This is a genomic window from Vibrio sp. R15-SG3-ISO1B (genome assembly GCF_059833835.1).
Map to the genome: position 1 here is coordinate 1 of NZ_JCBDGG010000043.1, position 56678 is coordinate 56678.

60 protein-coding genes and 1 pseudogene (1 of these 61 running past the window's edge) are annotated in these 56678 nt (G+C 44.9%); 16 read left to right on the forward strand and 45 right to left on the reverse strand.

The window, feature by feature from the left end; all coding sequences use genetic code 11:
* The 3 genes from AC6R0S_RS12520 to murB form a co-directional block, all read right to left on the reverse strand.
* Positions 1 to 347: helix-turn-helix transcriptional regulator (locus AC6R0S_RS12520; protein WP_500638031.1), on the reverse strand; the 347-nt coding region annotated here is incomplete at its 3' end.
* Positions 344 to 1312, reverse strand: a complete 969-nt coding sequence (birA, locus tag AC6R0S_RS12525; protein ID WP_500638032.1) for a bifunctional biotin--[acetyl-CoA-carboxylase] ligase/biotin operon repressor BirA — start codon at positions 1310 to 1312, stop codon at positions 344 to 346. The genes AC6R0S_RS12520 and birA, both read right to left, overlap by 4 nt.
* Positions 1309 to 2424, reverse strand: coding sequence for a UDP-N-acetylmuramate dehydrogenase (gene murB, locus AC6R0S_RS12530; protein WP_500638033.1), 1116 nt, complete (start codon positions 2422 to 2424; stop codon positions 1309 to 1311). The genes birA and murB overlap by 4 nt, the downstream gene beginning before the upstream one ends.
* Positions 2425 to 2641: 217 nt before the next feature.
* On the opposite strand from murB, the gene AC6R0S_RS12535 reads away from it, so the two are divergent.
* Together AC6R0S_RS12535 and pssA are read left to right on the forward strand one after the other, a co-directional pair.
* Positions 2642 to 3061 carry a GNAT family N-acetyltransferase gene (locus AC6R0S_RS12535; protein WP_500638034.1) on the forward strand — a complete coding sequence of 140 codons (420 nt, stop codon included), beginning with the start codon at positions 2642 to 2644 and terminating at the stop codon, positions 3059 to 3061.
* A 348-nt stretch (positions 3062 to 3409) separates the two neighbouring features.
* Positions 3410 to 4750, forward strand: a complete 1341-nt coding sequence (pssA, locus tag AC6R0S_RS12540) for a CDP-diacylglycerol--serine O-phosphatidyltransferase (RefSeq protein WP_500638035.1) — start codon at positions 3410 to 3412, stop codon at positions 4748 to 4750.
* 57 nt (positions 4751 to 4807) lie between these two features.
* On the opposite strand, the gene AC6R0S_RS12545 is transcribed toward pssA, so the two are convergent.
* From AC6R0S_RS12545 to AC6R0S_RS12645, 21 genes are all read right to left on the reverse strand, one after another.
* Positions 4808 to 6742 (reverse strand): polysaccharide biosynthesis protein, encoded by a 1935-nt coding sequence (locus tag AC6R0S_RS12545; protein WP_500638036.1) that lies wholly within the window; start codon positions 6740 to 6742, stop codon positions 4808 to 4810.
* Positions 6743 to 6780: 38 nt separating this feature from the next.
* The gene (locus AC6R0S_RS12550) at positions 6781 to 7329 is read right to left on the reverse strand and encodes a sugar transferase (RefSeq protein WP_500638037.1); all 549 of its coding nucleotides are present in this window, start codon (positions 7327 to 7329) and stop codon (positions 6781 to 6783) included.
* Positions 7330 to 7331: 2 nt separating this feature from the next.
* Positions 7332 to 8243 carry an NAD-dependent epimerase/dehydratase family protein gene (locus AC6R0S_RS12555; protein WP_500638038.1) on the reverse strand — a complete coding sequence of 304 codons (912 nt, stop codon included), beginning with the start codon at positions 8241 to 8243 and terminating at the stop codon, positions 7332 to 7334.
* Entirely contained in the window at positions 8240 to 9457 is a 1218-nt protein-coding gene (locus tag AC6R0S_RS12560) for a glycosyltransferase family 4 protein (protein ID WP_500638039.1), read from the reverse strand. Before AC6R0S_RS12560 ends, AC6R0S_RS12555 begins: the two co-directional genes overlap by 4 nt.
* Complete coding sequence (gene wecB, locus AC6R0S_RS12565; RefSeq protein WP_500638040.1) at positions 9458 to 10588, reverse strand: non-hydrolyzing UDP-N-acetylglucosamine 2-epimerase; 1131 nt, start codon at positions 10586 to 10588, stop codon at positions 9458 to 9460.
* A gap of 18 nt (positions 10589 to 10606) precedes the next feature.
* On the reverse strand, positions 10607 to 11710 hold the full coding sequence (gene wbjC / locus AC6R0S_RS12570) for a UDP-2-acetamido-2,6-beta-L-arabino-hexul-4-ose reductase (RefSeq protein ID WP_500638041.1): 1104 nt from the start codon (positions 11708 to 11710) through the stop codon (positions 10607 to 10609).
* Positions 11711 to 12748, reverse strand: a complete 1038-nt coding sequence (locus tag AC6R0S_RS12575) for a polysaccharide biosynthesis protein (protein ID WP_500638042.1) — start codon at positions 12746 to 12748, stop codon at positions 11711 to 11713. It lies immediately after the preceding gene.
* A gap of 8 nt (positions 12749 to 12756) precedes the next feature.
* Complete coding sequence (locus AC6R0S_RS12580) at positions 12757 to 13779, reverse strand: hypothetical protein (RefSeq protein WP_500638043.1); 1023 nt, start codon at positions 13777 to 13779, stop codon at positions 12757 to 12759.
* A complete protein-coding gene (locus AC6R0S_RS12585) occupies positions 13766 to 14953 on the reverse strand; it encodes a glycosyltransferase family 4 protein (protein WP_500638044.1) in 1188 nt (395 codons plus the stop codon). The genes AC6R0S_RS12580 and AC6R0S_RS12585 overlap by 14 nt, the downstream gene beginning before the upstream one ends.
* Positions 14914 to 16353 (reverse strand): oligosaccharide flippase family protein, encoded by a 1440-nt coding sequence (locus AC6R0S_RS12590; protein WP_500638045.1) that lies wholly within the window; start codon positions 16351 to 16353, stop codon positions 14914 to 14916. The genes AC6R0S_RS12585 and AC6R0S_RS12590 overlap by 40 nt, the downstream gene beginning before the upstream one ends.
* On the reverse strand, positions 16325 to 17731 hold the full coding sequence (gene wzy, locus AC6R0S_RS12595; RefSeq protein WP_500638046.1) for an O-antigen polysaccharide polymerase Wzy: 1407 nt from the start codon (positions 17729 to 17731) through the stop codon (positions 16325 to 16327). Before wzy ends, AC6R0S_RS12590 begins: the two co-directional genes overlap by 29 nt.
* A complete protein-coding gene (locus tag AC6R0S_RS12600) occupies positions 17728 to 18432 on the reverse strand; it encodes an acylneuraminate cytidylyltransferase family protein (RefSeq protein ID WP_500638047.1) in 705 nt (234 codons plus the stop codon). Before AC6R0S_RS12600 ends, wzy begins: the two co-directional genes overlap by 4 nt.
* Positions 18429 to 19493 (reverse strand): nucleotidyltransferase family protein, encoded by a 1065-nt coding sequence (locus AC6R0S_RS12605; protein ID WP_500638048.1) that lies wholly within the window; start codon positions 19491 to 19493, stop codon positions 18429 to 18431. Before AC6R0S_RS12605 ends, AC6R0S_RS12600 begins: the two co-directional genes overlap by 4 nt.
* Before the next feature lie 89 nt (positions 19494 to 19582).
* Entirely contained in the window at positions 19583 to 20278 is a 696-nt protein-coding gene (locus tag AC6R0S_RS12610) for an HAD family hydrolase (protein WP_500638049.1), read from the reverse strand.
* Position 20279: 1 nt separating this feature from the next.
* Positions 20280 to 21227, reverse strand: a complete 948-nt coding sequence (locus tag AC6R0S_RS12615; protein ID WP_500638050.1) for an ATP-grasp domain-containing protein — start codon at positions 21225 to 21227, stop codon at positions 20280 to 20282.
* A gap of 1 nt (position 21228) precedes the next feature.
* Positions 21229 to 22248 (reverse strand): N-acetylneuraminate synthase, encoded by a 1020-nt coding sequence (gene neuB / locus AC6R0S_RS12620; RefSeq protein WP_500638051.1) that lies wholly within the window; start codon positions 22246 to 22248, stop codon positions 21229 to 21231.
* Positions 22235 to 23392, reverse strand: coding sequence for a UDP-N-acetylglucosamine 2-epimerase (gene neuC / locus AC6R0S_RS12625; RefSeq protein ID WP_500638052.1), 1158 nt, complete (start codon positions 23390 to 23392; stop codon positions 22235 to 22237). Before neuC ends, neuB begins: the two co-directional genes overlap by 14 nt.
* On the reverse strand, positions 23389 to 24537 hold the full coding sequence (locus AC6R0S_RS12630) for a LegC family aminotransferase (protein ID WP_500638053.1): 1149 nt from the start codon (positions 24535 to 24537) through the stop codon (positions 23389 to 23391). Before AC6R0S_RS12630 ends, neuC begins: the two co-directional genes overlap by 4 nt.
* 12 nt (positions 24538 to 24549) lie before the next feature.
* Positions 24550 to 25740: a UDP-N-acetylglucosamine 4,6-dehydratase gene (locus AC6R0S_RS12635; protein ID WP_500638054.1), complete on the reverse strand. Its 1191-nt coding sequence runs from the start codon at positions 25738 to 25740 to the stop codon at positions 24550 to 24552.
* Between the two features lie 316 nt (positions 25741 to 26056).
* Positions 26057 to 26383 carry a hypothetical protein gene (locus tag AC6R0S_RS12640; RefSeq protein WP_500638055.1) on the reverse strand — a complete coding sequence of 109 codons (327 nt, stop codon included), beginning with the start codon at positions 26381 to 26383 and terminating at the stop codon, positions 26057 to 26059.
* Positions 26380 to 26925: a helix-turn-helix domain-containing protein gene (locus AC6R0S_RS12645; protein ID WP_500638056.1), complete on the reverse strand. Its 546-nt coding sequence runs from the start codon at positions 26923 to 26925 to the stop codon at positions 26380 to 26382. Before AC6R0S_RS12645 ends, AC6R0S_RS12640 begins: the two co-directional genes overlap by 4 nt.
* A 278-nt stretch (positions 26926 to 27203) precedes the next feature.
* Here AC6R0S_RS12645 and AC6R0S_RS12650 point away from each other — a divergent pair, with 278 nt between their 5' ends.
* The 5 genes from AC6R0S_RS12650 to lpxM all read left to right on the forward strand — a co-directional run bounded on the left by AC6R0S_RS12650 (position 27204) and on the right by lpxM (position 30661).
* Positions 27204 to 27521 carry a hypothetical protein gene (locus AC6R0S_RS12650; protein ID WP_500638057.1) on the forward strand — a complete coding sequence of 106 codons (318 nt, stop codon included), beginning with the start codon at positions 27204 to 27206 and terminating at the stop codon, positions 27519 to 27521.
* 33 nt (positions 27522 to 27554) lie between these two features.
* Complete coding sequence (locus AC6R0S_RS12655) at positions 27555 to 28055, forward strand: N-acetylmuramoyl-L-alanine amidase (protein ID WP_500638058.1); 501 nt, start codon at positions 27555 to 27557, stop codon at positions 28053 to 28055.
* Positions 28052 to 28393, forward strand: a complete 342-nt coding sequence (locus tag AC6R0S_RS12660) for a hypothetical protein (protein WP_500638059.1) — start codon at positions 28052 to 28054, stop codon at positions 28391 to 28393. The genes AC6R0S_RS12655 and AC6R0S_RS12660 overlap by 4 nt, the downstream gene beginning before the upstream one ends.
* Before the next feature lie 281 nt (positions 28394 to 28674).
* Entirely contained in the window at positions 28675 to 29616 is a 942-nt protein-coding gene (rfaD, locus tag AC6R0S_RS12665; RefSeq protein WP_500638060.1) for an ADP-glyceromanno-heptose 6-epimerase, read from the forward strand.
* 88 nt (positions 29617 to 29704) lie between these two features.
* Positions 29705 to 30661 (forward strand): lauroyl-Kdo(2)-lipid IV(A) myristoyltransferase, encoded by a 957-nt coding sequence (lpxM, locus tag AC6R0S_RS12670; protein WP_500638061.1) that lies wholly within the window; start codon positions 29705 to 29707, stop codon positions 30659 to 30661.
* Between the two features lie 82 nt (positions 30662 to 30743).
* Here lpxM and AC6R0S_RS12675 read toward each other — a convergent pair whose 3' ends face one another.
* From AC6R0S_RS12675 to AC6R0S_RS12690, 4 genes are read right to left on the reverse strand one after another with little or no spacing between them, the layout of a single operon-like run.
* A complete protein-coding gene (locus AC6R0S_RS12675) occupies positions 30744 to 31715 on the reverse strand; it encodes a glycosyltransferase (protein ID WP_500638062.1) in 972 nt (323 codons plus the stop codon).
* On the reverse strand, positions 31715 to 32203 hold the full coding sequence (gene coaD / locus AC6R0S_RS12680) for a pantetheine-phosphate adenylyltransferase (RefSeq protein ID WP_500638100.1): 489 nt from the start codon (positions 32201 to 32203) through the stop codon (positions 31715 to 31717). The genes AC6R0S_RS12675 and coaD overlap by 1 nt, the downstream gene beginning before the upstream one ends.
* A gap of 8 nt (positions 32204 to 32211) precedes the next feature.
* Positions 32212 to 33288, reverse strand: coding sequence for a glycosyltransferase family 9 protein (locus AC6R0S_RS12685; RefSeq protein ID WP_500638063.1), 1077 nt, complete (start codon positions 33286 to 33288; stop codon positions 32212 to 32214).
* Between the two features lies 1 nt (position 33289).
* Positions 33290 to 34384 (reverse strand): glycosyltransferase family 9 protein, encoded by a 1095-nt coding sequence (locus AC6R0S_RS12690; protein WP_500638064.1) that lies wholly within the window; start codon positions 34382 to 34384, stop codon positions 33290 to 33292.
* A 70-nt stretch (positions 34385 to 34454) separates the two neighbouring features.
* Between AC6R0S_RS12690 and AC6R0S_RS12695 the strand changes: the two genes are divergently transcribed.
* Complete coding sequence (locus AC6R0S_RS12695; protein ID WP_500638065.1) at positions 34455 to 35177, forward strand: 3-deoxy-D-manno-octulosonic acid kinase; 723 nt, start codon at positions 34455 to 34457, stop codon at positions 35175 to 35177.
* A gap of 4 nt (positions 35178 to 35181) precedes the next feature.
* Here the strand turns inward: AC6R0S_RS12695 and AC6R0S_RS12700 are convergent, their stop codons facing one another.
* From AC6R0S_RS12700 to AC6R0S_RS12725, 6 genes are read right to left on the reverse strand one after another with little or no spacing between them, the layout of a single operon-like run.
* On the reverse strand, positions 35182 to 36063 hold the full coding sequence (locus AC6R0S_RS12700) for a hypothetical protein (protein WP_500638066.1): 882 nt from the start codon (positions 36061 to 36063) through the stop codon (positions 35182 to 35184).
* Position 36064: 1 nt separating this feature from the next.
* On the reverse strand, positions 36065 to 36793 hold the full coding sequence (locus tag AC6R0S_RS12705; protein WP_500638067.1) for a glycosyltransferase family 25 protein: 729 nt from the start codon (positions 36791 to 36793) through the stop codon (positions 36065 to 36067).
* On the reverse strand, positions 36790 to 38064 hold the full coding sequence (gene waaA, locus AC6R0S_RS12710; protein WP_500638068.1) for a lipid IV(A) 3-deoxy-D-manno-octulosonic acid transferase: 1275 nt from the start codon (positions 38062 to 38064) through the stop codon (positions 36790 to 36792). Before waaA ends, AC6R0S_RS12705 begins: the two co-directional genes overlap by 4 nt.
* Positions 38064 to 39128 carry a lipopolysaccharide heptosyltransferase II gene (waaF, locus tag AC6R0S_RS12715; protein ID WP_500638069.1) on the reverse strand — a complete coding sequence of 355 codons (1065 nt, stop codon included), beginning with the start codon at positions 39126 to 39128 and terminating at the stop codon, positions 38064 to 38066. The genes waaA and waaF overlap by 1 nt, the downstream gene beginning before the upstream one ends.
* A gap of 17 nt (positions 39129 to 39145) precedes the next feature.
* On the reverse strand, positions 39146 to 40072 hold the full coding sequence (locus AC6R0S_RS12720) for a glycosyl transferase family 90 (protein WP_500638070.1): 927 nt from the start codon (positions 40070 to 40072) through the stop codon (positions 39146 to 39148).
* Positions 40035 to 41249, reverse strand: coding sequence for an O-antigen ligase family protein (locus tag AC6R0S_RS12725; protein ID WP_500638071.1), 1215 nt, complete (start codon positions 41247 to 41249; stop codon positions 40035 to 40037). Before AC6R0S_RS12725 ends, AC6R0S_RS12720 begins: the two co-directional genes overlap by 38 nt.
* A 251-nt stretch (positions 41250 to 41500) precedes the next feature.
* Here AC6R0S_RS12725 and AC6R0S_RS12730 point away from each other — a divergent pair, with 251 nt between their 5' ends.
* Positions 41501 to 42268 carry a glycosyltransferase family 25 protein gene (locus AC6R0S_RS12730; RefSeq protein ID WP_500638072.1) on the forward strand — a complete coding sequence of 256 codons (768 nt, stop codon included), beginning with the start codon at positions 41501 to 41503 and terminating at the stop codon, positions 42266 to 42268.
* 8 nt (positions 42269 to 42276) lie between these two features.
* Here AC6R0S_RS12730 and mutM read toward each other — a convergent pair whose 3' ends face one another.
* Both mutM and AC6R0S_RS12740 read right to left on the reverse strand, forming a co-directional pair.
* Complete coding sequence (gene mutM / locus AC6R0S_RS12735; protein WP_500638073.1) at positions 42277 to 43083, reverse strand: bifunctional DNA-formamidopyrimidine glycosylase/DNA-(apurinic or apyrimidinic site) lyase; 807 nt, start codon at positions 43081 to 43083, stop codon at positions 42277 to 42279.
* Positions 43084 to 43141: 58 nt separating this feature from the next.
* Positions 43142 to 44304 (reverse strand): IS3 family transposase gene (locus AC6R0S_RS12740; RefSeq protein WP_500638074.1). Its coding sequence is split into 2 segments (ribosomal slippage): positions 43142 to 44049 and positions 44049 to 44304, totalling 1164 coding nucleotides; the frame shifts between segments, so codons are not numbered across the junction.
* Positions 44305 to 44544: 240 nt separating this feature from the next.
* Here AC6R0S_RS12740 and AC6R0S_RS12745 point away from each other — a divergent pair.
* Together AC6R0S_RS12745 and AC6R0S_RS12750 are read left to right on the forward strand one after the other, a co-directional pair.
* A complete protein-coding gene (locus tag AC6R0S_RS12745; protein ID WP_500638075.1) occupies positions 44545 to 45147 on the forward strand; it encodes a hypothetical protein in 603 nt (200 codons plus the stop codon).
* A gap of 82 nt (positions 45148 to 45229) precedes the next feature.
* Positions 45230 to 45655 carry a histidine kinase gene (locus tag AC6R0S_RS12750; RefSeq protein WP_500638076.1) on the forward strand — a complete coding sequence of 142 codons (426 nt, stop codon included), beginning with the start codon at positions 45230 to 45232 and terminating at the stop codon, positions 45653 to 45655.
* Between the two features lie 729 nt (positions 45656 to 46384).
* On the opposite strand, the gene AC6R0S_RS12755 is transcribed toward AC6R0S_RS12750, so the two are convergent.
* The 3 genes from AC6R0S_RS12755 to AC6R0S_RS12765 form a co-directional block, all read right to left on the reverse strand.
* The gene (locus tag AC6R0S_RS12755) at positions 46385 to 46681 is read right to left on the reverse strand and encodes a type II toxin-antitoxin system RelE/ParE family toxin (RefSeq protein WP_500633626.1); all 297 of its coding nucleotides are present in this window, start codon (positions 46679 to 46681) and stop codon (positions 46385 to 46387) included.
* Between the two features lie 6 nt (positions 46682 to 46687).
* Complete coding sequence (locus AC6R0S_RS12760) at positions 46688 to 46930, reverse strand: type II toxin-antitoxin system Phd/YefM family antitoxin (RefSeq protein ID WP_000557295.1); 243 nt, start codon at positions 46928 to 46930, stop codon at positions 46688 to 46690.
* 371 nt (positions 46931 to 47301) lie between these two features.
* Positions 47302 to 48377 (reverse strand): IS3 family transposase gene (locus tag AC6R0S_RS12765; protein ID WP_500633422.1). Its coding sequence is split into 2 segments (ribosomal slippage): positions 47302 to 48128 and positions 48128 to 48377, totalling 1077 coding nucleotides; the frame shifts between segments, so codons are not numbered across the junction.
* 72 nt (positions 48378 to 48449) lie between these two features.
* Here AC6R0S_RS12765 and AC6R0S_RS12770 point away from each other — a divergent pair.
* Both AC6R0S_RS12770 and AC6R0S_RS12775 read left to right on the forward strand, forming a co-directional pair.
* Positions 48450 to 48746 (forward strand): annotated as a pseudogene (locus tag AC6R0S_RS12770) (type II toxin-antitoxin system RelE/ParE family toxin); the annotation flags it as partial.
* A complete protein-coding gene (locus AC6R0S_RS12775) occupies positions 48733 to 49047 on the forward strand; it encodes a helix-turn-helix domain-containing protein (RefSeq protein ID WP_017049537.1) in 315 nt (104 codons plus the stop codon). The pseudogene AC6R0S_RS12770 and the gene AC6R0S_RS12775, both read left to right, overlap by 14 nt.
* Positions 49048 to 49093: 46 nt before the next feature.
* On the opposite strand, the gene AC6R0S_RS12780 is transcribed toward AC6R0S_RS12775, so the two are convergent.
* Positions 49094 to 49591, reverse strand: coding sequence for a GNAT family N-acetyltransferase (locus tag AC6R0S_RS12780; protein ID WP_500632334.1), 498 nt, complete (start codon positions 49589 to 49591; stop codon positions 49094 to 49096).
* Positions 49588 to 49860 carry a type II toxin-antitoxin system TacA family antitoxin gene (locus tag AC6R0S_RS12785; RefSeq protein ID WP_017191059.1) on the reverse strand — a complete coding sequence of 91 codons (273 nt, stop codon included), beginning with the start codon at positions 49858 to 49860 and terminating at the stop codon, positions 49588 to 49590. The genes AC6R0S_RS12780 and AC6R0S_RS12785 overlap by 4 nt, the downstream gene beginning before the upstream one ends.
* 216 nt (positions 49861 to 50076) lie before the next feature.
* Between AC6R0S_RS12785 and AC6R0S_RS12790 the strand changes: the two genes are divergently transcribed.
* Both AC6R0S_RS12790 and AC6R0S_RS12795 read left to right on the forward strand, forming a co-directional pair.
* A complete protein-coding gene (locus AC6R0S_RS12790; RefSeq protein ID WP_500632335.1) occupies positions 50077 to 50643 on the forward strand; it encodes an HNH endonuclease in 567 nt (188 codons plus the stop codon).
* 408 nt (positions 50644 to 51051) lie between these two features.
* Complete coding sequence (locus AC6R0S_RS12795) at positions 51052 to 51384, forward strand: zinc ribbon domain-containing protein YjdM (RefSeq protein WP_500632336.1); 333 nt, start codon at positions 51052 to 51054, stop codon at positions 51382 to 51384.
* Between the two features lie 68 nt (positions 51385 to 51452).
* On the opposite strand, the gene AC6R0S_RS12800 is transcribed toward AC6R0S_RS12795, so the two are convergent.
* From AC6R0S_RS12800 to AC6R0S_RS12810, 3 genes are read right to left on the reverse strand one after another with little or no spacing between them, the layout of a single operon-like run.
* Entirely contained in the window at positions 51453 to 52370 is a 918-nt protein-coding gene (locus AC6R0S_RS12800) for a siderophore ABC transporter substrate-binding protein (protein WP_500638077.1), read from the reverse strand.
* Positions 52371 to 52375: 5 nt separating this feature from the next.
* Positions 52376 to 52702, reverse strand: coding sequence for a DUF2218 domain-containing protein (locus tag AC6R0S_RS12805; protein WP_500638078.1), 327 nt, complete (start codon positions 52700 to 52702; stop codon positions 52376 to 52378).
* Between the two features lie 47 nt (positions 52703 to 52749).
* Positions 52750 to 54759 carry a TonB-dependent siderophore receptor gene (locus tag AC6R0S_RS12810; RefSeq protein WP_500638079.1) on the reverse strand — a complete coding sequence of 670 codons (2010 nt, stop codon included), beginning with the start codon at positions 54757 to 54759 and terminating at the stop codon, positions 52750 to 52752.
* Positions 54760 to 54876: 117 nt separating this feature from the next.
* Here AC6R0S_RS12810 and AC6R0S_RS12815 point away from each other — a divergent pair, with 117 nt between their 5' ends.
* On the forward strand, positions 54877 to 55803 hold the full coding sequence (locus AC6R0S_RS12815; protein ID WP_500638080.1) for a helix-turn-helix transcriptional regulator: 927 nt from the start codon (positions 54877 to 54879) through the stop codon (positions 55801 to 55803).
* Between the two features lie 33 nt (positions 55804 to 55836).
* On the opposite strand, the gene AC6R0S_RS12820 is transcribed toward AC6R0S_RS12815, so the two are convergent.
* Positions 55837 to 56678, reverse strand: partial view of a tripartite tricarboxylate transporter permease gene (locus tag AC6R0S_RS12820; RefSeq protein WP_500630636.1) — the 3' portion only. It continues 1114 nt past the right edge of the window; only the last 842 of its 1956 coding nucleotides appear in the window; its start codon lies beyond the right edge, outside the window; the stop codon is at positions 55837 to 55839.

Genomic DNA, 56678 nt, shown 5'->3' on the forward strand with positions numbered 1-56678 from the left:
TGCATACGCGCTTGATAGTGCGCCAAGGTTTGGCTTTCGCGATCGAGGGTCACTTTTTCTACCCCTTCGAGGCCATACAGACGCCCTACCGCGTCGATGACTTGAATCGTCAGCTCTCCATGACGATCAGCAAAATGGCGATGACCTTTCGCCGTTAAAGACCAGTGGCGTGTCGGCCGACCCACTTTGACGCGAATATCTTCAATCGCCAGCAAGCTGTCGTCTTCCAACGCTTGCAAATGCTGGCGCGCGCCCATGGTCGTCATATCTAGCAGATCGGCAATCTGCTTGGCGGTCACGCTGCCTTCGCGTTTGATGATGTGGAGTATTCGCTCGCCCGTTTTCATGCGCCCCTCAGACTCACTTCCCCGCCCACATACTCTTCTACCCCTTGCTCTGTCTCAATCAATACCGCGCCTTGCGCGTTGATGCCCCTTGCAATACCGTACACCTCTCTTGGCCCCATAATGAGTTTTATAGGACGGCCGAGAAAGTTATCCAACCGGTTCCAACGCTCGACAAAACCGTGCATCCCTTGCAGTTCATAATCAGACAACGCGCGGTGCAGGGTTTTAATTAAGGTGATAGCCAATTGATTGCGATCGACGCTTTCCCCGGTCACCTCAAAGAGGGAGGTCCAAGGCTGGGTAATAGCCGAGGTGGAGCGCTCGCTGCCCGCGGCCATTTGCAGGTTCATGCCCATACCAATCACAAGGCTGGCGGCGGCGCCCGCTTGGCCGGACATTTCGACCAAGATCCCAGCGAGTTTTTTGTCTTGGTAATAGAGATCGTTGGGCCATTTGAGTTTCACACCGTCAATCCCGAGGGCTTCGAGCGCTTCGACAATTGCCACGCCGACCACTAAGCTCAGCCCCATCGCCGCGGCCATGCCAGCATCGAGACGCCAAAACATCGAAAGATAAAGGTTAGAGCCAAACGGTGAGATCCATTCTCGGCCGCGTCGGCCACGCCCTTTGGCTTGGTATTCCGCCAAACAGACCGCGCCTGAAGTCAGGCTGTCTGCTTGATTGAGAAGATGTTGATTGGTCGAGTCAATAATCGGGATCAGCTCAAGTGGCGTCGCCAGGCTGGCTTTAAGCACGGCTTCATCGAGCAACTGCATCGGTTTGGCTAATTGATAACCTTTGCCCTGGACACGAAAGATGTCGACGCCCCACTCTTGAATGCCTTTAATGTGTTTACTGACTGCCGCACGTGAGATGCCCAGCTGCTCACCGAGCGCCTCACCCGAGTGAAATTGACCATCACTGAGCTGGCTTAAGAGCGTGAGTTTGGTGTGGTGCTCTTTCATCGCATCTCTCCTTGCACTGCGCGATCGATGGACAACTTCGCCGCGCTGACTCGCCCCTCTTCCAGTAGCGTTTCAAGGCGCGTCTCGCCTTGTGGCCCCATAAAGCGCACTTCGTGCTCGAGCGTGACACCAAAGGTGGCTTGCACTTTAGCGCGCACTGTCGCGGCAAGTTCCAGCACATCTTCAGCACTCGCGTCACCGGTATTGACTATCACTAATGCTTGATTTGGATGCACTTGCGCGCCGCCAATGCGATGCCCTTTTAGCCCACATTGGTCAATCAACCAGCCAGCCGCGAGTTTCATCGCGCCTTCATCTGAATCCCCTGAGGGATAGGCCACCAGCGTTGGAAACGCATCGCTTAACCTTTCATAGTCTGATTTGCTCACGACGGGGTTTTTGAAAAAACTGCCGGCGTTGCCTTGCACGCTCGGGTCAGGCAGTTTTTCTTGTCTAACGCGGCACACAGTATCAAAAATCTCTTGGGCGGTGACGTTTTCACGCGCAAAGCCTTGCAGCGGGCCATAAGCAATATTGGACTGCCACGCTTTCGCAAGCTTTAACCCAAGCGCCACAATCACCACTTTTTGGTATAAATCGCGTTTAAAAATCGAATCACGATAACCGAACTGGCACTCTTGCGCGCGCATTCGGCGCACTTCAAAGCTATCAAGACAGAGCACATCCACGTATTCGCACACATCTTGTAGCTCCACGCCGTAAGCGCCAATGTTTTGAATCGGCGCACTGCCCGCACAGCCTGGAATCAAGGCCAGGTTTTCCAGCCCATAGTAGCCAGACTCTACGCACCACTTCACCAGTGCTGGCCAGTCTTCCCCCGCCTCAATATGCAAATGCCAATGGGTATCGCTCTCTTGCACGGTTTTGCCGAGCAAATGATTGACGATCACCACACCTTGATACGGCGCGGTAAACAGCATATTGCTGCCCTTGCCCAGCATCAGCTTCGGCAGTTCTGCATACGCACGGTTTTGATAGATATCGATAATATCCTGCTGCGTGTGGGCTTCAATCAGCACCTCACAGGTTTGCGCGATGGCAAAGGTATGGTGGCAAGCGAGGTCGGCGTGAGTTTGAATGGTTTCAGGCATGGGTGTCAGCATGGATAAGGTTGGGTGGTTGACAGGTGTTGATATTCTACTCGATGGGGGGGGGAGTTCCTAGTGGCGAGTGCCTAGTTCCTAGAGGGGGAGTGCCTAGTTCCTAGTCTCTAGTTCCTAGAGGTGGTGGGTGGTGGGTGGTGGGTGGTGGGTGGTGGGTGGTGGGTGGTATTATGGGATGAGGTAGAGCGATGGCAAGGAGTTTGGGGTGTTTTCAAAGATTGTTGAGGTTGAGGCGATGAAGCTGCCGCTGGTGAACCGCTTGTATAAAGCGCACTATCCGGCGGGTAAGGCGAGGAGTGATGAGTTGGTGATTTCGGGCTATATCGGCACCGAAATCGCGGCGGTGGTACGCTTTCGAAGCCTTGCTGAATATCGCTTATTAACCGGCATGCTTGTGGTGCCGAGCCAGCGAGGCCAAGGGCTGGGTCACGCGCTGCTTGAGTATTGCCAAAAGCACATTCTCGGCCCACACGACTACTGCTTTGCCTACCCTCACCTCGAAGCCTTTTACGCCCAACATGGCTTTACCACGCTCGACAAAAGCGCGCTGCCAAATGATGTGAAGAATCTGTTTGAGCGTTATGCTCGGGGTAAACCACAGTTAGTGGCGATGGGGGTTATTTAGAGGCGAGTTCCTAGAAATGGGGATAGAAAATAAGGTCCTAGTTCCTAGTGCCTAGAGGGGAATGGAGAGACACAAATAAGATCCTAGGTCCTAGTGCCTAGAAGGGAGTGGAGAGACACGAACCAAGATCTTAGTACCTATTGCCCAGCAGCAAACATTTGAGCATAAAACACCCCCCGAAACCACTCGCCCCCCTCTAGGAACTAGGATCTAGGAACTAGGCACTAGCCACTAGGAACTCCTCCCCCACACACAAAAATACACTTTCGTCTTGACGCAAACCTATCAACCATCACCGATTTCTTGCTAAACTCCCTGTCCACTTTAAATAAAGGTAACGCCGTCACCATGATGACCAATCGTAATTTGTTTGAGCAACTGCCTGCTCTGGCTCAGGATCCAGCTCAGTTTGAAACGCTGTTTTCTGCGGCCGATTTTCGAACTCGCTTAATTGAAGCGATTCGTCAGGCAAGCAAGCGAATCTATCTGGTTGCGCTCTACTTGGAAGACGATGAGGCCGGCCGAGCGATCCTCACCGAGCTCTATGAAGCCAAGCAGCGTAACCCAGGTCTTGATGTCAAAGTGTGCGTCGACTGGCACCGCGCGCAGCGTGGGCTGATTGGCGCAGAGCCCGGCGAAACCAACGCCGCGATGTACAAGCGCTTTGCTGAGCAGTATACCCATCGCGTACCTGTGTACGGCATTCCGGTTCGTGGTCGTGAAGTGTTTGGTGTGCTGCACCTCAAAGGTTTTGTGATTGATGACGAAGTCATCTACAGCGGCGCCAGCTTAAACAACATCTACCTGCATTATAAAGAACGCTACCGCTTTGACCGCTACCATGTATTGGCAAACCCAGCGCTCGCCGATAGCATGGCCGAGTTTATTGATGAAGCCATGGTCGCGCACCCGGCCGTGAACGATCTCGCGTGCCCAAGCAAGCCGGAAACCGCGCAGATCAAAGCGCAAATTCGCCAACTGCGCGCGCAACTCGCCAAAGCCAGTTACCCGTTTGAGCCGCAAAGCATTGGCGCGCATCAAGTCGCGGTGACGCCGATTGTCGGCGTGGGGAAAAAGCGCAACAAGCTCAACCAAAGCATCAACCATTTACTGGCGATGGCCAAAGATGAGATTTTCATTTGCACGCCCTACTTCAACTTCCCGCGCAGCGTCGCGAAAGAGGTGAAAAAAGCCATCCGTCGCGGCGTAAAAGTCACCATTGTGGTGGGTGATAAGACCGCCAACGACTTTTACATCTCCCCGGAGCAAGAGTTCAAAACCATTGGCGGCCTGCCGTATCTTTACGAGCGCAACTTGCGCGCGTTTGCCAAAGCCAATGAAGCCAATATTGCCGCCAGAAAGCTCTCTTTGAGACTGTGGAAGCACGATGAAAACAGCTTCCACCTCAAAGGTATTTGGGTCGATAAGCGTTACATGATGATCACGGGCAACAACCTCAACCCACGTGCATGGAGCCTAGATCTCGAAAACGCGCTGCTCATCAGAGATGACTACCATCACCTGACCCCGCAGTTCGAGCAGGAGGTAGAGAACATCCTCAAGCACACGCAGTTAATCTGCACTTATAAGCAAGTGGAGAAGTTTGACGATTACCCGCTGCCGGTGAAGAAGCTGATGCGCAAGATCACGCGTGTGAGAGCGGATCGGGTGTTGAAACGGATTTTGTAAGATCCTTATAAAAATAGCGCCAGATAGGCGCTATTTTTATCTTAAATCGATCTATTACTAATGAATGGTATCGCACTCTTCACTCTCTTCATGCAGCTTTTGCCACACTAGGTCGCCAATACCATCAGTCGGGTTGAACCCTGTAGGCGCATCAAGCAATAACTGCCTAATCTTGTCATGCTCAAAGTTGTGGCAAGCGCTATCGAGATTATCAAGCAGTGCGTCATACTCGGCTAGCGATAAAAACTGCTCATTGGCCGTCATGATCCTTGGGTGCGCGGTTTCCCCAACATTTTCACCGATCAGCAGCTCCTCAAACAATTTCTCTCCCGGCCTTAGACCTGAGAACTCAATCGCAATATCCCCGTATGGGTTTTGTTCATTTTTGACTTCCAGCCCGGATAGATGAATTAGGTTTTCCGCCAGATCGGTGATTTTAACCGGCTCGCCCATATCCAGTACAAACACATCCCCCCCCTTACCCATAGCGCCTGCTTGAATCACGAGCTGCGCCGCTTCTGGGATGGTCATAAAGTATCGGATGATCTCTGGATGGGTAACAGTAATCGGGCCGCCTGCGGCGATTTGGCGCTTGAAGAGCGGGATCACTGAACCTGATGAACCTAATACGTTGCCAAATCGCACCATGCAAAAGCGTGTGCCTTTTTTTCGCGCGTTTTCTTGCTCAGCAAGCGCTTGCAGGCCTAGCTCTGCCATACGCTTAGTGGTACCCATTACGTTGGTAGGGCGCACAGCCTTGTCCGTAGAAATGAGAACAAAGGATTCCACTTTTGCCTCAATGGCCGCCTTCGCCGCGTAGTAAGTACCAAACACATTGTTTCGCACCCCTTCGACTACGTTGTACTCAACCAGAGGCACGTGTTTATACGCAGCGGCGTGGTAGACGGTTTGCACACCAAAGCTACGCATAGTGGTAGACAGGCGGTTAATACGCTGAACCGAACCTAGCAGAGGAATGATCTCCACAGTCAGCCCTTTACTTACCACTAACTGGGATAACTCTCTATCGATTTGGTACAAACCAAATTCAGAGAGTTCAAACAGCACCAAGGCTTTCGGCTTCTGACGAACAATTTGACGACACAACTCAGAACCAATCGAGCCACCCGCACCGGTGACCATCACCACTTTGCCTTTGATGTTAGCTTCCATCAGCGCTTGCTGCGGAGCAACCGGATCTCGGCCAAGCAAATCCTCAATCGCGACATCTTTAAGCTCATCAATCTTGGCTTTGCCATCCACAATATCTTGCATATCGGGTACGGTAAGCACCTCTGCCGATAAATGGACCAACGAGTCGAGTATCTCTTTTCTACGAGCGCGAGAGGCACTGGGTACGGCCATCAATATTTGAGTCACACCGCACTTTTCAATCCAACGCTGAGCACGCGAGACGGATTTGACCTTTAAGCCCATGATGATGGTATTTTCTAAAGTGGCATCATTGTCTAGAAAGCCAACCACTTTATGGGTTTCAGATGATCGTAGAGCCAGAGCGAGCTGGCGACCTGCGGCCCCAGCCCCATAAATCAAGACACTCTTTTTGCCCTTATCGTTCGATTGATTGACCAATACACGTACCACGAGCCTAGAGCCACCACTCAGTAAACAAAGGAACGCACCATAAATAATGGGCACAGAACGCGGCACTGCAGCATCGAAGTAAAAAGCAAGCACCGCAACAGTGGAGGCAGAAACTAATGTACCGATACTCACCACAGCAAGGGCATGGAACGTCAAGTAACGCAGTACGGCTCGGTATAACCCCAGCTTGCTAAAAGCAAAGACAGTGATAACCCAAGTGCCTATTAGGACATATTGAGTGGAAACATCATCCAGAGGCTTGATGTTGCCGATACGCGTCCAGTACGCAGCGTAAAAAGCGATCAATAGAAACAGCGTATCAATAAAGATACTGATCAATCGCTTATTGAAGCGAGAAAGGTTCCAGATGTAGTTGAGCCTAGCCATGGTTATTTACCCGAATTATTGTATTGTTATTTAGGCGTTTATTTGACAGCGTCGCCCGCACCACTACCAGTGGCCGTCATGATGATGTATCGAAAGTAGTCTTTTAGCGTCAAGGTATCAATCATGGTTTTGTCGGTTTCAGCTAACAATGCGGGGGTCGACATATCGATATTTTGCACCTGGGCAAGACCTGTGATACCAGGCAGTACATCATACACCCCTTTCGCCTCACGCTCTTTAATCAACTCTTCTTGATTAAAGAGGTTCGGTCTTGGACCTACTAGGCTCATCTCGCCTTTTAATACATTGATCAACTGAGGCAATTCATCAATTTTAGTTTTGCGCAAAAAGCCACCGAGCTTGGTGATCGACGCATTACTGGCGAGGTGACTGGCTACAGATTTTGTCTCGACCGTCATGGTACGAAACTTAATCAACTTAAAAGGCTTTTTATTGCGCCCTACCCGCTCTTGAACAAAGATCGGCGAGCCAGTGTCGAACAAACCAATGACAGTGACAATAAGCAAGATAGGCCATAGGAAAAGCAGCCCAAAGAAAGCGGCGAGAAAATCTAAGAGTCGAATCATGTTTATTTACTCGAATTGTGTAATAAAGACATTGCTTGCTTCATTGTTAAAGGAGGGGTCCATCCAAGAACCTCCTTTATGTTTGAAGAGTCTACATGTAAGTCACCATATAGCTGTTCTATCATCGCGGATTTCCCAGTAACTTTGCCAATAAATCTCATCAAACTAACAGGGATTGGTAACTGAACAATTTTCACTCCAAGCCCCTCACCAATTGCATTGGTAAACTCTTTAATAGACACTGTTTCCATATCACTGGCCAAAAATGTATGGCCAGATGCATTGGGATGAGATGCACATGTAACAAGTAAATCGGCCAAATTCTGCAATGCTATGAAGTCACGACGATTATCTGCTAAGCCAAAGGGCAAAACTGGAAGCTTACTCACTAATCTAGTCAGTGCCCCAAAGTTACCGGGCGCACCAGGGCCATAAACCAATGCCGGACGGACAATTACTACCTCTAATCCTGTCTCGATTGCAATTTTTTTTAAACCTATCTCTGCGTCAAGTTTTGATTGAGAGTAAGGGTTATGTGGGCAGGGCTCATCCACATGCTCAAATGGCTTAGATATGGTAGCCATACCATTTACACCTATAGAGCTAACAAATACTAAACGTTTTACACCAGCTTCATGGGCTTTACATGCCAAACGCAGCGTTCCTTTGACATTAACTTCTTGGTAATCTTCTGTTGAAAAGTTCGTAGAGTGCGCGAGGCCAGCTAAATGCACGACCACATCGACACCTTCAAATGCAAACTCCCACTTCTCCGTCGAGTTTATACTATCCACCATATAAACAGAGCTAAAGTCATGAGCTTCACCCCTTCTAACCACATGTTTATAGACACCATATTCAGAGGCGAGATAACTACCGACAAAACCAGTGCTTCCTGTTAGTAGTATGTTCATTTTTCAAGCAACTCCTTAACCTGCAGGGTTATAGCACCCAGAGCGATTTGTTCAGAGAATTCTTTTTCAAGAACTGCCCTTGGGTGCAACTGATGATCAACACTTGAACCATAACTTTCGGCAATATTATCGATTAACCTTGCCAGCTCTGAAGGTTTCTCGGGGGCACAATGCCAACCTACACGGTGGTCACCAAGCAATAACTCTAACTCTGTGCCTACTTCTCCAACATAAATTATCGGTTTATCGGCTGCCATCGAAAAGTAAGCCTTACTAGGCACACCCAAACCATACATACCATTTGACAGGGTTACGAATGCCACATCACAGGCATTAAGGCCATGGTTATTTTTTTCTAGATCTAAGCGACCATAATAATGAACTCGCTCATATCCACTTATGTCATTAATTTTTTTAAATTCCCTTTCGACATGAGTAGATTCAGACCCACAGCCTATAAACAAAAAACGTGCTTTGTCATTTTTCGTTAATTTAATCGACTCTAATAGGTTTGAAATACCTTGCAGGCGCCCCATATTCCCAAAAAACTGAAATACCACGCTATCTTTATCCCAGCCAAGCTGAATCAAAATTGTATTTTGCTCTTTAGGTTCATTTTTTGTTGACTCTGTCGATGCCCAGTTTGGCACGTAGGTGGTTTTTGTAGAGTCATCAATTTTACTACCCAACAAAATCTCCATATCTCGACCAATACAAATCAAACGTTCAGGCGCTGAATAAACCTTTTTTGATAAGTAAGTCAGAAAACGATAGAGTACACTGCTCTTAGTCGTCACACCTGCTGGAACTAAGTTATTAGGAAAGACATCATGAACCAACACCAACCACTTAAAAGGATTAACTCGTTTTATCAAAGCCATCATAAACATTGTTATGATAGGGTTGGTCCCTGTAAATACTAAATCGGTGTCATCTATCTCTCTATGCAAAGTCCGACTAAAAAAAATCGATTGCTTAACCTGACCGATTAGCCTCGATATCAAGCTATTTTTATTATGCTTTGCGAGTTCAACAAACCTTGTTTCAACTTTGTACTTATCAGCAAAACTTCGAGAATGTGATGAGTCAGGCGTGACAAGAACCACATCAAAATCATTACTAAGTTGCTTAACAATTTTTGACCAATAGTAAGCGGTTGAATTATGGTTCTCGCCGATATATTCAGCGAGAACAAGTACTTTCTTATTGTTCACTTAGTACTCTTTCCATACCACTCGTTTCACATAATCAGTATACGAATGGATAATGCGTACAACTTTATCCGATACATTAGGCATCGAGTAATCGTAGACTTGACGTAATAGACGCTCCTCACCAGCAGGCTGGGTTTCCAAAACCTGCAATGCTTGCATAACACGCTCAACACCCAAACCAACCATCATCACTGATGCTTCTTCCATACCTTCTGGGCGCTCATGCGCTTCACGCAAGTTAACCGCTGGGAAGTTCATGATCGATGACTCTTCATTGATCGTTCCACTGTCTGATAACACTGCTTTGGAGTTTTTTTGAAGATGATTGTAGTCGTGGAAACCCAATGGCTTAAGCAGTTGAATGTTTGGTTGGAACTCTAAGCCCTGTGCTTCAATACGATTACGTGTGCGTGGGTGTGTTGAAACAATCACAGGCATATCATAATGTGCCGCAACGGCATTGAGTGTTTCCGCTAACTTTGCTAATTGCTTTGGCGAGTCAACATTCTCTTCACGGTGTGCGCTGACTACAAAAAACTCGCCTTTGCTAAGCCCAAGCCTTGCAAGCACATCAGAGCTATCAATCTGTGGCATGTAGTGGTTCAGCACTTCAAACATCGGGCTACCCGTTTTGATCACACGATCTGCTGGTAACCCCTCTGCAAGTAGGTAGTCGCGTGCGATGGTGCTGTATGTCAAATTGATATCCGCTGTATGATCAACAATTCGGCGGTTTGTCTCTTCTGGTACTCGCTGGTCAAAACAGCGATTTCCGGCTTCCATGTGGAAAATTGGTACTTTACGGCGCTTCGCTGGCAGTGCAGAAATACAAGAGTTGGTGTCTCCTAGTACCAGCATTGCTTCAGGCTCAATTTTTTCTAGTACTTGATCGACTTTAATGATTACTTGACCAATTGTCTCAGCAGCATTCTTGCCTGCTGCATTCAAGAAGTAGTCGGGCTTACGCACACCTAAATCATTAAAGAAAACTTCGTTAAGCTCAAAGTCGTAGTTTTGGCCAGTATGAACCAGAATATGCTCACAGTGTTCATCGAGTTTTGCGAGTACTCGTGAAAGGCGAATAATCTCTGGGCGTGTACCCACAACTGACATTACTTTTAGTTTTTTCATAATCAATTACTTAAATAATTATAGAGGTCTAGCAAACGTATCTGGTGCTTCTCGGTCAAATATCTCATTCGCCCAAAGCATAACGATCAACTCATCATCGCCAACATTAGTAACATCGTGAGACCAACCCGGCACAGTTTCCACTACACGAGGCGAATCACCATCGGTAGTTAATTCATAACGTTCGCCTGTTGAGATGTTTTCAAACTTAAACAGGGCCTGACCTTTGATGACCAAAAACTTTTCATTCTTTGAGTGGTGATAGTGACCGCCTCTTGTTATACCAGGGTGGGCGGTAAAGAATGAAAACTGTCCGCTTTCTTTAGTTTTAAGCATTTCACAAAATACACCACGCTCGTCACCATAACTCGGCAGATCATAATGAAACTGCTCTGGCTTAAAGTAACTTATATAGGTGGAGTAAAGCGCTCGTGTTAAACCTGTTCCAACATTCTCGGTGACTAGATTGTCTCTACTCGCTTTAAACGCAAACAGCTTGTCAGCAACCTCACCTACAGTAGTGTGGTATTGTGTGGCAACGGTCTTTAACCCAGGTTCGGCTTGGTTATCCAATAAGCCGATCAGTTCATTACAAACATCATCGATATAAACCAATGTGACTTTAGCCAACGGGTCGTGGATCTGTATATCTAGGTTGTTGGCGATGTTATAGCAAAAAGTTGCAATAAACGAGTTGTAGTTAGGTCGACACCATTTACCAAACACATTGGGAAAGCGATAAATATAGTGGGGGGCACCTGTCGAGTGAGTATAATTCTCAACTGTTTTTTCTGCGCTCGCTTTACTAACACCATATGCGTTATCTAACGCTGCTTGACTGGACGAACTTAATACGATCGGCGCTTGTTTACCTGATGCTGTTAATTGCTCAACTATGAACTCCGTTAAGTCTGCATTACCTTGCTTAAATTCTGTTTCATCTTTCGGGCGATTCACCCCAGCTAAGTGATAGACAAAATCAGCACTGCATAATGCGTCAACAACAACTTCATTCGGTGTATCAATATCAATTTGAGAAACGTCTGTATAACCACGCTCGGCCAACATAACGACTAAATTTCGCCCTATAAACCCTTTAGCACCCGTAACAACAATTTTCATTTATACACCCTCTGGCACGACAAGACTACCTGCCTCAATATCGACGATAAAATCGAGCTTATGCAAAAGCTTAATCATACCTTCAACGTCTAATCGTGTTGTGTTGTGAGAATTATAATCTTCAACAATTGATAGATCTTTCTCGCCCTCTTCGTTGAACTTTGCATAATTCAAGTCACGATTGTCAGAAGGGATGCGATAGTAATCACCCTGATCTTGTGCAACAAACATCTCTTCACGACTACATAGTGCTTCATAGAGCTTCTCACCATGTCGCGTGCCAATAATATTAACTTGATGCTCGGGCTTGCTCGTGATCTCTTTCAGCGCTTTAACTAGCACGTCAATGGTGGCTGCGGGTGCTTTTTGAACGAAAATATCGCCATTTTCACCATGTTCAAAAGCGTGCAGTACTAAGTCGACTGCATCATTTAGCGTCATCATAAAGCGTGTCATATTAGGGTCGGTAATAGTGATAGGGTCACCACTAATGATTTGGCGCAAGAAGAGAGGAATCACTGAGCCACGTGATGCCATTACATTACCGTAACGTGTTGCAGAGATAACCGTTTTATCTGGGTCTACATTGCGCGATTTAGCAACGATGACTTTTTCCATCATAGCTTTAGATATACCCATCGCATTGATAGGATAAACAGCTTTGTCAGTGCTTAAGCAAACAATACGTTTAACTTCATTTTGAATTGCTGCTTCCAACACATTTTCTGTACCTAGAACATTCGTTTTAACAGCTTCCATCGGATGAAACTCACAAGAAGGCACCTGCTTCAACGCTGCTGCATGATAAATATAATCAACGCCCCGAGTTGCATTTAAAATACTTTGATAATCACGCACATCGCCAATATAGAATTTAAGCTTATCGCTATTGTACTTCTTTCGCATGTCATCTTGTTTTTTTTCATCTCGAGAAAATATGCGAATTTCCTTAATATCGGTCTCTAAAAAACGATCCAAAACAGCATTGCCGAAAGAGCCTGTTCCGCCTGTAATCAACAACGTAGCATTATTAAACATAATTAATCCTAAATCTTTAAATATTCACGCAGACCCTGGGGCGTTTCCAAACACGTCACGGTGCCATCGTCTAAAAAATCTAATTGTGTATCACCAGGGAAAAAAACCGTCCGATACCCTAACAAATGATAACTATAAGCTAATGAAGAAAATAGAGATATAACCAAAAAAGGCCCCAAAATAGGCTCCGTTATTACTTTAGAGTATTTCTCATACCCAGAACCTTTATCAGAAGGGTGCGGTAAAAAGAGAATGTCGACATCATTAAAATTAGAACAATATTTCAAAATATCTAAAGTTTTTTCAACATGCCCAAACTGTCCAATAAAAAGAACAGTTCTCTTATTCTTCGCGCGTGCAGAATTTATTATTCGACTTCTGTCAAAGTCCAACTCAGGCGTTAGAAAAAACTTACCAACCACATAGAACTTTTCGAAAGTTACTTCTGAAACCCCATATTTTAGATATACTTCGTCAACAAAAATTTTTTTTGGCAACTCAATAACAGAAACAACACCATGCTGGCAAACAGCAAAATCTACTTTCCGATTCTTACACGCAAGTGAAATGTTGAATACTAAACGATCATAATGTCCTGCAACAAAAACTTTTCGAACACCACTATTCGATAACCATCGCTCCAATATAAGCAACTCTGCAAATGAAACAAAACCTTTACTACATAAAATATTTCGAAGTCCAACCTCTCGAATGCAAAAATACAACTCTGATATACTTAAAGATGTATTGAAATAAGAATAACCTATCTTTTTATTTAAGAATGTTATATCTTTACCTTTTGCTAAAACCTTTAGGTTTTTTCTATGCGTGTCACTCCATGATAAAAACGCTTCATTTAATTCTTTTGTTGTAAACTTCAACCTAAATGATGTCTTTAAAACCACAAAAAAAATAAAAACAAAATAATAAAGGGCTAATACTGCAAAAAAAACAACATTCAATCTAGTCAGATTGTTATTATTTAAAAAATCAAGATGTTTTTTTGCGTTGTCAATATCAACGCTCTGCATTTACAGCCTCCAACACTTTAGAATATTGCTTCCACATTGCTTCAATTGATAAGTAATTACTAAATTTCTTATAAGCTTTATCTGAATAACCGCTCAAATCCACATCATTATTGACTACTGACTCTAATACTTTTTGTATTGATTGTGAATTAGTTTCGATATAGATAACTTCCTGTTCTGTGAATACCTCAGGTATAGCACCAACTCGAGTCGTAATTATAGGCAAACATGCAGAGCAAGCTTCCAATATAGCTATAGGCAGCCCTTCATCACGACTAGGCAATACAAACATATCATAACCACCTAGAACCTCACTAACATTAGACACATTTCCCTTAAAGTTAATAATACCTTCCAAACCATTATCAATGACTCGTTTTGTTAAAAATGCTCTTTCTGGGCCATCACCTAATATGTCTATGGTGAGCTGCTCTCTAATTAATTCCGAGTCTATAAATGCATCTACTATTAAATCAAAACCTTTTCTAACTGTTAGGGAACCTACACCTACAAGCCTTATACTTTGAACATTCGATTCATACGAACTCTCATATTTAACATGCGGCACACCATTATATATTGTATAAACGAGTTTCGTTGGATACTCTTTAGAAATGGTATTTCTTAAAGACTTATTCAGAGTTACTACAGCATCCGAGTTAACAATCGCACGGGACAATACTTTTCTTAACAAACGTTCAAAAAAACCTCCTTTAATACTTGGAAAGTATAATAAAAGCTGATTAACAGGGTTGTCTGATGAATGTAAGATTGTAATCAACTTTCTATTAGTGTTTGAAATAAAAAAAGAAAGAAACATATCATTAGATATGATTGTATTTGAAAAAGAACTCTGCATTACCTTCTTAGCAACCATTTTAGCTGGGTATATATATACATAACACAACCAAAAAAAAGCAAATAACGGCACTCGAATCAGCATATTTTTAATTGCCAATAGTAATTTATTTCTCCTGTAGATAACGGTTCCTTTGCGCTCATCATGAGATGTAACTTGACTATTGTAATGCTCCCCTCCCCGATTTCCAAAATGAAAAACTCCTTGATATGACTCGTCACGAATCAAATAGTCATTCAAGTTTTTTATAAAGCTAACAACTCCATTTATACTTTTTAACGACCCCGAAGTCGCCAAAATAAAACCATTATCCATTTTTTGTCAACAACCTTTAATATAAATAGTAAAACAATAAAAACAGCCACTAAAAAGCCAACCTGTGCAATAATTAGTAAATAAAAATTAGATCCTTTTAAACAATGTAAGAACACACTGTATAGAAAACAAACCACAACAGTTGTCAATGATAACTGTACAGTAATTATAGAAAACGTATCAATTTTAGTGTAATAAACCACACTAAGTAAGATCAAAAAATTGAAAAGTATAGTGAGATAAACAAACACAATTGGGTTGGTTGAATGTCGAAAAATAAAAATAAATAAAATATTAAACCCAACAAACAGCAGAAACCAAAAGACGCTTTTTTTGAGTAAAAACTTGCTATCATTTTGGTATAACATGTAGTTATATACACTTACAATTGGTATAAGTAAAGACATGTATTTCATAAACTCTACAGAAGGTATAAAATCATCACCATATAGATGGCTTATTATTATTTCAGCATTATGAAATATAAAAAGACCAACTAAAAGCGATGTGACATACGTGAACTTAAGATATTTAGCAAAAGAGTTATTGCCCTGAGTTACATAAGGTAACAAAACAACAGCCCACGAAGTTATGATAACTAATGCGACTTGTATTAGTTTATAAGCGGCGGAATATATCCCGTAGTCAAAATTGCTAAGTATATATCCTAAAATAACCGAATCAAATTTTCCATAGAATGAGCTTGCCAAAGTCAAACCTAATATTGGCAAAGCTTTATAAATAACTGAGAAATCAGGAATACTGAGCCAGTTTACAGTAAGTAAATCTACTGATTTATAGAGAAAAACAAAACAGAGAATAAAGTTAACTGATGAATACAACATTAAAAATGTAAAGTAATCCTCACCATCATCAATTAAAAAATACATAACCAACAGAAGTAAAATCTTTAAAATAGCACCTCTAAGAAAAAGTATCTTTTGTTGCTTAAAATAAACAAACAACCAATCATTAGAAATTATTTCACCAAATACGGAAAATGCTAACAATAAAACAGATAACATTAACGTATCATCAAACTCCCCAAATAAATACCCAGCACCACCTAAAACCATTAAGAAAAAAAAAGTAAAAAAAAGTCTAATCTTTATAACATCAATAGCTTTCTCAGCTAGTTTTCTATTCGAATACTTATTTGTTCCACTCTCTTTTATAGAGTAAATAGTTAAACCAAATGTGCCTAAAACTAATGCCGAGTTAACAACACTCAAGGATAGATTAAAGATACCAAGAAGCTCTACACCAAATGCCTTCGCATACATTGGTATCATTAAAAACGGTATGATTACTGAAAAGAATATTCTTAATGTAGAAAATAATATTCCACTTGCAACTTTTTCACTTTCAACATCAGTGAGACTTGAGTTTAACTTTACCATTTACAAAACAAAACCTTGACAAGTAATACAAAAATATAAAAAACAAACAATACTTACCTAAGACCCAAAAGTTTGGGATTAAACTAGCTCTGGGCAAAAATAATATGTGAGAAATCATAAAGTAAGATAAAAATAAGATCATCCTATACTTGAGCCCTTGAATCAACAAGATAATCGCTATAGGAATTAATAGAGAACCCACAATAACATAAATTAGATTCATTACAGCTAGTTCTGCTACATATGAACTACCCAGCCCTCCACCGTTGATATAATACTGAGGATTTAACATATATGTTAGTCTATGATTAAGATTAGGTCTTATTGCAACAGCTTCATCAGTTTGGCCATGACTTAACTCATCCTTATGAAATATATATAAATATGGAAAAACGACTGGCTCTAAAAAAAATGGTACTGAATTATTATTCGAATTAAGTTCATCTCTATACAACTCTGCGAAATAAACAACATTTAAAGAGTTACCTTGTTGATAGAAGAATGTTGCTATTGAATCAAAAACATCCACCTTATAGTCCGAGTTTTTCATCCTTAAATCTACAGCCAATTGAGATGAAAGCACGAGTATAAATCCCACAATTATTAACTTTAACTTTTTCCCCCTTGATATACCAGTAGCTTTTTTTGCATTAACATACCAAAAACAATACAACAAAGGTAATACGAATAATCCACGAGCACCCTTTAGCGCATCTAAAAGACTTACGATTAAGAAAATATACAAATACCATTTTGATGATTCAAGTTTAGGATTTGATGCAATCAAAAGGAAAAAACCAGCTAAAAACAAACTATGGGAATTAGCAATTATAGCATTCCCATAGTCCACATTTCTTAACCCTCCAGTGAATAATGATAAGTAACCATTATTCATTAAGTATATTGTTTCAAGGTAATACTTATATATGATCAAAGGGGTAGCAACCAATATCACTCGCTTTGATATATTGAAGATTCTCTCATCATAATTTGGAAATGTGACTCTATCAGATAGAAAAACAAGCCCCATGTTTATAATTGAATATGAAACTGCTATATAGGTTAATATTAAATTATACTTGTTCTCTGAAAATCTCTCTATTATCAAGGAATTGATAATCAGAGCATCTTGATAACCCAAAAGATCTACAAACGGCTTTGATAATAAAAATACGATAAAAGTCAAATTAAAAAGATAGGCTAAACTTGACCAATCTTTTCTATAGGTTGACATTAAGAGCAAATTCAAAGCAACTAGAATAAATATCAACAACTCTAATTCTTTATAATCAAGCTTTAATCCTGATATTTGAAGTAAAGTTAAAGAAACTAGTAATATGCTCGAAACCAAACTTACAATTAAGTGTGCATTTCTCATATTGAATTTAGGTCATATTTGTTCAAAAAAAACTCAGCCAGTTCAAAGTCAAGCTTGTTATCTATATCAATTGATACACTATTTTCCATTAGAAAAGCATATGATTGGGAATTATAGAAAATCTTTTGTTGCTCATTTAAAGTTTTAGTATCAAAAATATAAATAGCCCCATTAAATCGATAGAATTCCTCGAGATCTTGAGAGCGCTTTAATGCTTCAGGTCGTATAAAATTATGAACAGAGCCATTTTTAGGTAAAGTATTACTCCATAATGGTGAGTGTTCACAGGGGGTAACAGATACAATTGACTGAGCTTGTTTTTCAATAAACAGCTCTAAAGCACTATCAATATGTTTGGCTGTACGTAGAGGTGACGTAGGCTGAAGTACAATGACAATGTCCACATCTTTAGCAAACTTTTCAAGAGTATAAATAAGTACACTTTCTGTTGTTGCTGTATCTGAAGCCAACCTTTTAGGCCGTAATTCTGGTATATTAATTCCACATTCACTTGCTACCTCAGCGATTTCTGAATCATCTGTACTAACAAAAATACTGTCTATGTACTTACTGTATTTTGCCGCATCAATTGACCAACATATAAGAGGTTTACCGGCAAGAGGCAACACATTTTTTCTTGGTAATCGTTTACTTCCACCTCTAGCAGGAATAAACGCTAAAACCTTTTTACCGTTTATCATTGGTCCATCCTTAAAGTTAAAATGTCGACTTGAGCTCTTTTAAAATCATCCATACGACCAATATCTAGCCAATATTCATGAATAGGGAACATAAGTACTTTTTGGCGCTCTTTCATATGCTGTTCGAGTAATGTAGGCATATCAATAATCTGGTTTTTTTCCACAGACCGAATAACTCTTGAAGAAACAACATAGATACCAGCATTTACAAAAAAGCGCTGCACTGGTTTTTCGACCATGCTTGTTATCTGGTTACCTTCACCATTAATAACACCGTATGGTATTTGATAATCATATTCACGAACACACATAGTAGCGTCCGCATCATTTTCTATATGGAAGTTTAATAACCGTTGGAAATCCACCTTGGTCAATACATCTCCGTTTATCATAATTAAAGGTAGATTACTTGGTATATCTTCAGGTAGCAAGCCTAGAGCGCCACCGGTACCTAAAGGAGTCTCTTCGTGTACATAAGAGATGCTAATCCCTAAGTCACTACCATCACCAAAATGTTGGTGAATTTGTTCTGGCATGTAGTGCGTGGAAATGTAGAAATTGTTGAAACCCGCTCTAATAAAACTCTTTATTACGGTTTCTAGAATAGGTTTACCACCAACTTTTAACATTGGTTTAGGACAGTTGTCCGTCAGCGGTCGTAAGCGAGTACCAAAGCCACCAGCCATAATAAATACTGGATTCGGGTGATTGTCTTTAATCAATGCACTATGAAGTGTTTCAAGCCCTACAACTTTACCCTTATGGTCGAGCAGAGGTATAGACAATATCTGCCTCTGTTCCATTAACTCAAGAAGATGCTCCTTAGACGCACCTTCCTGCGCAGTAATAGGGTTTAAATTCATTACTTTGGCTACAGTGTCAGTTAACATCAAACTTTCCAACAAACCTCTACGAATATCACCATCTGTGACCACACCTAGCAACCGATTGTCTTTATCTACAACTACGGCCATACGTAGAGCTTCACGATTTATGATTTCTAATGCTTGCTTAATAGTATTTGACTCTGAAATTAGCGTATTTTGCCAACAATGACTCATATTATCTCTCTGTCATCACATTCTAGCGGGGCAACCCACCAAAAATTTAATTATCTGGATTAGATGCTAACATGCAATCTAATTCACTCTTATAAGTTTCTCGGCTCGAATAGAATCATTAGTAATTTATACAATTCATCATAAGACGTACAATAATGGTGCGCTGCTTCACCGACTTGCAAATCATAAATTAAATTGTCATTCTCTGATTTGTTAGATAAATGAATTGAATGCATCCCGGAATGATTTGGGTATACGAAGTCCTTCTTGATGTTATCACCAATATAAACGCTATCTTGATGATGAACCTTCAACTTACTCAATACGTATTCAAAGGGCTCTGAACTAGGTTTTTTGACATTATCCCCCAACTCAGAGGAACATAGTATTAAATCAAAGTCTGCGGCAATACCTAAAGCATTGATCTTAGATTTTTGTATATCAAGAGGCCCATCCGTGATGATAGCAAGCTGAAACTTTTTTTTTAGCTTTTCAATATACTCGTTAAAGCCTTTATAAGGTGTTAAATCGGGCTTAAAGCTTCGGTAAGTCTTAACTAATACGTTAAAAATATAGTCTTCAGAACAAGTTATTCCGGCATTGTCGAGCGCTAAACAAAAAAGGTTTTGGTAGTTTTTTTTCTTAAACTGCTCTTCGATATATGGGTAGATATCTACAGAGTAATCTTCAAGAAATCTGTCAGCAGCAGCTCTATAACATGCTAAATTGTATTGCTGCTCTGGATAAATAGTATCATCCAAGTCAAAAATTACGAGTTTTTTCATCTCAACCTTCAGAGAATACTGACATATCATATCTCATCATAGTCAGATTTCTTTTCAAACCAGAAAACCAATCATGATCCTGACTTAAAATGTGATAAGGGCTATTCAATCCAGCCTCAATGGACAGAATTGCCCCCCCCCCAAATCTAGCATTGATCTCAATAAAGTATGGACGAGAAGTAGTCTCATCCACAATCGCTTGTAAAGTCACAGGCCCAAAGAAACCACCTGAAGATAATACCTTTTTAGCTTGCTTCTCTAATTCTGGTAGCTCAACTGTTTTACTTACGGTTACTTCCCCTCCTCGGACCCTTAGTCTTTCTCTTGGGGAAACTACCGTTTCGCCATTAATATCAACAAAGCAATCTAGAGTGTACTCTTTCCCCGAAACGTACTCTTGAAAAATAGGATCATGCTCTCCAAATTCAATTAAATAGCTTTCTAATTCGGAGGCATCAACCAGTAGTTTAGCGCCAAAGGAGCCACTTCCTTTTACTGGTTTCGCAAAGGTGGGGAAGTTTATAGATGCTTGGTCATATAACTGCGGTGTGGATACTCCAATTTGATTGAAAAAATGTGCAGTTTTTCGCTTATCTGATGATGCATCAATGATATTTACATCTGAAAGCAGGAGTTCCACATTCTTGCTGTTTACAGTCGACAAAGCGTCCCTGTGCTGCGAAAAAAACTCTAAATCAGGGTCAATCGTGCAAACCACAATGTCCACACTATTTGTTTCTATAATTTCAAGAAAACGCTCAAGTGTGTTTAAATTTCGCTCTTTCGGAAGGAGATAAATCTTATCACAAAATGACAGTGCAGGTGCGTTTGGTGTGATATCGGTACCAATAATAGTAAGGTCAATATCATTTTCTTTAGCTGCCATTTGAAAACGTTGAATCAACTCAACTCGACGTCCTGCATTTGGAAAAAGTACTGTCTTTTTCATATTATTTCTCAATCAAGTCGTCTTCGATATAGTCTCGTTCAGCGACAGTCCCAATTACCTCATCCCACAACATTGGACTTAGCCCCGTAGCTGGTCGCTTGGTGGTAATATTATCAACTGTAAGCAACTCACCTTTTTTTATTTCACAGCTAGCTACAATTGAGCGACGCGCTATCTCAATGTTTTTCTTCTCACTTTCAGAAGGGATCTTTTCACCAGAGCCACCAATAGCCGCTTGAATATTTCTAATTGATTGAACCATCAGCGCTAACTCGTCTGGCTCAATGCTCGCAATATGATCTGGTCCTGGTAAAGTACGATCTAAAGTAAAGTGTTTCTCAATACATGTAGCACCTAATGCAACAGCAGCAATTGGAACCTCAATTCCTTTTGTATGATCTGAATACCCAACAGCAATATCCAACTCATCTTTGATTTGAGTCATAGCCTTAAGGTTCACATCCCTCATAGGTGTTGGGTATTCAGTATTACAGTGGAGAACTGTGATGTTTGCTTTATCTACACCACCTTTCACCAACACATTTACGGCTTCTGTAACCTCTGCCATATCTGCCATACCAGTAGATAAGATAATCTTAATACCTTCTTCACAGTGCATACGTAGATACGGCAAATTATTTACTTCGCCTGATGGGATTTTATAGGTATCTACACCTAAAGTTTTCAACACCTCAAAAGATGGTTGATCAAAAGCAGTCGCAAGAAACGTAATCCCAAGATCATCACAATAAGCTTTTAAGCCAGCGTAATCTGATAGATCTAGATGCAGCTTTTTACACATTTCTAGTTGGCTTTCATCACTACCGGTATTTACTTCTTGGTAGTTTGCTTTACCCGCCCATTTTGTCATCACTAATTCGGGAATAGCGATTTGAAATTTAACTGCATCAACACCTGAATCCTTAGCAACTTCAATCATTTTTTTTGCCATTTGGTAGTCTGCATTATGGTTAACGCCTGCCTCTGCAATAATGTAAACGTGACTATTATTTTGCATCATAGAATTCCTTCTTGATAAGACCTTTAAGTTTGATACTTTTTAGGATATTTACGATTTTCTCTGCACTATCACCCTCACCATAAGGGTTTTTAATTTCTTGGCATTTATGTTTAAAGTCATCACTAAGAGCTAGCTTAAGTGCACGTTGTATATCATCAGACTGATATCCGACATTTATCACAGAATCAGCACGTATGCGCCCCTGTTGTCGACTACCAATGTCAATGGTCGGTATTCCATAAGAAGGGACTTCTGTTATTCCACTCGAAGAGTTTCCTACAACAGCATCAACATACCTTAATAATGAGTGATAACGACGCATACCCAATGATTCGCGAACACAAATTGAATGTGGGCTTTCTGACTTAACTTTTAAAATACTTTCGATTATCGTATCGCCCCCCGCATCATGATTTGGGTACGTGATTATGATTCCCACATCCTTTAGGTTTGATAAAGCATCGAAGAAAATATTGTTTAAAACTCGTTGCTCACCATATGTTGTTTCTGGGTGAAGAGTGACTAGAATGTTTCTCTCAAATTTATCCAAATCAAAATCTAAGAAAGATTCTAACTCGACTTTAGATACTGGTAATACTTTTTTAACGTTGTCGATACATAAATTTCCGACGTTAAATACCTTATCAGGCTGTTCACCAAGTTGTATTACTCGCTCTCTATACTCTTCCGTTGTTGGAAAATGAATATGAGATAGTTTTGTAATGCTATGTCGAATAGAGTCGTCCAACGCACCTGAAGTAACGTCTCCTCCTGAAATATGAACTACTGGGATTTTCAGTAAAAATGCAGCCATGGCTACCGATAAAATCTCATAACGATCACCTAGCAGGATGACAAGATCCGGGGGCAATTTATCAAGCTCAAAAGCAAACTTTTCTAGAGTTTCAGCCGCAGATTTTGCAACTCCAATTTCAGTCGTATCTGAAGTATCAATATCAATAACAACAAGGTCTTTGACTCCTTCAGATTTAATTTCTTGCAGTGTGCTTCCTCGTACAATGTCTGTATGACTGCCCGTAGCTAAAATAGTAACGCTAAAAAAAGGGTCTGCTTCTAACTTATCAATAAGTGGTAATAGAATCCCGAAATCCGCTCGTGTGCTAGTTACTATTGCAACTCTCATGACATCTCCGTAGGAGTACTAGGTAAATTCACTAGGCGTGCTTCGATAAACTCTGAATAAGTTAGGTCACCACGTATTGCATTCTCAAACATTGGTAATCTGTGCATGAGCTGCCAAATAGGTCGAGTCATCACGCCTGAACCATTTGTACCTTTAAGTACCTCTTTGCGACTTTCTTTATCCGGACAAATGATTGCGTTCAGCCAATAGTTTGACTTCGCATACTCTGGCTCAGTGACAAAGTCAAAATCTGTACCTTTGAAGAAGTTTTTATAGCCTTCTGCAAGCAATCTCTTTTGCTTCAAATACTGCTCGATAACTTCCAACTGTGCACATCCCAGAGCAGCATTCAGGTTAGGCATGCGGTAGTTAAAGCCAGGTTCATCATGGAAAAACTCATAAGGATGCTGCACTTTTGCTGTCGTCGTGACATGCTTAGCACGCGCACCTAGCTCTTGAGTCTTACATAACACCATGCCACCACCGCCAGTGGTGATGATCTTATTGCCGTTGAAGCTGACAGCACCATAATCACCCATAGTACCGGTGTGTTTGCCCTTATAGAACGAGCCTAGGCTTTCTGCGGCGTCTTCAACCAACGTGATGTTCCATTTCAAGCAAACAGCAACCAGTTCATCAAGCTCTACAGGGTGACCAAACGTGTGCATCGGTACAACGGCTTTGATTCTTCTACCTGTTTTTTTATGGATACACCCCGCGTCTGTGACTTCCGCATTCTCTTCTAAAAATGCATCCACAGCCTTAGGGCACAACCCTAAACTCACTGGAGATACATCCAGAAAAACAGGCTCAGCCCCCATATGATAAAGAGCATTGCAGGTTGCAACAAAAGTCAAAGCCTGCGTAATAACCAGGTCACCTCTTTGAACATCAGCCATGTACAATGCAGCATGCAATGCTGCCGTGCCATTCACTGTCGCTACTGCTTTGGCGGTACCAGTGTAAGCTTCTATTTTGTTCTCGAAATCATCAACAAACTTACCTACGCTAGAAACAAATGTACTTTCAATCGTTTCCATTACGTACGCTTTTTCGTTGCCATCAAACGTTGGTGCATGTAAGGGAATAAATTCGTCTGTTTTGTAAGTATCTCTCACAAATTCAACAATAGATTTCGCTTTCATTGAATGCTCCACTTACATCTTGCTATCGAGGTATTTGCCCGTTTCTTTGTGCCCAAAATCGGGGATCATAGTAAAGAACAGTTTCACAATCTGCTCTTTAGTCCAAACTTGCTCACCTTTCATCTCAGAGATACTGTCTTCAAACAAAGTAAGAAGTTCTTGCTCATAAAGAGGATCATTTTTGATGATGCCCAGATTTTCGAATCGAGACATATCCAGCTCTTCGTTATCTGTGAAAAACTCTTCGAAGTCTTTTTCACCCGTAGTATCACTTTCGGTAAACAAACATGGCCACTTGCCCTGCTCTGGAAGCGTATGTGCAAGTTGGCGTGCTTCTTCTTCTGTTTCACATAGGTGGGGCTCAAAGCCAAGTTGCTCTAAGTATTTCACCGCAATATCTGCAAACGAAATAAGGTGCAGAGCTTCACTCAGTTTCGGGAAGAAAATGTCACGATTTTCACCAAAGATACAAGACATTAAACATAGTTCCCCTGACTCTTGAGGAGTAACAAAGTAACGCTTGATGTCGTTTGGGGCCACAATAGGTTGGCGCTTTTGGATACGTTGGTTAAATCCGTGTAGCAACGAGCCATCAGAGAAAGCCACATTGGCAAAACGAGCCGTTGAGATTGCCATTTGTTCACTTTTACGCATCAGGAACATTTCCATAATACGCTTTGACGCACCCATCATATTGACCGGGTTTGCCGCTTTATCAGTTGAAACACAGAAGTACTTTTTCGCACCCGCATTAATAGACTGTTGGATCGTTTTATCGGTATTAAAAACGTTTACATCAATCATACGCATCAATGTATAAGGATCTTTTTCACTTCTAACATGCTTAAGCGCAGATAAATTCAGTACATAGTCGAACTGACCATCGGCCTTAATGAAAGCGTCGTACTCTAGAGAGCCAATGTCCAAAGCAAATGTTTGGAAGTCACCATCGATGTAGCCGAACGAACTACGGATATCGCGAACAAGCTCTACCATGTTGTTTTCACTAATATCGACAACATGTAGCTTCTTAGGGTTACGTTTAAAGATCTCCTTCGTTACAGCCTGGCCGATTGAGCCCGCTCCGCCAAGAACCAAAAATCGTGATTCAGAAACTATGCGTTTTAGCTCTTCATCATGCGCACTAATGTCTGTAATAAAAAGCTCTTTTTCACGACCAATTAACGGCAATATATTACCCATTGACTTTATTCCTAGCTGTAAAATTCATTTTTCTATCTCAGGTGCTTGCTAAAACGCTGAGAGACTTTATTTGATTTTGATACAGGACTACATTCGACTGCCATTTGCGAACTATTTTCGCTTAGTTCACTGGAGTAGCCCCAATAACCACCCTAATATCAAGCTCGCTCAAAAACGCTACCGCCCTTAGGTCACACCCCCACAAGCGATCTCGCTCACAGCGCAGCGTAAAACGACGGCTGCACTGTGCCTAATTTTGCGCGAAATAATACACTATTTGCCTAACTGGATAAACTCAACCAACGCAATCCATCCACTAATCAAACCCGCTGCACATCACACGGTTCAACAATTGATTGAGGGCAACACGCTCAACGCACGCGTCATCGAGTTGGTAATAGGTCTTCTTTGTCACACTATCATAACGCTTAATCACATCAATAAAGATCTCCGCATTGCGCACCGCAGAGGGAAGTGCATGGCCGCCGGTCATGTGAAGCGCGAGCTTGAGCTCGCGGCAACTCATTGGCTTCGGGTACGCACCTAATAGCACTTCAAGTAGCTCTCGCGGTCGGCCGCTGGCGCGGATGATGTACAGGCTTAAAATGTGTTTTTGCTCAGTGAGTGATAACAAGTGTTTCATGATGCCTCCTCCCCTTTATTTTTCTCATCCGCACGGCTGCGTTTTCGTGCTTTGATCAAGCCTTGAATGCGCTCTTCAAACGGGTGGGTTTGCCCTTTGGCGTGATACTCGTGGACTAACTTATCCACAGGGCGCTGGGGTGGCGCTGCCTGCCTATAACCCTCTTTATTACTTTCTAATTGGGAGATTCTCGGTGCAGCTGCTGCACGGGGTGAGGGTGAAGACTTTGCTTCCTCTCCGGTGCACGTGCCGTCTAGTTCAACGTGCAAATGGGCAGGGGTGTAGAGCTGGTACAGGTTGCTACGCTGGCGGCCGCGTTTATCAAAGCGATGTACCAGTTCGAGAAAGCCTTGCTCCTCTAGCCGTTTGATGTGCTCTTTCACCGTGCGCAGCGAGACTTCGCAATAGAGCGCTAAATACTGGTAAGAGGGAAAGCAGCGGCCGTGCACATCGGCGTTATCGGCCAGCTTGAGTAAAATAAGCTTGCTGATAGGCGATCCGGTTTTGGCTTTCATTAGGGTGGCGACTAGGGTGTGACTCATGAGCACTCCTCGGCTTTGTTATTGGAATGTAAACAACAAACAAAACAGCCTCTTACTGATTAGGGTTCGCCATACGGCAGAAATGCCCTAGTAATTGGTGAGGTTGCAAGCCGCCTCACGCCTAGTCATTCTTTGGCTCATTGGATATGCACCTAATTTTGTACACGCTCGCATTTTTTCCCTTACTCTCTCGGGCTGTATAAATCACCAGCATTTCACCAACCCTAATGGCGAAATGTCGCGTAGAGTGTCGCCTCCTGATTGAGAAGGGAGTTGCTATGCCTGTGTGTCACCAATGCAGTGAATGGGCGATTCGTCGCCTCTGCTACGTGTATTCCCCCTTTGACCCAACCCTAGAGGAGATCTATTTCCCCACCTACCCACACTGCCCCATCAGCCGTGAGGGGTTTATCGCCCTAATTGCCCAGGCCCAACGCGCAGAGCCACTGGGTTATGAGCTCACCTACGCCGTGTGGGTAAAAGGCTGTGATTTAGCAAACCTTGCCAAGCAATCCGGTGAAGCGTTGCCAACGCTCGAACGCGCCATGAACGCCTTTATCAACACGCTCACCACCCTCTACACCGAACACCCATAACCCATTACCCCCCAACCATCATGAGGAAAACCAATGCCCCCAACTTCAAAAAAACCCACCTCACTACCCGTCACCTCTGCACATAAGTCACACTGCCCCCTAACCACGATCACCGTGCATTGCAGCGCAACCCGTGCCGAGCAGGATATTGGCGTGAGCACCATACGCGCCTGGCACCGGGCAAAAGGATGGCGAGATATTGGCTATCACTTTGTGATCACGCGCGCCGGAAAAGTCGAGACAGGCCGCCCGCTGTCGCACATCGGCGCCCATGTCCGTGGCCACAACCGCGGCAATATTGGCATTTGTGTGGTGGGCGGGTGTGATGAGCAAGGCGCCGCGCAAGACAACTTCACCCTCGCCCAGCGCAAAGCACTGTTTGCGTTAATCGAGCGGCTGCAGCAAGAGCACGGCATTACCGATGAGCAGGTCAAACCGCACCATGCCTTTGCCAACAAAGCCTGCCCGGTAATGGTGCTTCACCCTGTCCAATCCGTTTCTGTGGTTAAGCAAACTAACAAGGAGACCCTATGAGCCTTTGGAGCCGTATTTTTGGTAGCCCGTCGTTTATCGATAAAAGCCTAGAAGCCCTCACCGACACAGGAGATGCGATGTTTTTTACCAACGAAGAGAAAGCCAAGCACAAACTCGCCCTGCTCAAAGCGTTTGAACCGTTTAAATTGGTTCAACGTTATATTGTGCTGCTGTTCACCATCCCTTATGTGTTGCTCCATTCGATGGTGGTGGTCGGCTGTATGCACGGTTTCGAGTGGCAACCCATCAGCGAGATGATTAATGAGGCGTTCGGGTATCCCGTCCTTGCGGCGATTGGGTTGTATTTGACGGGAGGGGTGGTTAAGAAGAGTTCTTAAAAGTTCCTAGTGGAAAAGAAGTTCCTAGTTCCTAGAGGGGAGTTTCTAGAGGTGAGTTCCTAGTGGAAGACAAGTGCCTAGTTCCTAGAATTGGATGCGTAAAAGTGGATTTGTATATCGTTCAAGCAGCGCTCTGGGGCTTTACCCTGTTTGACGCAATCCCCCCTGCCCCTCTAGGAACTAGGATCTAGGCACTAGGAACTAGGTTCTAGGAACTTATCCCCAGTACCTGATATACTTCGCCCATAACGAACAATTTCTAGGCTGAGGTAAACAAACGTATGATCATCGTAACGGGTGGCGCGGGCATGATTGGCAGTAATATTGTCAAGGCGCTGAATGAGCAAGGTATTAACGATATTTTGGTGGTCGATAACCTGAAGAACGGCAAAAAGTTTCAGAATTTGGTGGATCTGGATATTGCTGATTACATGGATAGAGACGACTTCCTTGTTCAGATCATGGCGGGTGAGAACTTTGGCCCAATTGAAGCCATCTTCCATGAGGGCGCGTGCTCTGCGACCACCGAGTGGGATGGCAAGTACATGATGCTCAACAACTACGAGTATTCCAAAGAGCTGCTGCACTACTGCCTAGATAGAGAGATCCCTTTCCTTTACGCCTCCTCAGCCGCTACCTACGGTGAGACCGACTTCTTTATTGAAGAGAAAAAGTACGAAGGCGCACTTAATGTGTACGGCTACTCCAAACAGCAGTTTGATAACTACGTAAGACGCGTGTGGGAAGATGCCAAAGCCCACGGCGAGACGCTCTCTCAAGTGACCGGATTCCGCTATTTTAACGTCTACGGCCCGCGTGAGCAGCACAAAGGTTCTATGGCCTCGGTCGCGTTCCACCTCAACAACCAAATGAACGCAGGCGAAAACCCGAAACTGTTCGCCGGTAGCGAGCACTTTAAGCGTGATTTCGTCTACGTGGGTGATGTGGCGGCAGTGAACTTGTGGTTCTTTGAGCATGGCGTCTCGGGCATTTTTAACCTGGGTACGGGTAATGCGGAATCTTTCCAAGAAGTAGCAAAAGCCGTGATCAAGTACCACGGCAAGGGCGAGATTGAGACGATTCCGTTCCCAGAACATTTAAAAGGCGCGTACCAAGAGTACACTCAAGCGGATCTAACAAAACTGCGCGCAGCGGGCTGTGAGCATGAATTTAAGACGGTGGCGGAAGGTGTCGCGGAGTATATGGGGTTGGTGAATAAGTAACGGGTGATGGGTTGTGGGTAATGGGTGAGAGCCTAGTTCCTAGTTCCTAGTTCCTAGTTCCTAGTTCCTGGAAGAGTATCGGGTATTTATGAGTTCAATTCGAAACGATTTTGATCCAAAGGCGTATAATCCGACGTTTCGCCGAGCGTTTCTAGCGCCTAAATATTGGGGGCTTTGGCTTGGGTTATTGGTCGGGTTGCCGATAGCGCTGCTGCCCAATAGGGCGAGAGTGGCGATTGCGCGAGTTATTGCCGATAAAATGGTGAAGAAGCGCAAAGGGTCGGTCCAAAAAGCGCGAATTAATTTGGCGTTGTGTTTTCCTGAGCGCTCGGAGGCAGAGCGAGAAGCCATACTGCATGAGTGCTTACTTACTGCAGGGACGTTTCTACTTGGGTTTGCGGCTATCTCACTGCGCAGTAAACAGTGGTTAGAAAAGCACTCAGTCATTAAAGGATTAGAGCACTTAGAGCAGCTTCAGCAAGACGGGCAAAGCGCCATCTTATTGGTGCCTCACTCTTGGGCTATCGATATTCCGGCCATTTTATTGGCCTCGCGCGGTTTTCCTGTCTCGGCGATGGCCAATAGCCAGAAAAATCCGGTGACAGACTGGCTGATGCACAAGCAACGGGTTCAATACGGTGGCCGAGTGTATGACAGAAGCGGCGGTATTAAACCCTTTATCAAATCCGTAAAAGACGGTTACCTCGGTTACTACTTGCCTGATCAAGACCATGGGCCGGAACAGAGTGTGTTTGTGGACTTTTTTGCTACAGAGAAAGCCACGCTGCCTGGCCTTGGCAAGCTTGCTAAAGTTAGCCGCGCGAAAATTGTCCCAACGTTTGCCAGTTACAATACCCAAACGGGCCAATACGAAATTGAGATCTTGCCGCCGATGGCCGAGTTTTCCGGTGATGATGTTCAAGATGCACGTGCAATGAATGAAGTCGTCGAAACCTTCGTCACGCCAAAACCAGAGCAATATATGTGGATCTTAAAGCTGTTGAAAACGCAGCGAGATGGTAATGATCCGTACGTAGGCTACTAATCGCTCGTCTGCTAATCGACATAAGCAAATCAAGCGGTAAACCTCTATCTATTCAAACAAGGGAGCACGATGGCTCCCTTGTTTATTTTGTGTAGGGCAAGCGTTTAAAGTCTTTAATAATCTCGCCAAGATTTGGGTTCAACACCGCACCGTTGACCACTTTTTCGTACTGCGCCACGTACGCTTTCGCCATCACATCGGCGTTAAAGCAATCTCGCGCGTATTCGTGGCAAGTGTGAGGTTGATAGCGCTGAGCCTCTTTCACCGCCGCTACCAGCGCGGCCTCATCAGAGGATAAAACGCCTACCTGCTCATTAACGAGCTCCGGCAAAGATCCATAAGGCGTAGCAAAGACTGGGCAGCCAAAATACAAACTTTCGGTGATCGCCAAACCAAACGGTTCATGCCAGGTGACGGGGAAAATCAGCCCTTTTGAGCGTGTCATAATCTGAGATTTTGTCGTGTCATCCACCATGCCTAAAAAGCGCACGTGTCTATCGAGCGTGCAGCGAAAACCCATTTTGAAGTTCAAACGGTGCCCACCTAATACATCGAGAGACTCATTCGCCTTCTTAGTGATATCAATCGCACCTTGGACATTCTTCACTCGCCACGCGGCCTTACCCAAGAAATGAAAACGCTCTCGTTTCGCATTCAAGTCAGGCTTGAGGTAGTTATCCCAATTTAAGCCGTTGTAAACAAAGGCCTGTGCACCATGGTTTTGTGCGTGTTGCGAGGAAACAAAAATGGTATTGCGGTCAATTGGGCCTGACGAGTTGCCATGTTGGGTGATCACATAGGGGCAGGGCACGGGCTCCGGCTGGCTATGAAAATGCACCACATCGATGTTTTGCGGAAGTTGCTCTGCGACCGGGCGATCCGGTTGGTACTCAATCACCGTTGCCCATTCACACTGCGTGCCTTTCCCGGCCAATAAGGTCACCTTGTGGCCGAGCAAGTGCAGAGCGTACAAAAGATCCCAGATCACGCGTTCGGTGCCGCCATAGTTTTTTACCGGCAAAGTCGCTTGGGTATAAATTAAGATATTCATCATCAATGGGAGGTCTGGTTGGTTTTAGACAGAATGGCTTGATGCACGCAAGCAGGCACAAACTCTTGTACCTCTCCGCCATGAATCGCGACTTCTCTTACCAGTGTCGAGGAGAGAAACGCAAACTCTTCAGAAGGGGTGAGAAACAAACTTTCTAGCCCGGGTTTTAAACGGCGGTACATAGTGGTGAGGCCAAACTCATATTCAAAGTCCATCGTCGTACGTAACCCGCGTACTAAAATAGTAGCGTTTTGCTCAGTGGCGAAATCCACTAATAGGCCGCTAAACCCTTTTACGGAAACATTGTTCACTCCTTGGCAGGTATCTTTGAGCAACGCGACTCGCTCATCAAGGCTAAACAGGGTATTTTTGCTCGGGCTTTCGGCAACGCCCACCACCAAGTGGTCAAACATCTTGGCGGCGCGTTGAATTAAATCAAAATGTCCATTCGTAACCGGATCAAATGTACCTGGGTAAACAGCAATACGCATCATCGTCCTTATTTATCTGTCTTCGGTGAAGTGGGTATGTGTGAGAACTGAACTGGATAATGTGAGAGCAAATCATCCAAAGTGCGTTTCACTTCCTCCACGGAGATTTGCGCCATCAAGGCCTTACCTTTGACTCGGCTACCCCAAGGCAGCGCCTCAACCGGTTTGCCATATTGCTGCTGCGCAATCTGCTCATACACAGACACCACAAAACGCTGGCTGTAGTATGGCCCCGTTCTCTTGGGATTGCTGTGCGCGTATAGCCCGATAACGGGCGTCGATTGTGTCGTGGCAATATGGGCTGGGCCAGAGTCAGGGGCGAGCACACAATGCGCCCGACCCAACACAGCCGTAAGCGCCTTTAGGTTGGTTTGGCCGACGAGGTTAGTCACGGGTACAGACATCTTGTCAGTGATGCTCTGCGCCAGCGCTTTTTCTCGCTCGGTTGGCGCGCCACACAATACAATATGCAACCCTTGCGCATGGGCGTAGTCGGCCACCTCCGCGTAACGCTCGGCGAGCCAGTTTCTGTCGTCTTTACTTGCCGCAGGGCTTATCACCAAGTATGGGTGCTCAAGCGTCTTCACGATGGATTTATCTTGTTCACTAACAGGGATTGACCACTTAGGCGGCGCTTCTGGGCAGCCAAGAAAGCGCGCAAACTCAGCAAAGTTATCCAAAACATGCTCGGCGTGAGTCGCGGACAATTTTTTATTGGTAAATAACCACTGCCCTTCTTTCGCTCTTGCCCAACTAAACCCGACTTTGGTGCGCGCGCGAATGCCCGCCGAGAGTAAGCTAGCCCTTAGTGCCACTTGCATGTGGAGTAAATAATCAAAACGCTCCCCTTTAAGGGCGTGCCAGACGGCTCTCATCCCCTGCCAGCCCTGCTTTTTGTCAAAGACCACCACCTTCACACCGGGGAGATCGCCAAACAGCTGCGCTTCTATTTTTCCCATTACCCAAGTGATTTGGCAATCGGGGTAGGTGCGTTGAATCTGCTGAACAATTGCCAGCGCGTGGCAGGTATCGCCAATGGCGGAGAGGCGCAGAATGCAGATGGATTGGGGTGAAGACACTGCCATCCTAGTTCACCACTTTGATCGGGATAGCGTCAAACACCGCTTCAAGCACTTGTTCAGGCTGAATATCCGTTAGACATGGTGAGTAGAGATCATCACTAATTTGGCATTTGTTTTTATAACACGGCACACATGAGCGCTGCGACTGAAGCAGCGTTACATTTCCTTGTGTCTGTTTTGCCGTGCCATTTTTATAAAGGTGGCGATCTCGTTCCACGGGCATGTGATATGGCCAGGGTGACCACATGCTGGCTGGAGCCACGCTGATGATAGACACAATCGGTATCGGATAGCCAGATGCCATATGCCCTGGGCCACTGTCTGGGCCCACAAACCCTTGGCTACGTTTTAACAATGTAGACGTTTGCGCCAGTGAAAGTTGCCCTACCACATTAATCAATCTAGCAGACGCTGGTAACTGCTCGACTATCTGCGCAACGATCTGTTCGTCCCGCTCACCTGCTCCGGTCAACACCACATGATAATCATGCGACAGAAGCTGCTCTACCGTCTTAATCCAATAGTGCACAGGCCACTGTTTTATCTCGTTGGAAGAAGGTGCATGAACAACCACATACTGCTCAGGCAAACAGGAGGAAACCGACTCTGGTAATGGCGCTTCAGGAGAAACTAACTGAGGCTCAATATCCACATCAATCAAGTCGAGAATTCTCGCCATGCGACTCATTTTATGCTCAAAGTTGTGAGTTTCACGAATATAGTGAGTGAACACCCATTTCTTTAACCATGCGCCAGGCAACGTCTCATCCACCGCTCCAATTCTCTGCTTGCCAAAAAACCAACTGTATATGGCGGTTCTGTCGTTGAGCATTTCGTTGACCACCAAGTCGTATCGACCGTGCTGCTTGCGAAGAGCAAAGAAATCTCGCAAGCTTGGTCTCGGCGGAATCTCGACCAGATTATCGACATCGGGATTGGTGCCAAACACCATCTCGCCGCGGGCATTAACTAACACGTCAATTTGCGCGTTTGGGTATGCCTTGCGTAAACTTCGCGTAAACGTGGTGATCAGCAGACTATCGCCGATACAGTGTGTAGCGATAACTAATATTTTTTGATAGCGTTGCGAGCGGCTCATTAACTCTGGGTCGTTTGTGATACTCTGTGGCTAAGTATGCCACAGACTACCCTAACCTCGACAGTGATTCATGTTTAGTACAAAACAAATCGGCGGAGCTAAGACCGCTTGCACCCACTATTGGTACGATCCTGAACGCCTTGCGGAACCCGTTGAACAGGCCTTTTCCGTCTCGTTTTGGCAAGAACAAGGGCGTATTCTTGGCTCAGCGAAAGGTAGGGGCACCACTTGGTTTGTTCAAGGTGATAACGGCGCCTATGCGCTTCGCCATTACTATCGTGGTGGATTATGGGGAAAAGTGGTCAAAGATAAGTATCACTTCACCGGCTGGGAGAACACTCGCGCGTATCAAGAACTTATACTACTCAATCAGCTGCGCGAACACCAAGTCAACGTACCACAACCCATTGCAGCGAAAGTCACCCGCTCCGGATGGACTTACCGTGCCGATATTCTGATCAGTCAAATACCCAACGCGAAAGATTTGGTTGGGCTGCTATCTAAACACGAAATATCACCCGAGCTTTACCAGCAAATAGGTCAGCAAATACGCAAAATGCACGATGCCAATATCAATCATACGGATCTCAACATCCACAACATTTTGATTGATGCGCACAACAAGGTGTGGATTATTGACTTTGACAAGTGTTATCAGCAAGCTGGCGAAGATTGGAAAGGGGATAATTTAGCGCGATTGAAACGCTCTTTTGAGAAAGAGCGTTTCCGTGTTTCTATTCAACTACAAGACAAATATTTTGAATACTTGATGAGGGGGTACAACGGCGAGTAATTCGTTACTCTTCTTTCAAGCCAAGCAGCTTGCGGAGTTTCTTCTTTTTTTTGTACACATGCCCACGCATGACTTCCGATAAAGGGCGGGTAAAGTTTACCGATTGGGCGAGCTTAACTTGTTCTTCGAAAGGCTTTTCGCCGTGCTCTTGGAAGAATGCTTTAAGTACTTTTCTTGCCCAGTTTTTCTGGCCGCTTGTGGAATAATCGCACACAAACTCGCGAGCAGGAGAAAGCTGCGAGTCCCTCGATAGTGCTTCTGACAACGCAAACTGCTCTATCGTATGAGCCTGACAGTTGGCTGACATCAAAAATAGGATAATCTCATCGGCATAATCAACACTATCCGCCCTATGTCGGCTGACACCAATCGCACCAGAATTCCACATAACTGAATTCTCTGTTAGTTTGTACTCTTCTCCACTCGATAGGGTAAAAGTTCTCCCGCGCAATTGCTCATAATCGGCCCCTACATGATCACTATACAGGTTCTTCTCGGGATAAAATAAAACAGAATTGTCCTCATCTACTCGCTCAAACAGTCGCAGTGCTGAAGTTTTAAAGTGCGTATCAGCGTCAAAGAATAAAAATTTCTCTATACTCTCTTCTACGTTATCGAGAATAAACTTCAAGCCGCGATTTTTTATTCTGAAGTGGTACTGGCCATTTTTTGTCCACTCACTCTTTTGCTCATCATCAATTGTGAAAACAGTCGCTGGCATATTCTCAAATTCAGCTGGCTTCTCAGTAAGAATAAAAATACTTGGCCATTTCTCTTGTTCAATATGTGACAAAAAGGACAAAAGACTGAATTTTGCGCCTTCGTAATAGGCAATATCATCTCCGTAAATGATATAAACTAACGCTAAGTTTTGATTGAATGCCATCTTATCTCTCAAATAATTTCGATTGCTTCGAGCTTAGATTACTGCGAATACACCGTCTATAGAAGTCTTTAACCTCACTCCGAATCGTATAGTAGATACCGGATTTGGCTCCATTCAATTCGCTCGAAAACATACCAGTTTTACTCCCCTGAGAAACTAGGGGGGGATGACACCAATATATATCGTAACCTAATCTCTCTCGTTCATTACCAATGAATCCATCGATAGGAGCTTCAATGATACTGCTTTCGATTAACTGAACCATCTTCAGTGCGAAAGCATAATCATAAACTAAACCACCTGTGAGCTTATTCGTTTTACACCAATACGTTATCTTTCCTGACTCGCGAAACTTAAACGGGACAGCACTTGCTGCATCCTCTATATTTAGAACGAAACAGTCCTTGGCTTGTAGTTCAAGTAGAGCTTTCTCGAGATAGAAAACAAATTGCTTGTGTAGCAACGCATCGTCTTCAAGCACCAGCACCTTAGGTATTTTCTTTTCGACGACTTCTTTCATCACCAGATAGTGTTTATAAAAACAGGACTTTTCTGCGAGTCGCAGTTTTTGACCAAAAAATTCGTTTCGTACCTCATCACTCAAATCATCAATATCACCACGCAGCATATAATCGTATTCACTGATCCCCCTCTTCGGCAGGTGAGTATCAATGTGTTTACGCCGATCTTCATAGCCCTTACTGACATGAATAATGAAGGTTTTGATCATGGTGAATTCTCTATTAAACGTTGAATGAGGTTTAGGGTGTTATCTAAGGCACCCTGATTTCTTCGCACTATATCATAACCCGCACCACCATCGAGGATTGGGGCTGAAGCATACATCATCATCTGCTCGGCAATCTCTTGCTCATCACTGACTACAGCCAGAGCCTTCGCTTGGATAAGCTGCTCGGCAAGATCTGCAAAGTTGTAATAGCTGGGGCCAGTCAAACACGGCTTAGATAAGACCGCAGGTTCAATGAAGTTATGTCCACCAACTTTGCGGCCGACTAAACTTCCCCCCATAAACACGAGGTCGCTGGCAGCAAGCAAGCACATCATTTCGCCCATTGTATCGGCCAAGTACACATCCGTTTGCTCCGACGTTGGCGCCATCTTCTGATGAGAGCGCCTTTCTACCGTTAAACCGTGCTGAGCTGCGCTTATTGCGACATCATCAAAACGTTCTGGGTGGCGGGGCACTAACATCAAGAGCAGATTGGGCAACTGCTTTTTAGCCAGTTGATAAGCGTGAAATAGGATTTCATCTTCACCACTGTGGGTGCTTGCGCCTATCCACACCAACCTTGATATGCCGAGCTTCTCTCTCAGCTGTTGGCCAAGATGCTGCGTGTCGGGGTTCACTGTGATGTCGTATTTCAAAGAGCCCATCGTCGTGACGTTTTTAGCGCCCAACTGCCTAAACCGAGCTGAGTCATCCTCATGAACGCTCAACACGTGCTGAACGCATTGCAACGCTGGCGTCATTAGCAAACGCAACCGGTGATAGTGGCGCTGCGATTTATCGGATAGACGGCCATTGACTAATACTATCGGAACCTGCCGCTTTGAGACGGTGTGAAGCGTATTCGGCCACAGTTCTGTTTCAATGATCAACATGATGTCGGGTTGAATCGTGGTAAGGAAGCGGTTCACACACCAACCAAAGTCGATCGGCATATAGCGATGCTCTACGCCCATCTTCGCCACTTGCTCAGCACCGGTACTGGTGGTGGTGGTCACAAGAATCCGCTTAGTTGGGTAGCGTTGCTTGAGGGTTAACACCAATTTTTGACTCGCCAGCACTTCCCCCACAGAGACGGCATGCACCCAAATCACGCCGCTAGAGGTTTTTTCATCCTCAGCAAGCGGCGGAGTAACACCAAAATGCTCTTTCCAGCGAGGGCCGAATTCGGGTTTGTTTGGCCTTTTTCGATACAGCCCCCAAAGTAACAGTGGGCTGACTAACGCAAGAAGCAGAGTGTAGAGAGCTCGCATCAAATCAAACGCTCGGCTTGAGAGTGGCCGCCATCAAACTGGTGAATGGCACTGATCACTCGCTGGGGATCAAGCTCAACCAAGCACTTAAGATGCTGCTTGGGACAGGTACGTTCAAAACACGGACGACAATCAATATCCGTATTAAGTATTGCCAGTTTTTTGGTCAGTGGCGGCGTGTATTTCGGTGAGCTCGACCCATAAACCGCGACGACATTGCACCCCACCGCCGCCGCAACATGCATTAAGCCAGAATCATTGCTGACTACGGTTTGACAGGCACCGATGAGATCCACCGCTTGGATAAGACTGGTGTTTCCTGCCAAGTTGAAACAGTAACCTTGCTTATCTTGAGGCACCTGTTTAATGATTTTTTCCGTCACTTCTCTATCTTTCGCCGAGCCAAACAACCACACCTGGTAACCTTGGCCGATCATCTCTGCCGCAACGGCAGCAAAGTGTTGATCTGGCCAGCGCTTGGCCGGGCCAAATTCAGCGCCAGGGCACAACCCTAAAATTGGGCGATCTCGATTGAGCCCCAAAGCGTGCATGGCTTGCGACTGAGCCTCAGGCACCACCGTTAAGTGAGGGTAGGGTAAATCCTGCAAGGCACCTAAACATCCGCTCCCCGTCATCTCACTCTTTGGGTGAGCAAGCGCAACATAGCGCTCAAGCATGTATTGGAAGGCTTTCTTGTTACTGCGGATGTCATTGAGTAACCCGTAGCGCATTTCACCCTTCCAACCCACGCGTCGTTTGATGCCTGCGAAAAAGGGAATGAGAGCCGACTTTGCTGAGTTGGGCAGCACATAGGCGGCGTCGTAGGCGTTCTTTTTTAGTGATTTTCCTAACCGGTAGCGCGTCGCCAAATCAAACTGACCGTGACCCAGTGGCATCTCAAGTGCTTGGTTCACTTGCGGCATTCGCTCCAAAATCGGTTTGCACCAAGCAGGGGCGAGAACGTCGATCTTCGCCTTAGGGTATTGTCGCATTAACTCAATGTATAACCCCTGCGACATCACCATATCGCCCACCCATGATGGGCCAATTACTAATATGTTCATTGCTTACTCTTTCTCAGTCAGCTTTTATTAAGCTGGCCAGACAATTCGAAATATCGCTCAAGTGTCTTAATACACACGAGTTTTTCAAGTTCTTCATCTTGAAATGGTTTGATATAGGCATGAGCGTTCTTAACGATCTGTTCTGCTTTCTCAGGGTTCGCCAAGTAGTACTCTATCTTTTCATCAAAGTCTGACCAATCGTCTTTGACTTCAATATAATGCACGCCCGGCTCAAGCGTCCCTTCCATAAACCACGTTTCATATTTCATCTTAGGCGTGATGACCACAGAATTCGAAGACATCGCCCATTTCAGGTTTGAAGCTACATCATTGCCTTCCAAGCAAATCAAAAACTTGTACTGAAGCTGCTCTTCGACCGACATAAAAGGCTTCTGCCATTCTGGGTGCTCGTCTGATGGATTCGACTGCCCAGCATCGACGCGAGGGTGTTCAAACATCGCCTTCATAAAGCGGATTCGATGCGGCTGCGTGACGGCACCACGAAACACCGCCATATCTTTCTTTTCCGCGAAGCTCAGTTTGTCATCCACAAAACGGAAATGGCGGCGCTTATCAAGCTTAAATAAAACGGAGTGGCTGTTCTCTCCGGCTATCGGGCGAGCTTTAAATAAAGTTGGGATAGGTTCAATGTGCGTTTCGTCACCAAAATAGTAGGCGAATCGAAAATGCTTGGGGAAATAGTGCAGAAACTCTTTGAGATCAAAATAGTAGGAGGTGTAGCCTTTGCGCTTGTACTCCGAAATCGCCGTGCAATCTTGGGGCAAAGTGAAGCCATTGAGCCCTTTCGTATAATAATCTACACGCTTCGCCACCAAGCTTGCTGAATCCTGGTGTTGTTTGACAAGATGCTTGGCGACGCGCGTAAAATAATAGCTTGGTGCACACTCAAGACACAGGTGTTTTAGGTAGTAGAGGATTTTCATTTTCTGTGCTTATCACTTTAAGTAGTAGCCCTATAGTAACAAAATAGAGTACTGCCGTATCACCATTTTTAAATGGAGAGTCTAACAAACAAAGGATAACCCAAAGCACACTGGGTAAGATGAGTAAGGCTCGATACGATGCTGGTAAACGAAAGGCGAAGTAGCACGGTAACCCTAGTGCCAAAAACAGCAGCACCGCCCCCACCAAGCCAGAAGAGGCCAATTTGTCGATGATGTTGTTGTGCAGGTGACCATTAGTGACAAAACGGTAACCGAGTTCTGTCAGTTCTATGCCCTCAACATGCTCTGGCAAGATGCTGCCCACCCCCAACCAAGGATGGTTTTTGAAGACTTCCAATCCAGCAAAATACATCTGCATACGGAGTCCGATAGAGGAATCCAAATCACCGCTCGCAACACGATTTATTTCTGCCAAAGTGGCATCGATGCGCTCACCCAACAAGTATACCCCGGCAATACCGACAAGAATCGCCAATCCGAGCGTGAGCAACAGCTGCTTTAGACAAAACTGTCGCCATAAACGGAAAAAGAATACTAAAGATACGGCGGCAACACAGGCCAACAATGGCCCACGGGATTCAGTGTGAATAAGGGCGAAGCCACACAGTCCGGCCGTGACATATAACATCGCAGGCTTTTTTCTGGCATAGTTAACTTGCGCCATGGTCAGCGACAGTGCAATGAGCAACGCGTAATGAGAGGCCAGTGGAATGGGGTTGGTCGGCAAGCCCATCCTGTCTACTTGCAGGATGTACACGTAGTACACCGTCAAAATCAAGGCACTCACTGCAGAGATGAAAAATAGAGCTTGAAGATGTGCCAACGAGAGTGATTTATCTTTTATCGCCAACAAAAATACGCATGAGATTATGAGAGCCCGAAGCTCCTGACTACTGGCACCATACGTTACATAAGAAATGACAACAAACGAAGCAGTGACGAAAAGAAGGCGCAGCCAACGACTGTATGCCTCACTAGCAGATAGCGCTTTTAGATTATTTTTTATTACTGGTAGAGAGAATAGAAATAGCATAATAACGAATGCAACCAATGGCTTGCTGCCTTGATACATCCATATCATTCCTGAAAATATCCACCCCAATGTAATAAAAAATAAATATAGCCTAAACCGATTCGTTAGATTGCGTTCATTCACTGCTTGTACTCTTTATATTGGCCCATTAATAATAGTTTGATTTACATCTTTTTTATTGGGCTTTTCTATCGACATTATTATAAATATGTTCTAAACAGTCTACCAAGTTTCAAGGTTTTCTTCGACCTCAACACTACCATAAAAAAGCCAATACGATTCACTTTCCTATATGAGCGTGCTTATATTTTACTAAGCCGAAATACTTTCTCTATAGGCTATAGGCACACGCACAACAAGACAAACACATACTCATGCAAGCATTCTGTATCACTCTTCACTCTTGCCAAGACAGACAAGAATACACAACCAAAGTGCTTAAAAAGGCACAGCTCAGCTGCGACTTTTTTCTCGGTGTCGATGCCCGAACCGATCAGCACCCTTTACTCGATAGAACTCGATACGCACACTTTGAACGCCGAATGGGTAGACCTGCCGCCATTGGCGAAGTGGGATGCTATGCCAGTCACTATCTCATGTGGCAAAAGTGCGTTGAGCTTAACGAGCCTATTATCGTCTATGAAGATGACTTTGACATCGAACCTGAAACTTACCTGAAAACGCTCGACATCGCAAAAGAACACATTGAGGCGTGTGGCTACATTCGTATTGAAAACGCAGATAACCACAATATGTTCTACCCTGTTCGTGATTACGGAGAGCAAAGACTGGTGAAATACCTCAAAGTACCACAGTGTATGACGGCCTACGCTATTTCACCTAAAACGGCGCAAGCGTTTATCGACCATAGCGAGCACTTTGATTACCCGGTAGATGTGTTTTTACGCAACTCATGGATTCACAAAAAACCGATTTTCGGTGTTTGCCAAGCGGGGCTTTGGGGCGGAAACAAACCATCCATCATTGGTAATCGTAAGCGAAAAGGGAGGAAAAACTACTTTGTTGCCTTGATGAAGATTTTGCACAAGTTGATGAACATGACACTCAACCTCACCACCAACCTCTACCACCTCGGTAAACTGGGTTCGAACTACAAACCGCTGCGTTGGTGGTTCGGTTAAGCCAGTCGCTACACCTGACACCCACCACAATAAAACGTATTCCTCTGCCCAATTTTGAGCTCTTTAATCGGCTCGCCGCAGGTTGGGCAGGGCTTTTTGGCTTTGCCGTAGACTTGCAGCTCTTGGGCAAAGTAGCCGGGCTTGCCGTCGGCTTGGGCGAAATCTTTTAGCGTTGTGCCGCCTTGTTTGATGGCGGTCGCCAGTACGGCTTTGATGTCGCCAACCAGTTGCTGCCATTCTGGCAGAGATAAGCTGCCAGCCGTTCGGCTGGGGTGGATTTTAGCACTAAACAGCGACTCATTGGCGTAAATATTGCCCACCCCGACCACAACTTTGTTGTCCATAATAAACTGCTTTACCGCAACACGTTTGTTGGCGGCTTTTTCTAGAAGGTATTCGGCGTTAAATGCCTCGGTCAGCGGTTCTGGGCCACAGTTGGCGAGTACGGTATGCTGCCCGTCCTCACTCCATAGCCATGCCCCAAAGCGGCGCGGATCGTTGTAGCGCAGCACTTTGCCATTCGAGAGTCTGAGATCCACATGATCGTGTTTGCCTGCCGGGATCTCAGCATCCAACACTCGCAGCGAGCCAGACATCCCCAAATGTACAATCGCGCAGCCCACTTGAGTTTCAATCAGCAGATATTTGGCACGCCGCGTAATGGTTTGAATCACTTGCCCTTCGAGTTGAGCCAGCTCTGCGGGGATCGCCCAACGCAGTTTGGGCGTTCGAATGGTGATTTTGGCGACGGTTTGGCCGATAAGGTGGGGCGATATCCCCATCCGGCTCACTTCGACTTCGGGTAATTCTGGCATGGGTGTAAATTCCTAGTTTTGAGTGCCTAGTGCCTAGTGCCTAGTGCCTATGTAGTGGTCAACTAAATCCGGACACTTTGTTAGGCCGATTCTCGGCTTTAGCGGGCGGCAGCCCATCATTGTGCTGGTGCGGGCGCTGCCAGTTGTAGTAATCCATCAAAAACAGACCCACGTCTCGCCTCGCTTCACAAGCTGTCATGTAGCCTGTTGATGGGCTCCATTCTGTCTTTAAGCTACGGAACAAGCGCTCCATTGGCGCATTATCCCAACAGTTGCCACGGCGACTCATGCTCTGTGTTATCTGATAACGCCATAGCCGTTGTCTGAACTTCCGGCTCGCATATTGGCTGCCTTGGTCTGAGTGAAACATGACTCCACGAGGGCATCCTCGTTGCTGGTAAGCCATATCTAGGGCTTTCACAACCAAGTCTGCATCAGGCTTTTCTGACATCGCCCAACCTATGACTCGCCGGGTATGAAGGTCGATAACAGCAGCCAAGTAGTGCCAACGACTGCCAGCCCAGATATATGTGATATCCCCGCACCAGACTTTATTAGGTTTGACAACGTCGAACTCCCTTTCTAGTCGATTCGGGATATCCGGTCGTTCCATCTGCGCTGATTTATAAGAATGAGAGCCAGGTTGCTTAGACAACAACCCTGCCTCTTTCATCAGGCTACGCACTTTGAAACGACCAACCTGATATCCCAGCTCCTGCATCATTGACTTTAGCGAACGACTCCCTGCAGAACCACGACTCGCCTTGAATAGGCGACGAAGCTCACTTCGGAGTTTTAGTCGCTCAGGATCGACACTACGTTTTCGGGCCTTGTACTCATAGAAACAGGACGTGGAAATACCAAAAGCGGAGCAGACCAGTTCAGTGGACTCTTGCTCTCTTAACTGGTCTATCAGTGCGTACGTTCGAACTCGTCCGCCATCAAGAGAGCTGTTGCCTTTTTTAGAATCGCTTTTTCTCGTTCTAGCCGGTTGATGCGGGCCTCAAGCTCTTGAATCTTCTGCTGCTCAGGCGTCAAAGCCTTGCTGCTGGGAGTTTTACCATCACGCTCGGCCTGAAGTTGACTGACCCAGCGGCGGAGTACTGTCTCCCCAACATCCAAAGATCGACTGGCTTCAGCAACCGAATAGCCTTGATCCAGCACTAGGCACGCGGCCTCTAATTTAAACTCAGCAGTAAATGAGCGACGCTTTCTAGTCATTAAACACCTCTTGTTACGGTGGCAAGTTTACCACCTAAAGTGATGTCCGGGATCATTAGACCACTACAATAGTAAAAATAAACTATGGACGTAAATAAACCTAACAAACTGCTTAAGACGGACTATCAACGCTCGGCAATTTTGGTTTTAGTCAGGTATAGTGTTTACGGTGACTAGGTTAAGTGTCGTGGTATGCGTTGCTAGCCACTTAGCAGGGCGTTATATTCACAGGAGATTTCATTGAATAAAAGTAAAGTCATGCATCACTGGCGTTTTTTCCTTTCCTTGGAAAAGGACTTCATCAATCTTCAGAATTACATTGAAATTGATGAAAAAAACTTCAATACGTTTTCGCTAGAGTTGGCCAAACTTTTGCAAACTGCATGTGCGGAGATAGAGTCTGTATTGAGGTTGTTGTGCAGACAACTGGATGGCGAAAGCCCATTTGCTGATAGCGGTGACAAAAATGGTGAAATGAAAAAGTACAAGAAACTAATTAACCGTCATCTTAGTGGTTTCTTTGAAGCGGAAGTTTCTTTACCTCATTTAGAGCAATCTATTAAACCGTGGGAAAACTGGTCTAATACTACTCCTCCCGAATGGTGGAGTAGCTATAACTCAGTAAAGCACCATCGCCATTCGGAGTTTCATCAGGCTAATCTGGAGAATGTAATTTATGCGTTATCTGGCTTAATGTTATGCAACTTGTACTTGTATCGCAGAGTTGTAGATGAACCTTATGCTACTCCTAATAAAATCCCCGAGTATTTTGATTGTGAGTACACTGCTCGACGAATGGCTTGTAGAGCCGACTTTGAATTACCAGGGTTCGAGGTAAAGTGAATATAACAAATGCTTTAAGTGGGATTGCCAAACGCGTGGCGGTTTCAGTAGGCAGTGTGTTTACGGTGGTATGATTTGGCTTATGTGGGTAGAAGTTTGGCAACCCCTTAAGCAGGCGTTATGTGATTATCAATTTCGGAGACGGGTTTTGAAAGAAGTAGAAGTATTATATTCATTGTTGGCCAAAGAGGTTGTCAGTTTAAATAGCAAATTGAGCAAAACGCTAATTCTAAATCAGCAAGATAAAGTCAAGAAGCACATCAGTTTGAGTGGGGCAAATGGTAGGTTGTGGGTTTCGCCATCGACAGGTGGATACGATGTTTCAATCAGTGGTATTTCACTTGAGCGAACTCTTCTTCCTGTGCTGAAAGCACACTTTAATAGAGGTCCTGATGGCTATAAGCAGAAAAACTCAAATAAAGGCTTATTACGTCAACCTTACTGGCGAACGAATAACTTTAGCGATGTTCAGTATGCTTGCGAACTGTATGCAAATACTTCTGGTTAAACATCACATAACAAATTGCTTAAGCAGACAGCTAACGCTTGGCGATTTCAGCTTGGTTGAGCTCAGTGATTACGTGGCTTTGCTTAAGTGTTGTTTTCGTTAGCTGCAACTTAGCAAGGCGTTATGTTTTATCAACAGAATTGCATACTGCTTCTGAGTAGGTATAATCGATTTAGGTGTCTGAAGGCTAGGCTGTGACTGACACTAGGAGTGCACCGGTTTCTGGGATGGGCAGGGCCTAGTACCTTAAATTTAGGTGGTACGACACTCTGATGCTTTTACTCGTACTATAAGCAAAAATCGCATTGGAATGACCGCAAATCGTCTAATGTGCGTGGTGGCCAGCCACGTAAATCTCAGGATTTCATCTTGGGCCGGCCCGAGAACTATCAGGCGAAACTTATGTTTACTGTTAAGACTCGGAACTTTCAGGTTAGTGTGGATGTAGCGGCAATTATTAGAGCGTCAGCTTTGATTATTGTGCTGTTCATTTAACCTTTAGAGGGGAGGATTGCAATCCTCCTCTTTATAAATCTTCAAAACTGCCACTCCAAACATAACAAACGCTTTAAGACGGATTCGCAACGCTCGGCGGTTTTGGTTTGAGTTAGCTTTTGTGGTTACGGCGCAATAATTAAATGCCGTGTAAGCGTTGCTCACCACTTAAGCGGGCGTTAGTTTACCAGTGAAGATCATCACCCTAAATCCAATCCTAGGGTGAAATCTTAATTACAGGTGGTTCTGCGGAAGTTGTGATTGACCGAGTACAGCAACAACTAAAATGAAGCCATCTTCTTTTGTAAAGTAAGCGGTATGCTTGCCCACTGGGAAATAAAAACCACTTGGGTATATCTCATCGCAACTGCGACCAACAGCCGGGTTGTCAGCAAGCATTTGAAACCCTGTTAGTAAGGTATCTTTGTAGCTTCGCCATTGCATCTCAGAGAAATTGTTGACGGTATAGTTTTTGATTTTTTGTAAATGAGCCTGTGCTAATTTACTTAGCTTATATTTATTCTTTTGCATAATGGGTTATAAGGCGTTTAAAAAGTCTTCGCCATCAACCACATTGCCTTGCGCCAAGTCTTGCTTAGCTGACTCGAAACAATGTCTCAGGTAATCAGTTTTCATTGCCTCCAGCTCTTCATAGTCCTTAATCGACATAACAACTACGGCATCTTTGCTATTTTTGCTAATTTTCACTGGCTCACGTTGAGCGCTCAGAAGTAATTCACCAAAATTACGTTTGGCATCATTTGCTGTTAATGTGTGCATGGTTACTCTCCAAATCTGGAATCACAGTAAGATTATAGTTGTTCGCATGAAATGGTCAATATGATTAAATCGTGTGATTTGTGCGGAAGGTAAACTAACAAGCAATTTAAGAGGGATTCTCAACGCTTGGCACTTTTGCTTCTACTTCAAATTTAGTGTTTATGGCACAATTCGTTAGGTTTGGGTGTAGGCGTTGTTCACCCCTTAATTGGGCGTTATAAGCCCCACTAGTATATTGATCCATCAAAAGGTAGTTGAAATGGTTCTAGATATTCCATCTAAAGATGATTTTTTCAACATGGGTGATTCATTGTTGAATTCCTGACCTTTCCCCGAGATTAATACCACCGCCTCGATGAAGTTTCCCATGTTTACGCCACTTGATTGGCATAATCAATTGGCGACATATAATTTAGAGAGCTATGTGGTCGAATATGGTTATAGTGCTCTCTCCATAGATTTATTTCGTAACGTGCTTCATCCAGAGTGCGGAACCAGTGTTGATTGAGACACTCATTTCTGAACTTGCCATTTAGGCTCTCCACAAAGGCATTTTGAGTCGGTTTACCTGGTTGAATAAAGGCGAGTGTTACCGACGTTGTCTTTGACCAAAAGAACATGGCTTTGCTGGTAAATTCCGTCCCGTTGTCGCAAACAATGTTATCTGGCTTGCTGCGCACCTCGGTTAGTTGAGTTAAAAAACGGGCAACTTGTTGGCCACTGATTGATAGGGACACCAGCTGCCCAATGAGTTCTCGTGAAAAATCGTCAACGACATTGAGCACACGAAAACGTCTACCATTGATCAATTGGTCAGAGACAAAGTCCATCGACCAGCGTTGATTGGCTCTTGTGGGTGAATTCATAACTAGTCTCGGGCGCTGTAGCTTTTTGCGCTTCTTCGTTCTGACTTGCAGTCCTTCCTCAGTGTAAATACGATACGTGTGCTTCTTATTCACAACTAAGCCCTCTGCTTTTAGTAAACTGTGCAGCATCAGATAGCCATAACGGGAATATTGAACGGCTAACGCTTTTAAACGTTCTCGTAAGGCCCTATCTACAGGGTTTTTAGCTTTGTATCGAAACGCCGTTCGACTCAAACAGGCAAGCTTACAGGCCGCTCTTTCACTCAGTCGGTGAGTGTCAATAAGGTATCGGGCAATAAGCTTTCGAGAAGATGGCGTTACCACTTTTTTGACACAACATCCTTCATTGCTTCGACTTCAAGCAACTTCTCCGCGAGGAGCCGCTTAAGCTTATTGTTCTCAGATTCAAGCTCTCTCAGCCTTTTGGCTTCATTCACTTCTAGCCCTGCATACTTGCTGCGCCAGTTATAAAAAGTGCCCGATGATATCCCCATGTCGCGACAGATGTCGTCAACCTTAGCGCCCGCTTCATGCTGTTTAATCGCCTTGATGATTTGCTCTTCCGTGTATCGCTTTTTCATTTTGAGATCTCCATTAGTTCTAGTGTATTAGAAATCTCATCAAAGTCATGGTGTTAATTTAGGGGGAAAGGTCAGTACCGTAATGAATATCTCAGCGATGATGAGTTTAGGCTTTTTCAAGCTGAGTTAATGTCTAACCCTAAGTAGGGTGACGTGATTCAAGGTACAGGTGGTTTGCGAAAGATTCGAGTTGCAAGTAAAGGTAAGGGCAAGCGTGGTGGTTCTCGCGTTATCTATTACTTCCTCGATGAAAAACGTCGTTTCTACTTGCTGGCGATTTACGGCAAGAATGAAATGTCCGACTTAACCGCAGACCAAAAGAAACAACTAAAGGCTTTTGTGGAGGCATGGCGTAATGAGCAATCGTGATCTATTTGCGGAGTTAAGTTCAGCACTTGTTGAGGCTAAAGAACATTCAGAGGGCAAGCTTACCCTTAAAACTCATCAAGTTAACGACATCAGTGAGTTAAATATCTCACCTGATGAAATCGTGAGTATTCGAGAGCAGTTTAATATGTCTCGTGGTGTTTTTGCTCGTTTGTTGCACACATCATCCCGTACGTTAGAAAACTGGGAGCAAGGGCGTAGCGCACCAAATGGACAAGCTGTAACTCTTCTAAAGTTGGTTCAGCGTCACCCAGAAACCCTGTCGCACATCGCTGAGCTATAACAATTTAAGAGTGATTCGGCACGCGTGGCTAAAGGCTAGCGGTTAACTAGCCTAAGCTTGCTCTCACATCTGCAATGGTAATGAAGAGTTTGTTTTCAGCGTCTTGAAATGCTTGAAAACCATAGCGTTCATAGAAATGTTTTGCTCCGTCTTTGGCGTCAACGACAATAACTGGAAATGCAACGCTATCACTAGCGGCTAATAGCTTTCTGAGTGCGTCGATAAGCAGCCACTCACCAAAGCCCTTCCCTTTGTATCGGTCATCAACAGCAAGACGGGCAATCAGACCACCAGAAGTGGATGATTGGTGTTTTTTTTGTAACTTATTTGGCAATGCCTTTAAGTCAATTGGTGTCATTGTTAGCGTGTAAAAGCCGATGACATGTGAGTTGTCGCTGTCATCTTCCAAAACAAACGTTCTGGTGTTGTCCTTCTTTGCTTGCTGACTCGCCATTACTTTTAAGTAATTATTGAGAGCTTCGATGCCACAGTTGAATCGGTTTCTATCGTGTTTAGCTTTATCTAGAAGTACCGTATTCATCATTGAGTTTTGCTCTCGTATCGATCAGCAGCAGCTTTTAGTTTTGAGTTCTGTGTCGCAGGACGGTCTAAAGCTTCCATCAGCAGCATCGCATCAGCTTGGCTCAGTTTTAAAGCTTGTTCACGTTCGATGACTTGTTTGGCTTTTTCGATTGCAGCGCTTAGAACAAACGAGTTGATGCTAGACATACCGGCGATCGCGGCAGCCTTAGCAAGCAAGTCTTGTGTATCGACATCAACTCTAGCGGTGATGCGAGGCAAAGTAGTCGCCATAATGTTATCTCCTTGTGTGTCAAAATGTCACATGTGTATTATGGTCTTAAAGAGTGCAATAATCAATCCCCGTGTCACTTTGGCACGCAAACTAACCAGTTACTCAAGTGGACGCCAAACTCTCGGCGGTTTTGGTTTGGAGTTTAGTGGGTTTTGCGAGTTCATCGCAGGCGCCATTTAGCAAGGCGTTCTAGTGATAAATCGTATGGACGAAACATGAAATCGGAAAGAGAAAGTATAGAGATTTCAAGAATCATAGATTTTTGGATCGATAAATCCAATGTGTTTAAAGGCTTTATCGATCTGAATGAACCAACTTGCTGGGCTTGCGGTCAGGGGTGGGATGGGCGATACGATATTGTAGGTGGTGATTACCTCAAAGCGTGGGCAAAATGTCCATTGCAAATTTGTCATATAATCCCACATTCTTTGGGTGGTACAGAAGAGCCTTCAAATTTGGTTTTAATGTGCAAGGAATGCCATGATTTAGCTCCAAATACTGCGATTAAAGAGGTGATGTTCAAATGGATGGCAAGTCAAAGTTGGTTTTCTCGTTTCAATGCAAAATTGACACAGGCATTCAATGACTTTGATGCTCCAATTGAAGCTTATGAAAAGCTAATATGTTTATCTCAAAATCCAGATTTTAAACTGTGGGTAAAGGATAAGATTGGTATGCATTGGCCGCAATCTGGGTATAGTGGACTTGGGCATAAATTTACAGTCTCTACTTATGTTGGCCTTCTTAAATATTATTCAGAACATGTAGTTAAATCACTATAACAAACTACTCGAGAGTGATTAGCAACGCGTGGCATTTTTACTATGCGTTGAATTTAGTGATTAAGGTGGTATGCGGCGGCATCGGTATTCCGTTGCTCATTGTGGTTTTGTGCAGGCAGGTGGCGATAACCATAGGCGTTGTGCGCCTAATAGTGTTAACTACCTCGACCATCTACCTTCTTTCGCTCAATCACCAGAAAATATGGCTTACTCTTGGGTGGATATATTCGTAGTGTCTGTTTCTTTTTCTGATGCAGCGCTACGTATTCGTCGGAAAGATTGTCTGGAGGCGCTAATGAAAGACTCGGATGTCGAATTGTCCAAGTGGAATCCACCAAGAAAACATTGCTTTCGCTCGCAAGACGTTGAACACTATCCGTGTGTTTCCTCGCTAAAAGAATGATGAGTATGTCCTTACCTCCTTGCCCGAATTGTCAATCTGACTACGTTTATCAAGACCAATCCCATTTAGTGTGTCCGGAATGTGCTTATGAGTGGAATCCTGATGAGGTTCAGGGTGAGCCACAAGTCAAAGATGCGAACGGAACGCTGCTCAGTGAGGGCGATAAAGTGACGTTGGCAAAAGATCTTAAGGTGAAAGGCAGTTCGCTAGTATTGAAAATTGGCACTAAAGCGCTCATTCGTCGGATTACAGAAGGTAAAGATCACCAGTTGGACTGCAAAGTCGATGGGTCCGGTGACATGGTGATTACGGCGCAGTTTGTGAAAAAGGTCCAGTAGCACACCCTTTGGCATTGCCATTGAGTGTGCGTTTTACTCGCGTTTCTAATGTGTGTTGCCTAAGTCCACTACTGAGGCGAGTTGTCGAGGCTACTGGCGACATCATCCAGCATGATCTCGGTCGCATGAATGCCTCCATAGGCGAGATACCATGCAACAGGATCGACGTAGACAATGCGCTGCGCTTTGGCTGCGGGAGTGTGCGCGATAAGCGGATTGTCAAAGAGTTGCTGCGCGGCGCCGTGGGCTTTGCCAGTGGCTTGCTCTCGGTCGAGCACAAACAGTGTTGATGGTTTGGCATCGGCGATGTATTCAAACGAAATCAGTTTACCGTGCGGGCCTGTCTCGCTGGCCACTGTTTGGCTCGATGCGGGCAAAAATCCGAACTCTTCAAAGATGATGGAAAAGCGACTTTGTGGCTCGAAGGTCGAGATTTTTTTGCCACTGCTCATGACCATCATCGCGTCACGTTTCTCAGCGCGAACTTCAGACTGGATGGCGTTAATGCGCTGCTCGGTCTCTTCAATCTTCGACGCCATTTTATCTTCTTTGCCGACCAACGTCGCGATAGCACGCCAGTTCACTTGGGTATCGTGCCAATATTGTCCATTGGTCGTGGACAGCATGAGTGTGGGTGCGACCTCGTTGAGATCATCATAAATGCGCATCATGCGTTCATCGGCAATGATCAAGTCGGGTTTCAAGGTAAAGAGGGTTTCAAAATCGGGCTCAAACAGAGAGCCAACGTTGGTGACCGTCTCACCGTAGTGGGCCAAGTAGCTCGGCATCAGCATATGCACAGCGCCGACTGGCGTAACTTCGAGGAAGTCGAGCGTGTCGAGGGCGCTATGTGTCAACACGACAACCCGTTGTGCCGGCTTATCGAGTTCGATATGGCCTTTGATATGCGAGACATCGATTGATGCCGCATGTGCCTTGCAGGCCATCACGGCCAGCGTGAATTGAAATAATAGACGCGTAAACATGTGCATTACTCCGAAGCAGGTTGAGTCCATTGAATAGCAAACTGATCGCCGCGATAGGCAAACATCTCCAGGTGCGAGGTGAGCACTTGCTTGACGGCGCTGAGCGCCTCGGGGGTTTGTGCTGCGCAGTGAATATCTAAACTGTCGGATTCGCTGAGGGTGAGTGTACACACCCCATAGGGAAAATAAGCGACGCCTTGGCGCTCGTTATACTCAACCTCAATCTTTCGACTGAAATGTCGACATAAAGTGGTGAGGTAGCGCGCGCAGTGCTCAGAACGAATCTGAGTATGAACCTGGCAATGGTTAGGGGAGGGTTGGTTGGATTCCATAGCAATGTGCGCCTTAGGCTAAAGGCCCAAGGCGCGTCTCCTTATCATTAGAATTCGTAAGAGGCGGACAGTTTGTAGTTGCGCCCGGGTTCTAGATCATCCAAGGTAGCGCCACGTGCAGCACCAGAGCGTGAGGCGTGCGAGGTGTAGGCTTCATCGAAAATGTTGTCGATACCAAAGGTGACCTGCAAGCGATCCAGTTGGCTAGGGCGCCATTGAGCATAGAGATCGTGCGTGTTATACGCTTCTTTAACCGGCTGATCCTCTTGAACATTGTCTTCTTCCAGCACGATGATGGATGTCCAACCGACGGTGGTATCAATCGCTGCAAACTCATAGTCGATGCCGAGCGAAATTGAGTCACCGACGTCCATACTGCGTCCGTTCGCTGCAATCAGTGGGCCGCCTGTGGATTGGTTGGTGGTGTCACTGCGAGAGTAGGATGCTCGCGCACTCAGAGCCTGATAGCTGTAGGCTGCGCTGAACTCAAAGCCTTTGATCTCCGCATCAGCAATGTTCTCAATCAAGTAACTGCCATCATCTTGGTAGGATTCACCGATGTAGTCGTCAATCTCGTTTTGGAACAGCGTCAGGTTCGCACTGATGGCATGCTGGTCAAAGCGTTGGAAGTAGCGAGCGCCCACTTCGCTTGATAGGCCAGTTTCTGCCTTAATATCGTCAGCGAGATAGGCGACATCTTGATAGGCGATAAAGGTTTCAAGCAGCTCCGGGCCCTTAAATAGACTGCGAGTGCTGGCAAAGAGCGTCCATTGCTCGGTGATATCCCAATCGGCGCCAAGCGCCCAAGTCCACTCGTTAAATGTGTTCTTGCTGGTTTCGGCATCACGGATGTAGTGGTCATAACGCAGGCCCGCTGTCAGTGCGAAACTTGGCGAGAGCTGAATTCTGTCTTCGAGATAGCCAGCGCTGCTTTTCGCATGCTCTTGCATAAATGGCGTACCCCCATAGGCGCTTTCGCTGGTTTTATCCATGTATTCAAGCCCATAGGTGAAGCGATGCCCACGCTCAGCCAACATTAGATTAGACTGAAACTGAGCGTTGGCGCCCAAGTTTTGGTTTTTCGCGGTGTTCTGGCTGTGTCGGTTGGCTGGCCAGCGGCCAGTAATCGCTGACTCGTCACGATCGATTTGTGTGGTACTGGAATAGAGCGTGACTTTGCCTTGATGATTGTCACCCCGTAGTTCATAGGAGCCCGTAAAGGTGTCGCGGTCATACTGAGTCGGGATTAAGTCTTCACCAGAGAGCTCAGTGTTGGCACTGCCACCCATATCCGGTCTTGGGCTGTAGTCGCCCTCATCACGGTAGAGGTCATAGCTGAGCTGAAAACGATGCAGATAAGAAGGCTCATAACCCAGTTTGAACAGCATATTGCCGACATCGCCGGCTGCGCCATAGGTGGTGTCACCATTGCCGTCTTTAAAGTCATCACGTTCGACGTAGTTCGCGTACACCATCGCATCAACATTATCGTTCAAGAGACCATATGCGGTGACAGAGCCTTGACGACTGTCGTTGCTGGCGACACCACCATACACACGGACGCCAAAGCTTTCGTTGTAACGCAGCAGGTCTCGAGCGTCTTTCGTCTCAAAATAGACCGCACCACCAAGGCCTGATTGGGTGACGGAGTTGTTGCCCACTTGGATGTCGACCGCTTTAAGGATGTCTGGGTTGAGTGTGAGGTTGCCGATATGGTGGAACATATTGGCGTGCTGCGATGCGCCATCGAGGCGAATGTCTAAGTCCGTTTCCCCGAGGCTACGAATGGTAATGCGTTGGTTAACGGAATGAGTACCGCCGACATCGACGCCGGGTACACTGCGCAGTAGATCCGACATGTGATCCGCTTGCTTAATGGAGATGTCTTGATCGCCCAAGAACTCAGAGCTGCTCGAAACTTGAGTGCCCCAGACTGTGAGCGTTTCATCGTTCGTGTTGTCGCTTTGGGTCTCGGCATAGGCACCGCTGCTGAGTGTGACCGCAATGGCCAAGGCTAGAGTCGATACCGAAACGATCGGTTGGTGATGTGAGTTCATGAACTCCCTCTTATGCATTGTAAATGATAATTAATATCATTAATGTTATGCTACACCGCTAGTACATGAACAGCTTTTATGATTATGCAAAATCGCCAACTTGTTATGAGGAAAGTTATGCATTCAAAACAGATCACCCCGTCACTGTTTCGCATGGAAATGGCGGACGGGATTAACGTCTTTGGCGGCGGGCAGAGGAGTCAGCAAGAGAGCCTAGTGATCGCCCCTGCGACGCCATCGGTGATCTTTACCGTGCTGTTAGATGGAGATTTAGAGTTTGGTTATGACCAGCTTGAATGTACGCTTAGTGCGCAACCCCAGGCGCAAGTGATGGCCGTCAATCTCGTTCACCCTGCCAGTTTTTGGCGAAGTGTAGAGAAAGATCAGTGGGTCGAGAAAATTCACCTTGTGTTGCCGCGAACTTGGTTTGAAACAAAACCGCTTGAAGGCGGCGCTTTTCGTACTTTTTACTCCGCTCACCTCGCCAGTGCTTGTTTTGATTTGCCGAGTGAGGCCGCTAAAGAAATACAAAGACTGCTTCGCACCCCGCCCCCCGAGACAATTGCCAAACACATCGAACTGGAGAGCGACATCCATCAGCTGCTTCTCCAATTGATGAGCCAGCTGTGTGCGTGCGAGGTGACTCAGGCCCCTCATCATAGCGCGCGCCAAGACGTCGAGATGGCGGAGATTGTTGCCTTTATTGAAACCCATTTAACGCAGGCGCTGACTTTAGAGGCCATCGCTGAGTTTGCGCACATGAGCGTTTCGTCGCTGCAGCGGCTGTTCAAAGATCACATGAACATGACCGCTGCTCACTATGTACGGCGCAGAAAGCTGAATGATGCCAGAGTGAAACTGGCGACCGGTTGTATGACGGTCAGCGAAGCCGCTTACAGTTATGGTTATCGTCACCCCTCCAATTTCTCTCTCGCGTTCAAAAAGCAGTTTGGTTACTCGCCAAATCGGGTGGGTGAGAACGCAAACCTTGAGCACAAAGAGCTAAGGGCAAAGCGAGTATTCACTTCTGAATGCCCAACGTAGCCCATTGTTTGAACGGGCTACGTTGGATCAGTGTTAAAACCATAACCCAGTGGGCAGCCTGAGTAAAAGTACATCACGCATCAGCAGATAAAACATCACCACGATAACAAATGAAGCGGTGAGGTGTTTACTCATAGAGCAGGTTTCTATTTTATCGAAGTTTGCGATCAACATAATGGCAACAAAAGCGAGTAACGAGGATAACCCAAAACCAAGCGTGGTCATCAAGAGCGTCCAGAGGGCCATAATGGCAATCAGAGCGCTTTGTCGCATAGTTGGGCTTATCTTTAGCGAAGACCAATTGACCGTATCGCTAGCGCGCCATACTTTACCGATGAGTAATACTGCCAAGACCATCATGGCGACCACAATATAAGTGGGAAATACTGCGCCTAGTTTAGACATGCTCTGCGTTTGATTGAGCAGCAGGCCACCTATGACGATGAGCAGTGCACCGATCGCTATGGTCGAGCCTTTGTGATCTCTTGGCGTGTCAGAGGGAGCAAAGTTATGCTTTTTTGCTGCCCAGAGCGGGAACACAAGCGCAATGATTGCACATATAATGATGCCAATAGAGATGGGGCGAGCAAAAAACATCTCGAAGACTTTACCTTGCGCCGAGCCTATCAAATAGGCCTGAACAAACCCTTGTTCTGCGATCTTTCCTAGTACTAAGCCAAGTACAATTGGCGAAGCACTGAAGCCAAATTTACCTAAGAACCACGCAAACACACCCAGTATGAACATCATAAAGGTGTCATGAGGGTTGCTGTGAATCGCATAACTCCCAATAACGGTTAAGAACGCGACGGTGGGGACCAACAACTGTTTTGGCGTTTTGGCAATCGAACGATAGGCATATTTTCCAAGAATTA

Excerpts from the sequence above, each read along its gene's own strand:
- birA (WP_500638032.1), bottom strand. The coding sequence starts at position 1,312 with ATGAAAGAGCACCACACCAAACTCACGCTCTTAAGCCAGCTCAGTGAT.
- murB (WP_500638033.1), bottom strand. The coding sequence starts at position 2,424 with ATGCCTGAAACCATTCAAACTCACGCCGACCTCGCTTGCCACCATACC.
- pssA (WP_500638035.1), top strand. The coding sequence starts at position 3,410 with ATGATGACCAATCGTAATTTGTTTGAGCAACTGCCTGCTCTGGCTCAG.
- AC6R0S_RS12545 (WP_500638036.1), bottom strand. The coding sequence starts at position 6,742 with ATGGCTAGGCTCAACTACATCTGGAACCTTTCTCGCTTCAATAAGCGA.
- AC6R0S_RS12550 (WP_500638037.1), bottom strand. The coding sequence starts at position 7,329 with ATGATTCGACTCTTAGATTTTCTCGCCGCTTTCTTTGGGCTGCTTTTC.
- AC6R0S_RS12555 (WP_500638038.1), bottom strand. The coding sequence starts at position 8,243 with ATGAACATACTACTAACAGGAAGCACTGGTTTTGTCGGTAGTTATCTC.
- wecB (WP_500638040.1), bottom strand. The coding sequence starts at position 10,588 with ATGAAAAAACTAAAAGTAATGTCAGTTGTGGGTACACGCCCAGAGATT.
- wbjC (WP_500638041.1), bottom strand. The coding sequence starts at position 11,710 with ATGAAAATTGTTGTTACGGGTGCTAAAGGGTTTATAGGGCGAAATTTA.
- AC6R0S_RS12575 (WP_500638042.1), bottom strand. The coding sequence starts at position 12,748 with ATGTTTAATAATGCTACGTTGTTGATTACAGGCGGAACAGGCTCTTTC.
- AC6R0S_RS12580 (WP_500638043.1), bottom strand. The coding sequence starts at position 13,779 with ATGCAGAGCGTTGATATTGACAACGCAAAAAAACATCTTGATTTTTTA.
- AC6R0S_RS12585 (WP_500638044.1), bottom strand. The coding sequence starts at position 14,953 with ATGGATAATGGTTTTATTTTGGCGACTTCGGGGTCGTTAAAAAGTATA.
- AC6R0S_RS12590 (WP_500638045.1), bottom strand. The coding sequence starts at position 16,353 with ATGGTAAAGTTAAACTCAAGTCTCACTGATGTTGAAAGTGAAAAAGTT.
- wzy (WP_500638046.1), bottom strand. The coding sequence starts at position 17,731 with ATGAGAAATGCACACTTAATTGTAAGTTTGGTTTCGAGCATATTACTA.
- AC6R0S_RS12600 (WP_500638047.1), bottom strand. The coding sequence starts at position 18,432 with ATGATAAACGGTAAAAAGGTTTTAGCGTTTATTCCTGCTAGAGGTGGA.
- AC6R0S_RS12605 (WP_500638048.1), bottom strand. The coding sequence starts at position 19,493 with ATGAGTCATTGTTGGCAAAATACGCTAATTTCAGAGTCAAATACTATT.
- AC6R0S_RS12610 (WP_500638049.1), bottom strand. The coding sequence starts at position 20,278 with ATGAAAAAACTCGTAATTTTTGACTTGGATGATACTATTTATCCAGAG.
- AC6R0S_RS12615 (WP_500638050.1), bottom strand. The coding sequence starts at position 21,227 with ATGAAAAAGACAGTACTTTTTCCAAATGCAGGACGTCGAGTTGAGTTG.
- neuB (WP_500638051.1), bottom strand. The coding sequence starts at position 22,248 with ATGATGCAAAATAATAGTCACGTTTACATTATTGCAGAGGCAGGCGTT.
- neuC (WP_500638052.1), bottom strand. The coding sequence starts at position 23,392 with ATGAGAGTTGCAATAGTAACTAGCACACGAGCGGATTTCGGGATTCTA.
- AC6R0S_RS12630 (WP_500638053.1), bottom strand. The coding sequence starts at position 24,537 with ATGAAAGCGAAATCTATTGTTGAATTTGTGAGAGATACTTACAAAACA.
- AC6R0S_RS12635 (WP_500638054.1), bottom strand. The coding sequence starts at position 25,740 with ATGGGTAATATATTGCCGTTAATTGGTCGTGAAAAAGAGCTTTTTATT.
- AC6R0S_RS12640 (WP_500638055.1), bottom strand. The coding sequence starts at position 26,383 with ATGAAACACTTGTTATCACTCACTGAGCAAAAACACATTTTAAGCCTG.
- AC6R0S_RS12645 (WP_500638056.1), bottom strand. The coding sequence starts at position 26,925 with ATGAGTCACACCCTAGTCGCCACCCTAATGAAAGCCAAAACCGGATCG.
- AC6R0S_RS12650 (WP_500638057.1), top strand. The coding sequence starts at position 27,204 with ATGCCTGTGTGTCACCAATGCAGTGAATGGGCGATTCGTCGCCTCTGC.
- AC6R0S_RS12655 (WP_500638058.1), top strand. The coding sequence starts at position 27,555 with ATGCCCCCAACTTCAAAAAAACCCACCTCACTACCCGTCACCTCTGCA.
- AC6R0S_RS12660 (WP_500638059.1), top strand. The coding sequence starts at position 28,052 with ATGAGCCTTTGGAGCCGTATTTTTGGTAGCCCGTCGTTTATCGATAAA.
- rfaD (WP_500638060.1), top strand. The coding sequence starts at position 28,675 with ATGATCATCGTAACGGGTGGCGCGGGCATGATTGGCAGTAATATTGTC.
- lpxM (WP_500638061.1), top strand. The coding sequence starts at position 29,705 with ATGAGTTCAATTCGAAACGATTTTGATCCAAAGGCGTATAATCCGACG.
- AC6R0S_RS12675 (WP_500638062.1), bottom strand. The coding sequence starts at position 31,715 with ATGATGAATATCTTAATTTATACCCAAGCGACTTTGCCGGTAAAAAAC.
- coaD (WP_500638100.1), bottom strand. The coding sequence starts at position 32,203 with ATGCGTATTGCTGTTTACCCAGGTACATTTGATCCGGTTACGAATGGA.
- AC6R0S_RS12685 (WP_500638063.1), bottom strand. The coding sequence starts at position 33,288 with ATGGCAGTGTCTTCACCCCAATCCATCTGCATTCTGCGCCTCTCCGCC.
- AC6R0S_RS12690 (WP_500638064.1), bottom strand. The coding sequence starts at position 34,384 with ATGAGCCGCTCGCAACGCTATCAAAAAATATTAGTTATCGCTACACAC.
- AC6R0S_RS12695 (WP_500638065.1), top strand. The coding sequence starts at position 34,455 with ATGTTTAGTACAAAACAAATCGGCGGAGCTAAGACCGCTTGCACCCAC.
- AC6R0S_RS12700 (WP_500638066.1), bottom strand. The coding sequence starts at position 36,063 with ATGGCATTCAATCAAAACTTAGCGTTAGTTTATATCATTTACGGAGAT.
- AC6R0S_RS12705 (WP_500638067.1), bottom strand. The coding sequence starts at position 36,793 with ATGATCAAAACCTTCATTATTCATGTCAGTAAGGGCTATGAAGATCGG.
- waaA (WP_500638068.1), bottom strand. The coding sequence starts at position 38,064 with ATGCGAGCTCTCTACACTCTGCTTCTTGCGTTAGTCAGCCCACTGTTA.
- waaF (WP_500638069.1), bottom strand. The coding sequence starts at position 39,128 with ATGAACATATTAGTAATTGGCCCATCATGGGTGGGCGATATGGTGATG.
- AC6R0S_RS12720 (WP_500638070.1), bottom strand. The coding sequence starts at position 40,072 with ATGAAAATCCTCTACTACCTAAAACACCTGTGTCTTGAGTGTGCACCA.
- AC6R0S_RS12730 (WP_500638072.1), top strand. The coding sequence starts at position 41,501 with ATGCAAGCATTCTGTATCACTCTTCACTCTTGCCAAGACAGACAAGAA.
- mutM (WP_500638073.1), bottom strand. The coding sequence starts at position 43,083 with ATGCCAGAATTACCCGAAGTCGAAGTGAGCCGGATGGGGATATCGCCC.
- AC6R0S_RS12750 (WP_500638076.1), top strand. The coding sequence starts at position 45,230 with ATGTGGGTAGAAGTTTGGCAACCCCTTAAGCAGGCGTTATGTGATTAT.
- AC6R0S_RS12755 (WP_500633626.1), bottom strand. The coding sequence starts at position 46,681 with ATGCAAAAGAATAAATATAAGCTAAGTAAATTAGCACAGGCTCATTTA.
- AC6R0S_RS12760 (WP_000557295.1), bottom strand. The coding sequence starts at position 46,930 with ATGCACACATTAACAGCAAATGATGCCAAACGTAATTTTGGTGAATTA.
- AC6R0S_RS12775 (WP_017049537.1), top strand. The coding sequence starts at position 48,733 with ATGAGCAATCGTGATCTATTTGCGGAGTTAAGTTCAGCACTTGTTGAG.
- AC6R0S_RS12780 (WP_500632334.1), bottom strand. The coding sequence starts at position 49,591 with ATGATGAATACGGTACTTCTAGATAAAGCTAAACACGATAGAAACCGA.
- AC6R0S_RS12785 (WP_017191059.1), bottom strand. The coding sequence starts at position 49,860 with ATGGCGACTACTTTGCCTCGCATCACCGCTAGAGTTGATGTCGATACA.
- AC6R0S_RS12790 (WP_500632335.1), top strand. The coding sequence starts at position 50,077 with ATGAAATCGGAAAGAGAAAGTATAGAGATTTCAAGAATCATAGATTTT.
- AC6R0S_RS12795 (WP_500632336.1), top strand. The coding sequence starts at position 51,052 with ATGTCCTTACCTCCTTGCCCGAATTGTCAATCTGACTACGTTTATCAA.
- AC6R0S_RS12800 (WP_500638077.1), bottom strand. The coding sequence starts at position 52,370 with ATGTTTACGCGTCTATTATTTCAATTCACGCTGGCCGTGATGGCCTGC.
- AC6R0S_RS12805 (WP_500638078.1), bottom strand. The coding sequence starts at position 52,702 with ATGGAATCCAACCAACCCTCCCCTAACCATTGCCAGGTTCATACTCAG.
- AC6R0S_RS12810 (WP_500638079.1), bottom strand. The coding sequence starts at position 54,759 with ATGAACTCACATCACCAACCGATCGTTTCGGTATCGACTCTAGCCTTG.
- AC6R0S_RS12815 (WP_500638080.1), top strand. The coding sequence starts at position 54,877 with ATGCATTCAAAACAGATCACCCCGTCACTGTTTCGCATGGAAATGGCG.